This is a genomic window from Virgibacillus aidingensis (assembly GCF_010994035.1).
In the GTDB taxonomy this organism is placed as follows: Bacteria; Bacillota; Bacilli; order Bacillales; family Amphibacillaceae; genus Virgibacillus_N.
The window spans coordinates 1-57,671 of record NZ_WIXN01000021.1; the positions used below are offsets into that span (position 1 = coordinate 1).

General features: G+C 40.1%; 63 protein-coding genes, 1 tRNA gene and 2 pseudogenes (1 of these 66 running past the window's edge). 26 read left to right on the forward strand and 40 right to left on the reverse strand.

The features are described from left to right. From GHD25_RS19825 to GHD25_RS15595, 3 genes and pseudogenes are all read left to right on the forward strand, one after another. Nucleotides 1–201 (forward strand): annotated as a pseudogene (locus GHD25_RS19825) (ISLre2 family transposase); the annotation flags it as partial. A 1,051-nt stretch (nt 202–1,252) separates the two neighbouring features. Continuing rightward, entirely contained in the window at nt 1,253–1,828 is a 576-nt protein-coding gene (locus GHD25_RS15590) for a CalY family protein (RefSeq protein ID WP_164218534.1), read from the forward strand. A gap of 217 nt (nt 1,829–2,045) precedes the next feature. Further along, entirely contained in the window at nt 2,046–3,653 is a 1,608-nt protein-coding gene (locus GHD25_RS15595) for an alkaline phosphatase (RefSeq protein WP_164218536.1), read from the forward strand. 360 nt (nt 3,654–4,013) lie between these two features. Here the strand turns inward: GHD25_RS15595 and GHD25_RS15600 are convergent, their stop codons facing one another. After that, nucleotides 4,014–4,349: a hexameric tyrosine-coordinated heme protein gene (locus tag GHD25_RS15600; RefSeq protein ID WP_240452389.1), complete on the reverse strand. Its 336-nt coding sequence runs from the start codon at nt 4,347–4,349 to the stop codon at nt 4,014–4,016. A 343-nt stretch (nt 4,350–4,692) separates the two neighbouring features. Between GHD25_RS15600 and sspO the strand changes: the two genes are divergently transcribed. Then, a complete protein-coding gene (gene sspO / locus GHD25_RS15605) occupies nt 4,693–4,842 on the forward strand; it encodes a small acid-soluble spore protein O (RefSeq protein WP_164218538.1) in 150 nt (49 codons plus the stop codon). 216 nt (nt 4,843–5,058) lie between these two features. Here the strand turns inward: sspO and GHD25_RS15610 are convergent, their stop codons facing one another. After that, the gene (locus GHD25_RS15610; protein ID WP_164218540.1) at nt 5,059–5,268 is read right to left on the reverse strand and encodes a hypothetical protein; all 210 of its coding nucleotides are present in this window, start codon (nt 5,266–5,268) and stop codon (nt 5,059–5,061) included. Nucleotides 5,269–5,594: 326 nt separating this feature from the next. Here GHD25_RS15610 and GHD25_RS15615 point away from each other — a divergent pair, with 326 nt between their 5' ends. From GHD25_RS15615 to GHD25_RS15630, 4 genes are all read left to right on the forward strand, one after another. Next, nucleotides 5,595–6,995 (forward strand): purine-cytosine permease family protein, encoded by a 1,401-nt coding sequence (locus GHD25_RS15615; RefSeq protein ID WP_164218542.1) that lies wholly within the window; start codon nt 5,595–5,597, stop codon nt 6,993–6,995. Nucleotides 6,996–7,288: 293 nt separating this feature from the next. Next, entirely contained in the window at nt 7,289–7,597 is a 309-nt protein-coding gene (locus tag GHD25_RS15620; RefSeq protein ID WP_164218544.1) for a hypothetical protein, read from the forward strand. Nucleotides 7,598–7,703: 106 nt separating this feature from the next. Continuing rightward, on the forward strand, nt 7,704–8,003 hold the full coding sequence (locus tag GHD25_RS15625) for a hypothetical protein (protein ID WP_164218546.1): 300 nt from the start codon (nt 7,704–7,706) through the stop codon (nt 8,001–8,003). 134 nt (nt 8,004–8,137) lie between these two features. Continuing rightward, nucleotides 8,138–8,623 carry a YrvL family regulatory protein gene (locus tag GHD25_RS15630; RefSeq protein WP_164218547.1) on the forward strand — a complete coding sequence of 162 codons (486 nt, stop codon included), beginning with the start codon at nt 8,138–8,140 and terminating at the stop codon, nt 8,621–8,623. An 84-nt stretch (nt 8,624–8,707) separates the two neighbouring features. Here GHD25_RS15630 and GHD25_RS15635 read toward each other — a convergent pair whose 3' ends face one another. Next, on the reverse strand, nt 8,708–10,063 hold the full coding sequence (locus tag GHD25_RS15635) for a cyclic 2,3-diphosphoglycerate synthase (RefSeq protein ID WP_164218549.1): 1,356 nt from the start codon (nt 10,061–10,063) through the stop codon (nt 8,708–8,710). A gap of 199 nt (nt 10,064–10,262) precedes the next feature. On the opposite strand from GHD25_RS15635, the pseudogene GHD25_RS15640 reads away from it, so the two are divergent. The 4 genes and pseudogenes from GHD25_RS15640 (at nt 10,263) to GHD25_RS15655 (ending at nt 13,561) form a co-directional block, all read left to right on the forward strand. Next, nucleotides 10,263–11,413 (forward strand): annotated as a pseudogene (locus GHD25_RS15640) (zinc-dependent alcohol dehydrogenase). A gap of 647 nt (nt 11,414–12,060) precedes the next feature. Next, a complete protein-coding gene (locus GHD25_RS15645) occupies nt 12,061–12,495 on the forward strand; it encodes a VOC family protein (RefSeq protein WP_164218551.1) in 435 nt (144 codons plus the stop codon). Nucleotides 12,496–12,791: 296 nt separating this feature from the next. Beyond that, nucleotides 12,792–13,271, forward strand: coding sequence for a GNAT family N-acetyltransferase (locus GHD25_RS15650; RefSeq protein WP_164218553.1), 480 nt, complete (start codon nt 12,792–12,794; stop codon nt 13,269–13,271). Between the two features lie 107 nt (nt 13,272–13,378). After that, entirely contained in the window at nt 13,379–13,561 is a 183-nt protein-coding gene (locus tag GHD25_RS15655; RefSeq protein ID WP_164218555.1) for a hypothetical protein, read from the forward strand. Nucleotides 13,562–13,641: 80 nt separating this feature from the next. Here GHD25_RS15655 and GHD25_RS15660 read toward each other — a convergent pair whose 3' ends face one another. From GHD25_RS15660 to GHD25_RS15690, 7 genes are all read right to left on the reverse strand, one after another. Continuing rightward, the gene (locus GHD25_RS15660; protein WP_164218557.1) at nt 13,642–13,932 is read right to left on the reverse strand and encodes a hypothetical protein; all 291 of its coding nucleotides are present in this window, start codon (nt 13,930–13,932) and stop codon (nt 13,642–13,644) included. A gap of 3 nt (nt 13,933–13,935) precedes the next feature. Further along, nucleotides 13,936–14,115 carry a helix-turn-helix domain-containing protein gene (locus GHD25_RS15665; protein ID WP_164218559.1) on the reverse strand — a complete coding sequence of 60 codons (180 nt, stop codon included), beginning with the start codon at nt 14,113–14,115 and terminating at the stop codon, nt 13,936–13,938. A gap of 172 nt (nt 14,116–14,287) precedes the next feature. Beyond that, nucleotides 14,288–14,563 carry an acylphosphatase gene (locus tag GHD25_RS15670; RefSeq protein WP_164218561.1) on the reverse strand — a complete coding sequence of 92 codons (276 nt, stop codon included), beginning with the start codon at nt 14,561–14,563 and terminating at the stop codon, nt 14,288–14,290. 181 nt (nt 14,564–14,744) lie between these two features. Then, the gene (locus GHD25_RS15675; protein ID WP_164218563.1) at nt 14,745–15,419 is read right to left on the reverse strand and encodes a hypothetical protein; all 675 of its coding nucleotides are present in this window, start codon (nt 15,417–15,419) and stop codon (nt 14,745–14,747) included. Continuing rightward, complete coding sequence (locus GHD25_RS15680) at nt 15,416–16,990, reverse strand: T7SS effector LXG polymorphic toxin (protein ID WP_462943869.1); 1,575 nt, start codon at nt 16,988–16,990, stop codon at nt 15,416–15,418. Before GHD25_RS15680 ends, GHD25_RS15675 begins: the two co-directional genes overlap by 4 nt. 74 nt (nt 16,991–17,064) lie before the next feature. Continuing rightward, nucleotides 17,065–17,397 (reverse strand): TIGR04197 family type VII secretion effector, encoded by a 333-nt coding sequence (locus GHD25_RS15685; protein ID WP_164218565.1) that lies wholly within the window; start codon nt 17,395–17,397, stop codon nt 17,065–17,067. 762 nt (nt 17,398–18,159) lie between these two features. Beyond that, on the reverse strand, nt 18,160–18,594 hold the full coding sequence (locus tag GHD25_RS15690; RefSeq protein ID WP_164218567.1) for an Rrf2 family transcriptional regulator: 435 nt from the start codon (nt 18,592–18,594) through the stop codon (nt 18,160–18,162). Between the two features lie 136 nt (nt 18,595–18,730). On the opposite strand from GHD25_RS15690, the gene hmpA reads away from it, so the two are divergent. Further along, nucleotides 18,731–19,960, forward strand: a complete 1,230-nt coding sequence (gene hmpA, locus GHD25_RS15695) for an NO-inducible flavohemoprotein (RefSeq protein WP_164218569.1) — start codon at nt 18,731–18,733, stop codon at nt 19,958–19,960. 75 nt (nt 19,961–20,035) lie between these two features. Here the strand turns inward: hmpA and GHD25_RS15700 are convergent, their stop codons facing one another. Both GHD25_RS15700 and GHD25_RS15705 read right to left on the reverse strand, forming a co-directional pair. Continuing rightward, nucleotides 20,036–21,019, reverse strand: coding sequence for a glycine betaine ABC transporter substrate-binding protein (locus tag GHD25_RS15700; protein ID WP_164218571.1), 984 nt, complete (start codon nt 21,017–21,019; stop codon nt 20,036–20,038). 20 nt (nt 21,020–21,039) lie between these two features. Beyond that, entirely contained in the window at nt 21,040–21,822 is a 783-nt protein-coding gene (locus GHD25_RS15705) for a carbon-nitrogen hydrolase family protein (protein ID WP_164218573.1), read from the reverse strand. 527 nt (nt 21,823–22,349) lie between these two features. On the opposite strand from GHD25_RS15705, the gene GHD25_RS15710 reads away from it, so the two are divergent. From GHD25_RS15710 to GHD25_RS15720, 3 genes are all read left to right on the forward strand, one after another. After that, complete coding sequence (locus GHD25_RS15710) at nt 22,350–24,620, forward strand: ATP-binding cassette domain-containing protein (protein WP_164218575.1); 2,271 nt, start codon at nt 22,350–22,352, stop codon at nt 24,618–24,620. A 643-nt stretch (nt 24,621–25,263) separates the two neighbouring features. After that, on the forward strand, nt 25,264–26,754 hold the full coding sequence (locus GHD25_RS15715; RefSeq protein ID WP_240452390.1) for a S8 family serine peptidase: 1,491 nt from the start codon (nt 25,264–25,266) through the stop codon (nt 26,752–26,754). Between the two features lie 340 nt (nt 26,755–27,094). Beyond that, the gene (locus GHD25_RS15720; protein ID WP_164218577.1) at nt 27,095–27,220 is read left to right on the forward strand and encodes an FbpB family small basic protein; all 126 of its coding nucleotides are present in this window, start codon (nt 27,095–27,097) and stop codon (nt 27,218–27,220) included. 143 nt (nt 27,221–27,363) lie between these two features. Here the strand turns inward: GHD25_RS15720 and GHD25_RS15725 are convergent, their stop codons facing one another. Continuing rightward, complete coding sequence (locus GHD25_RS15725; RefSeq protein WP_164218579.1) at nt 27,364–27,639, reverse strand: DUF1433 domain-containing protein; 276 nt, start codon at nt 27,637–27,639, stop codon at nt 27,364–27,366. 506 nt (nt 27,640–28,145) lie between these two features. On the opposite strand from GHD25_RS15725, the gene GHD25_RS15730 reads away from it, so the two are divergent. Next, nucleotides 28,146–28,499 (forward strand): DMT family transporter, encoded by a 354-nt coding sequence (locus GHD25_RS15730; RefSeq protein ID WP_164218581.1) that lies wholly within the window; start codon nt 28,146–28,148, stop codon nt 28,497–28,499. 1 nt (nt 28,500) lies between these two features. Next, nucleotides 28,501–28,815 (forward strand): DMT family transporter, encoded by a 315-nt coding sequence (locus tag GHD25_RS15735; protein ID WP_164218583.1) that lies wholly within the window; start codon nt 28,501–28,503, stop codon nt 28,813–28,815. 161 nt (nt 28,816–28,976) lie between these two features. On the opposite strand, the gene nadX is transcribed toward GHD25_RS15735, so the two are convergent. The 3 genes from nadX to GHD25_RS20210 form a co-directional block, all read right to left on the reverse strand. Next, nucleotides 28,977–29,753 carry an aspartate dehydrogenase gene (gene nadX / locus GHD25_RS15740; RefSeq protein ID WP_164218585.1) on the reverse strand — a complete coding sequence of 259 codons (777 nt, stop codon included), beginning with the start codon at nt 29,751–29,753 and terminating at the stop codon, nt 28,977–28,979. 97 nt (nt 29,754–29,850) lie between these two features. After that, complete coding sequence (lspA, locus tag GHD25_RS15745; RefSeq protein WP_164218587.1) at nt 29,851–30,357, reverse strand: signal peptidase II; 507 nt, start codon at nt 30,355–30,357, stop codon at nt 29,851–29,853. Nucleotides 30,358–30,434: 77 nt separating this feature from the next. Beyond that, a complete protein-coding gene (locus GHD25_RS20210) occupies nt 30,435–30,569 on the reverse strand; it encodes a hypothetical protein (RefSeq protein WP_276207841.1) in 135 nt (44 codons plus the stop codon). A gap of 256 nt (nt 30,570–30,825) precedes the next feature. Between GHD25_RS20210 and GHD25_RS15750 the strand changes: the two genes are divergently transcribed. Both GHD25_RS15750 and GHD25_RS15755 read left to right on the forward strand, forming a co-directional pair. Next, nucleotides 30,826–32,049, forward strand: a complete 1,224-nt coding sequence (locus GHD25_RS15750) for a dicarboxylate/amino acid:cation symporter (protein WP_164218589.1) — start codon at nt 30,826–30,828, stop codon at nt 32,047–32,049. A 275-nt stretch (nt 32,050–32,324) separates the two neighbouring features. Beyond that, nucleotides 32,325–33,050: a DUF421 domain-containing protein gene (locus tag GHD25_RS15755; RefSeq protein ID WP_205601374.1), complete on the forward strand. Its 726-nt coding sequence runs from the start codon at nt 32,325–32,327 to the stop codon at nt 33,048–33,050. A gap of 78 nt (nt 33,051–33,128) precedes the next feature. On the opposite strand, the gene GHD25_RS15760 is transcribed toward GHD25_RS15755, so the two are convergent. Next, on the reverse strand, nt 33,129–33,839 hold the full coding sequence (locus GHD25_RS15760; RefSeq protein ID WP_164218591.1) for a hypothetical protein: 711 nt from the start codon (nt 33,837–33,839) through the stop codon (nt 33,129–33,131). Nucleotides 33,840–34,287: 448 nt separating this feature from the next. On the opposite strand from GHD25_RS15760, the gene GHD25_RS15765 reads away from it, so the two are divergent. Continuing rightward, nucleotides 34,288–34,650, forward strand: a complete 363-nt coding sequence (locus GHD25_RS15765) for a PadR family transcriptional regulator (RefSeq protein WP_164218593.1) — start codon at nt 34,288–34,290, stop codon at nt 34,648–34,650. Further along, the gene (locus GHD25_RS15770) at nt 34,637–35,665 is read left to right on the forward strand and encodes an HAAS signaling domain-containing protein (protein ID WP_164218674.1); all 1,029 of its coding nucleotides are present in this window, start codon (nt 34,637–34,639) and stop codon (nt 35,663–35,665) included. The genes GHD25_RS15765 and GHD25_RS15770 overlap by 14 nt, the downstream gene beginning before the upstream one ends. A 15-nt stretch (nt 35,666–35,680) precedes the next feature. Here the strand turns inward: GHD25_RS15770 and GHD25_RS15775 are convergent, their stop codons facing one another. The 3 genes from GHD25_RS15775 to GHD25_RS15785 form a co-directional block, all read right to left on the reverse strand. Continuing rightward, nucleotides 35,681–36,694 (reverse strand): S41 family peptidase, encoded by a 1,014-nt coding sequence (locus GHD25_RS15775; protein WP_164218595.1) that lies wholly within the window; start codon nt 36,692–36,694, stop codon nt 35,681–35,683. Nucleotides 36,695–36,759: 65 nt separating this feature from the next. Next, nucleotides 36,760–37,242 carry a DUF3995 domain-containing protein gene (locus GHD25_RS15780; RefSeq protein ID WP_164218597.1) on the reverse strand — a complete coding sequence of 161 codons (483 nt, stop codon included), beginning with the start codon at nt 37,240–37,242 and terminating at the stop codon, nt 36,760–36,762. 96 nt (nt 37,243–37,338) lie between these two features. Further along, nucleotides 37,339–37,932 (reverse strand): TetR/AcrR family transcriptional regulator, encoded by a 594-nt coding sequence (locus GHD25_RS15785; RefSeq protein ID WP_164218599.1) that lies wholly within the window; start codon nt 37,930–37,932, stop codon nt 37,339–37,341. Between the two features lie 273 nt (nt 37,933–38,205). Between GHD25_RS15785 and GHD25_RS15790 the strand changes: the two genes are divergently transcribed. Both GHD25_RS15790 and GHD25_RS15795 read left to right on the forward strand, forming a co-directional pair. After that, nucleotides 38,206–38,562, forward strand: coding sequence for a hypothetical protein (locus GHD25_RS15790; RefSeq protein ID WP_164218601.1), 357 nt, complete (start codon nt 38,206–38,208; stop codon nt 38,560–38,562). 273 nt (nt 38,563–38,835) lie between these two features. Next, nucleotides 38,836–39,444: a TetR/AcrR family transcriptional regulator gene (locus GHD25_RS15795; protein WP_164218603.1), complete on the forward strand. Its 609-nt coding sequence runs from the start codon at nt 38,836–38,838 to the stop codon at nt 39,442–39,444. A 376-nt stretch (nt 39,445–39,820) separates the two neighbouring features. Here GHD25_RS15795 and betB read toward each other — a convergent pair whose 3' ends face one another. The 3 genes from betB to deoC form a co-directional block, all read right to left on the reverse strand. Next, nucleotides 39,821–41,281, reverse strand: a complete 1,461-nt coding sequence (gene betB, locus GHD25_RS15800) for a betaine-aldehyde dehydrogenase (protein ID WP_462943884.1) — start codon at nt 41,279–41,281, stop codon at nt 39,821–39,823. Nucleotides 41,282–41,412: 131 nt separating this feature from the next. Beyond that, nucleotides 41,413–42,282, reverse strand: a complete 870-nt coding sequence (locus tag GHD25_RS15805) for a glycine betaine ABC transporter substrate-binding protein (protein WP_240452391.1) — start codon at nt 42,280–42,282, stop codon at nt 41,413–41,415. Nucleotides 42,283–42,447: 165 nt separating this feature from the next. Continuing rightward, nucleotides 42,448–43,194 carry a deoxyribose-phosphate aldolase gene (gene deoC / locus GHD25_RS15810; protein ID WP_164218607.1) on the reverse strand — a complete coding sequence of 249 codons (747 nt, stop codon included), beginning with the start codon at nt 43,192–43,194 and terminating at the stop codon, nt 42,448–42,450. 351 nt (nt 43,195–43,545) lie between these two features. Here deoC and GHD25_RS15815 point away from each other — a divergent pair, with 351 nt between their 5' ends. Next, nucleotides 43,546–44,166 (forward strand): DUF3298 and DUF4163 domain-containing protein, encoded by a 621-nt coding sequence (locus GHD25_RS15815; protein WP_164218609.1) that lies wholly within the window; start codon nt 43,546–43,548, stop codon nt 44,164–44,166. A gap of 547 nt (nt 44,167–44,713) precedes the next feature. Here the strand turns inward: GHD25_RS15815 and GHD25_RS15820 are convergent. The 3 genes from GHD25_RS15820 to GHD25_RS15830 all read right to left on the reverse strand — a co-directional run bounded on the left by GHD25_RS15820 (nt 44,714) and on the right by GHD25_RS15830 (nt 47,175). Continuing rightward, complete coding sequence (locus GHD25_RS15820) at nt 44,714–45,121, reverse strand: nuclear transport factor 2 family protein (protein WP_164218611.1); 408 nt, start codon at nt 45,119–45,121, stop codon at nt 44,714–44,716. Nucleotides 45,122–45,290: 169 nt separating this feature from the next. Next, nucleotides 45,291–46,532, reverse strand: a complete 1,242-nt coding sequence (locus GHD25_RS15825) for an Nramp family divalent metal transporter (protein ID WP_164218613.1) — start codon at nt 46,530–46,532, stop codon at nt 45,291–45,293. Between the two features lie 160 nt (nt 46,533–46,692). Next, nucleotides 46,693–47,175, reverse strand: a complete 483-nt coding sequence (locus tag GHD25_RS15830) for a nucleoside deaminase (protein ID WP_164218615.1) — start codon at nt 47,173–47,175, stop codon at nt 46,693–46,695. Between the two features lie 340 nt (nt 47,176–47,515). On the opposite strand from GHD25_RS15830, the gene GHD25_RS15835 reads away from it, so the two are divergent. Next, entirely contained in the window at nt 47,516–48,805 is a 1,290-nt protein-coding gene (locus tag GHD25_RS15835) for a helix-turn-helix transcriptional regulator (RefSeq protein WP_164218617.1), read from the forward strand. 112 nt (nt 48,806–48,917) lie between these two features. On the opposite strand, the gene GHD25_RS15840 is transcribed toward GHD25_RS15835, so the two are convergent. From GHD25_RS15840 to GHD25_RS15865, 14 genes are all read right to left on the reverse strand, one after another. Continuing rightward, complete coding sequence (locus GHD25_RS15840; RefSeq protein ID WP_164218619.1) at nt 48,918–49,523, reverse strand: Crp/Fnr family transcriptional regulator; 606 nt, start codon at nt 49,521–49,523, stop codon at nt 48,918–48,920. Continuing rightward, nucleotides 49,520–50,029 carry a hypothetical protein gene (locus GHD25_RS15845; protein ID WP_164218621.1) on the reverse strand — a complete coding sequence of 170 codons (510 nt, stop codon included), beginning with the start codon at nt 50,027–50,029 and terminating at the stop codon, nt 49,520–49,522. The genes GHD25_RS15840 and GHD25_RS15845 overlap by 4 nt, the downstream gene beginning before the upstream one ends. Nucleotides 50,030–50,106: 77 nt before the next feature. Continuing rightward, a complete protein-coding gene (locus GHD25_RS20215; RefSeq protein ID WP_276207842.1) occupies nt 50,107–50,238 on the reverse strand; it encodes a hypothetical protein in 132 nt (43 codons plus the stop codon). A 290-nt stretch (nt 50,239–50,528) separates the two neighbouring features. Then, complete coding sequence (locus tag GHD25_RS15850) at nt 50,529–51,527, reverse strand: hypothetical protein (protein WP_164218623.1); 999 nt, start codon at nt 51,525–51,527, stop codon at nt 50,529–50,531. Nucleotides 51,528–51,529: 2 nt separating this feature from the next. Continuing rightward, nucleotides 51,530–54,388, reverse strand: coding sequence for a thiopeptide-type bacteriocin biosynthesis protein (locus tag GHD25_RS15855; RefSeq protein WP_164218625.1), 2,859 nt, complete (start codon nt 54,386–54,388; stop codon nt 51,530–51,532). 105 nt (nt 54,389–54,493) lie between these two features. Further along, the gene (locus GHD25_RS20220) at nt 54,494–54,622 is read right to left on the reverse strand and encodes a hypothetical protein (RefSeq protein ID WP_276207843.1); all 129 of its coding nucleotides are present in this window, start codon (nt 54,620–54,622) and stop codon (nt 54,494–54,496) included. Between the two features lie 53 nt (nt 54,623–54,675). Then, nucleotides 54,676–54,804 carry a hypothetical protein gene (locus GHD25_RS20225; RefSeq protein ID WP_276207843.1) on the reverse strand — a complete coding sequence of 43 codons (129 nt, stop codon included), beginning with the start codon at nt 54,802–54,804 and terminating at the stop codon, nt 54,676–54,678. A gap of 53 nt (nt 54,805–54,857) precedes the next feature. Continuing rightward, the gene (locus tag GHD25_RS20230) at nt 54,858–54,986 is read right to left on the reverse strand and encodes a hypothetical protein (protein ID WP_276207843.1); all 129 of its coding nucleotides are present in this window, start codon (nt 54,984–54,986) and stop codon (nt 54,858–54,860) included. A 44-nt stretch (nt 54,987–55,030) separates the two neighbouring features. Beyond that, complete coding sequence (locus tag GHD25_RS20235; protein WP_276207844.1) at nt 55,031–55,159, reverse strand: hypothetical protein; 129 nt, start codon at nt 55,157–55,159, stop codon at nt 55,031–55,033. Between the two features lie 51 nt (nt 55,160–55,210). Further along, nucleotides 55,211–55,339 carry a hypothetical protein gene (locus GHD25_RS20240; RefSeq protein ID WP_276207844.1) on the reverse strand — a complete coding sequence of 43 codons (129 nt, stop codon included), beginning with the start codon at nt 55,337–55,339 and terminating at the stop codon, nt 55,211–55,213. Nucleotides 55,340–55,390: 51 nt separating this feature from the next. After that, a complete protein-coding gene (locus tag GHD25_RS20245) occupies nt 55,391–55,519 on the reverse strand; it encodes a hypothetical protein (protein WP_276207844.1) in 129 nt (42 codons plus the stop codon). Between the two features lie 51 nt (nt 55,520–55,570). Then, nucleotides 55,571–55,699 (reverse strand): hypothetical protein, encoded by a 129-nt coding sequence (locus GHD25_RS20250; protein ID WP_276207844.1) that lies wholly within the window; start codon nt 55,697–55,699, stop codon nt 55,571–55,573. A gap of 742 nt (nt 55,700–56,441) precedes the next feature. After that, nucleotides 56,442–56,514, reverse strand: a tRNA-Lys gene (locus tag GHD25_RS15860). Nucleotides 56,515–56,645: 131 nt separating this feature from the next. Further along, nucleotides 56,646–57,671, reverse strand: the 3' portion of a protein-coding gene (locus tag GHD25_RS15865) for an MFS transporter (protein WP_164218627.1). The gene runs 240 nt beyond the window's last position; the window shows 1,026 of its 1,266 coding nt (coding positions 241–1,266); the start codon falls outside the window, past its right edge; its stop codon occupies nt 56,646–56,648.

The following is a 57,671-nucleotide window of genomic DNA, read 5'->3' on the forward strand; positions in this document are numbered from 1 at the left end:
CTAAACGGGACTTTAAGAGAAGCTTATCTTCAGGGTCTGCATCGGAGTGCAAGAAAGCAGCGGGAAGTAAAAAAGATGGTTCGAAGATCAGTTTCTCTGCATCAACCGACTCGTCCGTCCATTGGAGCGAAACTGGGCTCAATCGCTGTGTACGGATCCCATTCATCGGCTATTGGAAAACTGGCTAAGAGCTTTAGATAATCACCCTGTCATTTTGTGTTAGGTTCTTGGTTTGTAGAACGTAACACAAAATACAGGCCACCAAGCGATGACAATCGCGCGGTAGCGTGTAAGCGTACAAATACAGAGTGCTAGAAATATTGGTATTATAAGGGTACCGAGAAAAGCTTGACACAAACAAAGTGTTAAAAATATGTGTACAAGCTGTCAATTCGTGGTATAATTAACATAGAAAGATGTTATTTGCATACAATATTAAAGACCGTCCATGCTGGTACATGGAACGGTCGCAATAGGCTGAACCCCGTCAAGAGGGGAAAGGCAGCTTGAGCAAAATAATCCCTCACTAACCTGCTAAAGTACATGAGGGGTTATTTTTTATGGTTATTATCGGAAACGATAAACGCTATTAACATCCCGAAGGAAATCATAAGCGTTAACGTACTGACAATGTCCACGGGCATACACCTCCCTCCCCGGGAAGTCTCCCATCAGAAGACTCAACGACGAGTGACAGTGCTGCCAAACCCCTCATGCGAAGCCATCCTATTGTGCTTTATTATAACATAAAGTGATCATTTATACTGTAATTACCCAATAAGTATTTGCTCTTTTTCGAATTGGCAAGAAGTTTATTCTGTTTCCTTGTAATTTTTATAAACGAAATACATCATGCCAGGACCCGAACGTTCCTACTCCAAAGCTAAAAACAAATTTTAAAAAGAAACCAAGTAAGCCTTCACCTGCTTCAAATATATATAGGACCACCCGCGAGAAATGGGTGGTCTTTTTTATGTTCAAGGTAATCAGAAAAATAGGTACCGCGAACCAGGTCATTAGTAGTGAGAAAAGATAAATTATACTAAATAGAATTTAAATTTACAATATATTAACTCCAGCTTTATATTAACTTATTATTCCTCTGTTAATCTACTAATAGAGTGTCAGAAACATTTTTCAACGTGAATCTATAAAGGCAAATAGCATCTAAACATTGGTGACATCGCTCCATCAGGCAAAGCTTGATGATGCGTTCACACATATTAACAATTCAAACGGAGGAGGAATGAAGATGGGAATCAAAAAGCAGTTGGGTATGGGTTTGACCACAGCTGTACTTGGATTGACGTTAATTGGAGGAGGAACATTCGCTTACTTTAGTGACACCGAAGAAACGACCTCGACGTTTGCTGCGGGCACGCTTAATTTAACGGCGGAACCGACGGAAGTTATTAATGTGGATAATATGGTTCCGGGAGATTCCATGATTCGGGATTTTGAACTGCAGAACAATGGTACAGTCGACATCGACACAGTGTATTTGGAAACTGATTATACCTATAGCGATACGGAAGGCGATGATTTTGGGGAACATATCGAAGTAGAATTTCTCTACAACGCGGATCATCTCAATGAAGTCATCTATCAAACTACACTGGCCGAACTGCAGGATATGACACCGGAAGCAATCAACGAGCATATTTTTTATCCGGCAATTGGTGAGAAAGGCCTTCCTGCCGGGGAGTCTCATGACTTCATTGTTCAGATTAACTTCCTGGATAACGGCGATCAAAATCACCTTCAAGGTGCTTCGCTAAACCTGGAGTGGACGTTCGTTGCGACGCAGGGGGACGGACAAGATATATAAGAAAAAACTGTTTTCTAAAAGATTCGTTGTTTTTGCAATAGACATAAGGTTAAACTTCCCTTCTGGCCTCACACCGGAAAGGGGATATATCCGGGCAGCATCAAATTTTGTGAAAACACGTAAACCAATGTCAGCTATCAAGCAATCAGCGGGAAATACCGTAATTCTATCTCTGCTCTATTAAACTAAGAACTTCATTTTTCAAGGAGGAATTTAAATGAAATTTGGAAAGTCTATTGTTGCAGGAGCATCTATACTTGCATTGACTATCGCTCCTTTACAGTCTTTATTTACATCGGCAGAATCCTCACCACCAAGTAATGGGGATGAAGCAGTGCAAAATGTTATTTTTATGATTCCAGATGGTTATGCCACAAGTTATTCATCGAATTATCGTTTGTATAAGGAAGATGGTGAACCAATATGGGACGACATGCTAACCGGAATGATGAAGACTGTTTCTGCTAATAACGCAATTACAGATTCTGCTGCTGCAGGGACTGCAATGGCAACAGGGGAAAAAACAAACAATGGCATGATTAGTATGTCTCCGGACGGTGAAGAATTGGAAACCATATTGGAAGCGTCTAAAGAGGCAGGGAAATCTGCAGGGTTAGTAGCTACTTCAACTATTACCCATGCGACCCCGGCGGTGTTTGGTTCCCATACGGAAGCACGTAATGACGAGCATCTCATTGCACCCCAATATTTAGAAAATGAAGTCGATGTAATATTCGGCGGCGGGAAAAATTATTTCCTTCCTGAATCTGAAGGCGGAGAACAAGAAGAGCGCCATTTAATTAATGAATTTGAAGAAGCTGGTTATCAGTTTGTAGAGAATAAGGATGAATTACAGGCTATTGAAGAAGAGAAAGTACTTGGTTTATTTGCTGAAGGTGCTTTAGCTCCCGAATTAGAGCGGGATCAAACCGATGAACCCAGTCTGGCAGAAATGACAGAATCTGCAATCGATGTACTCGACCAGAATGAGGAAGGCTTCTTCTTAATGGTAGAAGGCAGCCAAATCGACTGGGCCGGACATGCCAATGATGCAGCATGGGCAATGAGTGATACTGAAGCTTTTGAAGAAGCAGTTACTGCGGCTGTCGAGTTTGCCGATCAGGATGGGGAGACACTCGTTGTGATGGCTGGCGATCATGATACAGGCGGAATGACTGTAGGTGGTTATGACACAGGGGATACACAGTTAGAGATCCTTCATAATGTAGAGAATACCGGTGGTTATATTGCTGGTCAATTGAACAGCGAACGAAGCAATACAAGAGATATTATGCTTGAACTTGCGAATATTGAAATCACAAATGACGAAGAGGAAGCCATTAGAACTTCCGATGCACCGGACCTGGAAATCAACCATATCATCAGTAATTACGCAGGGGTGGGATGGTCAAGCTATGACCACACTGGTCAAGAGGTTCCGCTTTTTGCATATGGCCCGGAATCCGATTTGTTCACCGGCCTTTTAGATAACACGGATATACCTAAATTAATGGCTGAAGCTATGGGTATTTCTTTAGGTGATGCCCGGGAACCTGTTGAATCCTCTATCGAACAGATGCAAACACAGATTGATGGATTTTTAGCTGGTGGAGAAATCACAAATGATGAAACAGCCAGGCATTTGCAGACGCACTTAATTTCAATAGAACATTATGAAGAAATTGGATCAATGGATAAAGCCATTGAACATATGAACGGATTTAAAGCGCTATTGAAACAACTGAAAGAGAATGAATTAATTTCGGAGAATGCCTATGATTACCTTCATTCAAGTGCCGATGACTTGATCGAGCAGTGGGGATAGAGTTTTAGCTTTCACAATACACATCCCTGTGCAGCAGAAGAACGATTGCTGCACGGGATGTTTTTATATTTAGCTGTAAAATGGATGCAAAGGAGGCAAAATTATATAGAATAAGCTGCCGCATTCACAAAAGACGAGTGAGTGAGTTTTTGCAGCAACCAATAATTGGGTAAAACTTCTTTCTCTAAAGCGCAGCGTGAAAACAAATTACGACGGATCCGCAGGAAAGGTTATTATTTGTAACGAATTCCGGGTGATCTAATCGAATAAAAGCCTGCACTCCTATAAAGGGACGGAATCCCTTTTTTTATGAACTTGATTGTCAAAATGGGACGAGGAACCTGTCCCTGTGTCCCATGGTTACCCGTAATGTGGTGTCCACGCCCTCCAATAGTTGTTTGCGGCGGCTATTGTTTGAAAATGAATTGCGATGACTTGGGATGTTGCAATCAAACTATCCACATTTCGGGAATATACCGGACGGAGCATCTGCCTGATCTCTTCAGAAGGTTGAGTAACCTCCACTCCTTTTTGGGCGAGCCTTATCGCTAAATCAAAACCTTCTTCCGGCGTTGGTGTCTGCAGCATTTGCAGCTGGCCGTTCGACATGCCGTTCACTTCCTTTAGATATTTTATATAGCTATACATATGCGCAGGCAAATGGGTGAGTGCCTGTATATACTGATGAAGTGGCATGTATAACATTCTAAACAAAGTACTTTGGAGGCAGCCGGCAGCAGAAAAGCTTACCCGTGTTTTTAAAACAAAAAGAGAACTGCCGGGTGTATGAATACATTTAATTGAAGCAAAATATCTTTAAGAGGGGCAATGGCCAATGAAGAGGCAATCAAAATACCTGTGCCGACTTGCTTCTCTGGCCGATTTATCAGTGTATTTAATGCGGGATCAGCAGGTACTGCTTATTTATGATTTATTGCGCACTCAGTGCAACAGTAAACTGTCCTTCAATGCTGCAGCCGTAGCCGGCCTGAATCCTTTTTATCCCCTTTTTCTGAGTACATGTTAAGGAGGTGTTTGGATGACCTATAAAAGAAAACAGCCGCAGGTTCTAAGTGATGAACAAGCAGCACGTAAGAAAATGCCAAAAAATTTTGATCATGAATTCGCAAATGAGCCATTAACGTCAAATGAAAAGCACAACAATAAAAAAACGAAAAAACGTCAATAAAGTGAAACTTCACCTACGGGGGGATGTCCCCCCTCCTGAACAAAGGGATTGTCTAAAAATACAAGCTGCCGCCTCATTTTCCACTGATATGAAGTCGGGGAAGTAAAATTGACGTAAGCTCAACAAAGCTATGATACTGCGGGAAATACTTGGCGATTGGGCACAAACGTGAAAAACCAGGGCAAGCCGGAAACCGCATAGGCATATACGAATCCGCTATTCTTTCACATTCTGCCACGTCTTCCCGTCGGTGTTATTACGCACAATTTCCTGAAGCGGAGATAGAGGACTCCCCTTTACTGTCCCCTCATTTTGTTCCGGATGCTGCTCCATTTCACTTTGAATGACATCGTTTAAAATTGCAGGATTGTCTGTTTCCCTTTGTACATTGCTTAAATGTTTTTTATTGTGATCATCATTCCACATTGCATACCACCTCCATTATTCACGCATTTATTTATAGCTTTTCCGGAACTTTTATGAATATGCACCCCAAGCCTTCGACAAAAATGGACAAATATCGAAAGGTGATAGGCACAGAACTATTACGATAGGCGAAGTATTTTATAGATATAAGGAATTGTGACAGATTAACGACAAATAATCGTCTATTATCGGGTTTGTTTAAATTTCATTTGATTGATATCTTATTAACATGTTTGAAAAAATCTATTGCAAATAATACTTGGAAAGCAGGTGTTAATTCCAGCCAACTATTATGTGAAAATCTACACAAAAAGGAGTAACGTACAATGGAAGCCAAAGAATTAGCACAACAACAGAATACCGAAGACCTTGGGGATGATTATTCATTAGACAGAGTGCCCCGGGGCAAAAGAAACATGGGATGGCTAAGTATTACCAATATTACCTTTGGTATTGCAACAGCTATTTTTTATTTCCAAATGGGAAGTGTCATGGCCCTCCAGTTTGGAGCAGTCAATGCGCTCATATCCGCCGTATACGCCATTATTGTTGCCGGAATACTCGGCACCTTCATTGCCTATTTATCTGCAAAATCAGGGATGAACGTGAACCTGCTGTCAAGAGGAGGCGGGTTTGGTTACATTGGTGCATCTTTGACCTCATTTATTTATGCCACCAACTTTATTATGTACTGTGCGCTGGAAGGACTCATTTTAGTAGCAGCTTTTCATGCATTCTTTCCGAATATACCGGAATGGGTGTGGATACTCATCTTTGGAACGATTGTAATCCCGTTGAACTGGTTCGGGATCAAGCAATTGGATAAATTGCAAAAATGGTCTTTGCCATTATTTTTCCTATTTTTAATCGCCGCCATTATTATGGCTGCCATGACGCCTTCCGGATATGAGGGAACGTTCTGGACCTATATGCCTGACGGGGTTCAGGTCGGAGGAACAGCACTGCTTCTTTGTATCGGCATGCAGCATGGCATTATGGGACTCACGCCTTTACTGGCCTCTGACTATGCCCGTTTCTTAAAACCAAAAGACACGAAAATCGGCATTTTTGCCATTGGTTTCATTCCACAGATTTTTTGTTTTGGTGTCATGGGCGGACTGGGCATTTGGTTTGGTGTTCGTCTCGCAGAACCAAATCCGGGAACATATATTGTACTGCTTCTTGGATTCTGGGGAGTTTTATTTACCATGATAACGCAAATCCGAATTAATATAACAAATATATACAGCGGATCTCTATCCCTGTCCAGTTTTTTTGAAAATATCTTCAAATTTACGCCGGGCAGACGGTTTTGGGTAGTAGTGGCTGGTATTGCAGCCATCATTTTAATGCTTGGAAAAATCGTGGATCATTTAACCCTTGTCATGACGTTCCAGGGAGTCTTTCTGATGACCTGGGCAAGCGTCCTGGTAACAGACGCGATTATCGTCAAGCGATTCCTGAAAATCGGACCGGCGTATTATGAAGCCAGACAGCAAAACTTATTTAAATGGAATCCGGTCGGAGTTACTTCCCTGATCATAGCGAGCGGCCTGGGGACGGTTGCTGCTACAGGATTTATGGGGGAATTCCTGCAAAGCACTGCAGCATTCTTTGCCTCCTTACTGGCAGCAGTTATTACTGTAATTCTGGCTATTTATACAAAAGGAAAATATTATATTAAAAAAGAGGCAAACGATATACCAAAAGAAGATTATATTCGTTAATTGTTGATTAAGAAGGGTGCGGCTGGATCAGCCCAAGGTAACGATAGGGGCTTAGACCACCCATAATTAAAGACAGGGGGATTCCACTTACCTCTTAAGTGAATCCCTCTGTCTTTTTAATTTTTACTGTCTATAGAAACCTGCCGGAACAATGACTGTATAATGAAATAGCAAGTGAAACTTTTTATTTAGGCAATCGTATTTTATAATAAATGCTTTGTTTTAGAATGTCTTTAACAAGAAAAGAATTGCCCGGAAATTGAAATTTCCGTTAAAGAGTAAGGAGTCGTAATATGTCTGAGATTTTTTCGCTTATTTTATTCATAGTGTTTATTGTCTATATTTTGTTTGAAAACAAGGAAAAACTGAAAATGCTTAAAGTCCATCAAATATTTGGTATTGGTATAGTATTTATGATTTCAGTAGGTATTGCTGCAACTATCATTTACTATGGCGGCAATTGGGTCGTGGGAAAAATTCCATATGAATGGGCGCGTTGGATTGTTTCCTTTTTTATTATAGCGGTTGTCATAGCTGTTACTAAAATCTATCTGAACAAGCTGGCAGGAAAGATAACCCATGGCGTCTTTGGTTCTAAGTAGATGCTGATTGGCACGTCAGGTTTTTCTGTTTTTGCTGAAGGTATAAAAATTGTGCGTTATCCTGGGCTTGGTGAACTAAAATATAAATTGGGAGGATGTATTTATCTTGAAAATCTTCATCGCAGCTGTAATACTTATTACCATTAATTTGTATACAATAGTGCCTCTGATTCCCAGAACGAGCGAAGAACACGTAGTAAAAAATATAAAACACTTAAAAAAATATCCATGGTTTCAAGAAATGCTAAGCAAAGAAAGGTACAAAGAGTTGATCATTAACGATACAAAAGTAAGAAAAACCATCGGAAGGTTCAATACCGGCAAACTTAATCATAATAAGAAGAAAGGCAAATACAGAAAGGCACTGCAAAGGATTTTGCATCAAAAAACGAATTATTTGGCTTAAATATTAAATTTACAAAATCTGACCAAGCAGTACAGCTGCATCAATTAAGCCACCTTCCGGCAAATCGGGACAAGTTTGCTGCAAAAATTTATAACAATAGTTTCTCCTTGTCTTGGATTAAGGAGCTGTATTTATTGTCTCAACATAATGAAGAATCTTTTCGTGATATGACTATGAAACAAAAAATAGGGACTATTGCAGGACTAACACTTTTTATATTCTTTATATTAGGTCTTGTTATCGGAATTTACCTGTTTGGGATGGCGGGCATATTTAAATTGCTCGGCATTGAATACACCTCTATTTGGTCATTAACTATTTTTGTTGTCAGTTTTTTTGTCCTGTCCACCATCGTTGAACTGTTTTCGAAACCAATTACTGGTCTGCTTACAAGAAAAATAACGGGAAAAGCCGAAGTTTTATCTATACAGTTCGGGGTTCAAAGTCTCACAAATTGGTTATGTCTTTTCACAGTAGGAGAGTTTATGGGAAGTATTACTCTCACTTTCGAGGCAGGGGTTATCATTGCAATGTTGCTCACTATAATTGAAATGGTGATCGAAGACAAAGATAAAGAGAAGACTATTAAAAAATCCGGAACAGCTGCAGAAAATAAGTAGTCTAATACCTCAAAAAAAGTGCCTGCACCACCTCTGAATTTCCGTCATCATTTGCGAAAATCCGGAAAGTGCCAGGCACTTTTTTTATACTGTTTGTTTTTCACTCAATTCATGTTTTTGGACAAAATCCTTTAATACGCTGTTCAAGTCCGGTCCGTCTATTTCATCCAGATCGTAGTGTACACGTGTGGTTGGCTTATTAATGGAAATAACGCGGGTCAGATCGATTGGTGTGCCGATAATAACGGCGTCACAGTCCGCTTGATTAATCGTTTCCTCAAGGTCTTTCAGCTGCTGTTCACCATAACCCATGGCCGGCACTACATTTCCAATATGTCCGTATTTGTTTAACGTATCTTTCAGCGTACCTGCCGCAAATGGGCGAGGGTCGACGATCTCCTTGGCACCAAGACGTTCTGCTGCTACTGTTCCTGCCCCAAGTTTCATCTCTCCATGTGTCAGAGTTGGGCCATCTTCCACAATTAATACGCGTTTTCCTGCAATGCTGTCCGGCTGGTCTGCAGTGATGGTGGATTCTGCTTTGATAATCGTGCTGTCCGGATTAGCAGCCTTAATATTGTTTTCCACCGTTTGTACAGCTGCTTCTTCTGCACTATCCACTTTATTAATAATGTTTACATCGCTAGTTCTTAAACACACCTCACCCGGATAATATTTCAGCTCATGCCCCGGACGATGCGGATCCAGTACAGTGATGGCCAAATCGGGCTCAATAAATGAAAAATCATTATTTCCCCCATCCCATAAAATCACGTCACAGCCATCCGGGTCGTTTTCAGCTGCTTCCAAAATTTCCGCATAATCCACGCCGGCATAGATAATATTTCCGCGTGCTACATGTGGTTCATATTCTTCCATTTCTTCAATAGTACAATGATGTTTTTTCAAATCCTCCACGGTCGCAAAACGCTGTACCCGCTGTGCATTTAAATCTCCATAAGGCATCGGATGTCTCACGGCAACCACCTTTAAACCTTGCTGCATCAGTGTTTCAACAACTTTTCTAGATGTTTGGCTTTTCCCGGTCCCTGTTCTTACAGCACAAACGGAAATAACCGGCTTCTTGCTTTTAAGCATTGTTTGGTTCGGGCCGAGCAATGTAAAGCTGGCTCCGGCTGCATTTACAACAGCACTTACCCCCATCACCGTTTCATAGCTGACATCACTATAGGCAAAAGCACATTCATCCACCTGGTATTTTTTAATTAATTCCGGCAATTGCTCCTGTGCATAAATGGGAATCCCATCCGGATACAGTGCACCTGCCAGTTCCGCAGGGTATTTCCGATCATCGATATCCGGTATTTGTGCCGCTGTAAAAGCAACTACGTTATATGCTTCATTATCACGATAATACGTGTTAAAATTATGAAAATCTCTTCCCGCCGCACCGATAATAATTACATTCTTTTTTCCCATGGCACTCTCTCCCGTAATTAAAATGTATTTATAATTATAACTAATTATGTATAATTATGCAATGTTTTTTAAAGTCTTTTTTCAGGGTTTACTCGACTTTTTAAAAATTACATATGGAACACTGTCCCTCCTTCCCACGTTTAATTATACATAATTTAGGGCACAGACCTTATACATTTTTTTATAAGGATGTGAATCAATGAAAGCTGTAACATTTCAGGGAAAAAAAGCAATGGAAGCAAAAGAGGTGGAAGATCCGAAAATCCGGGAAAATACGGATATGATCATACGCATTACCGCAAGCGGCATATGCGGTTCAGATCTCCATTTATACCATGGCGGGATTGTGCCTGAATCAGATTATGTAGTCGGCCATGAGCCAATGGGTATCGTGGAAGAAGTCGGTTCCGGCGTAAAAAACCTGAAAAAAGGGGATCGTGTCGTAATCCCATTCAATGTCGGGTGTGGTGATTGCTTCTTCTGTAATAACCAAATGGAAAGCCAATGCGATCATTCCAACCCGCACGGAGAACCCGGGAGCTTATTCGGATTCGGCAGTGATTTTGGGAATTATCCCGGCGGTCAGGCGGAATATTTACGTGTTCCCTATGCAGACTTTACTTCTTTTAAAGTACCGGATCTTTTAAAGTACCGGAATCAAGTGAATTGGAAGATGAGCAGCTGTTATTCTTATCTGACGTAATCCCTACCTCCTATTGGAGTGTGGAACATAGCGGTGTAAAAAAAGGAGATACCGTGATTGTCCTGGGCAGCGGTCCCATCGGGCTGATGACACAAAAATTTGCCTGGCTGAAGGGAGCAACGCGCGTCATTGCCGTAGACCAGGTGGAACACCGTTTGGAACACGCCCGAAAGACAAATAACGTGGAAACCTACAATTTCAGCAACAATGAAAAAGTGGGAGAGCTGCTGCACGAAGAAACCGGCGGGGGTGCTGATGTCGTTATTGACTGTGTAGGGATGGATGGCGCTGTTCCGCCTAACACGTCTTTTGGCTCCAAGCACAATAATCAATTTGGCACCATAAGCCCCCTTATTACTGCATCCCAATCAGTAAGGAAGTTTGGAACGGTGCAAGTCACCGGCGTGTACGGAACAGAAGCAAACAACTTTCCACTCGGTGACTTTTTCACACGGAATGTTTCCCTGAAAACCGGCCAGGCTCCGGTTATTCATATTATGCCAAAACTGTATGAAATGATTGAGAATAAAACGTTTGATCCGACAGATATTATCACCCACCGTGCAAGCTTAGATGATGCAGCAAAAGTTTACGATATATTTGACAAGAAAGAAGATGGGTCCATTAAGGTGATTTTCAAACCGTAGTAACTTGGCCGGGAATACTGCATGCTGCTAAACTTTGTAAAGACACAATGAAAAGAATTACTTTTAAACAGATACAACAGCCTGTTTCCATTGAGCAAATTTGGAAGCAGGCTGTTTTGTTATCATGTACCGGTTTTAACAATGAATGAGCGCTGTATTATCCTGTTTAGTTTGTAAATTATGAAGTATTCGTTTCGGGAATTTAGGAAACATAATCGATTTGAAGCGGAGAATTTACTGCATGAAAAAGCTATCCATCCTATTTTATTTTCTATCATGCATAACATTTTTCACATTTGCCTACTCTTTAATGAAGGGAACGCTATAGATTGGACAAGTTCACTTTGTACAATCGCTTTCATATGTGCTGCCATGACATTACAAAAACCGAAGCAGAAAATCAGTTTGTAATGATGCCTGGGACAACGTGAAAATATTTGTACACCGTAAAAATTTGGAACTGCACTGAAATGCCCGGCCGGACGTAATAATTTGGCATTGTGCTAAATGTCCGCGTCACTGTCATGATTGTCCCTTCCGGATGTTTGGCAAAATTCACTCGTCCCCAAAATAAATCACAGCATTCTATTAAAATGACCTTTAAAGGAAAATAATTAAGGAAAACAAATTAAAGGAGTGTGTTTCTTATGACCGGAGTAGAAATAGATCTGATTGTGGCGGACAGTCTGAAAGCACTGGAGCTGTACGAAAAAATATTTGATATTGAACGCATAGAGGTAACGGATTTTCCCAAGGGAGAAAATGAAGTGATTTTTTCCCTTTACGGCGTGCACTTTCATATGCTGGATGAAAATCCGCAGTTTGGGTTGAAAGCTCCTGATGCAGAGGCACCGCAAACCATCTGGTTTAACATCACTGTCCCTGACATTAAAGAAACATATGCCAAAGCGATGGAAGCTGGCTGCAAGGAGGTGCAGCCAATAACAGAATTGGCTGATTTCGGTGTGTCCAATGCCACCTTCAACGACCAATTCGGTTATCATTGGATGCTCCATGAAGTACATAAAGAAGTGAGCTTTGAAGAACGCACCCGGCTTTGGGAAGATAAAAGAGAAAACTAGGTGAATGGAACTGCGCTTAAAGTGCCCGCTCTGCCTCTACTCCCAATTTTTTTGGCTTTATCGAACTTGAGCTGGTATTGTCTTTACAATAATAATGAGGAGAATTGCTCTCAGTTTTTTTGGCTGGGGGCAATTATTTAGTACCTGTAATTTTTTATGGATTCGGCTACAGACGGGACTACGACATAAAAAGCAGTTATCATATTGTTACATTTACATCCTTTTGGCAGCATGTTATCAACTTTATTTAAGGCTCGGAACATGCCATAATTGAATTAATGAGGTGAGAGAAAATCATGCAAATCCGTGAAATGGAAGAAAAAGATAATAAAATGATGGAACAAATTATTAAACGTTCCTTGGAATCCTTTGACTTGGATATTCCAGGGACAGCCTATTTTGATCCTCAGCTGAGCAATTTGGCCGGGTTTTACAAAGAGCTGCGCCATGCAAAGTATTGGGTAGCTGTAAATGCAGAAAATGAAGTTGCGGGAGGAGTGGGAATAGGACCATTTGGAGAGAAAACGGAAATTTGTGAGCTCCAAAAACTATATGTAAGACCTGAATCCCAAGGGAAAGGTCTCGCGAAGGAACTCTTGAAGACAGCCCTCAACTATGCAGAGAAACATTACACATACTGTTATTTAGAAACGATGGAAAAACTGAAGATTGCAAACCGCCTCTACGACCAGTTTGGTTTCCGGAAGCTGGAAAAACCGCTGGAAGGTTCAGAACACGGTACAATGGATGCATGGTATATGAAAAAATTATATTAAAAAATTTACAATTGGGATACATACCTGCTTCCTGTTCAACAATTAATTAGGAAAGTGTAACACATCCAAAAAGCAAGGGCCGGCTCCCGCTTCTTCCTTTCTATTTTTTGCTGCTGGCAGTTGGGCAGGTCTCGGGTCAATTGTTTGCCGGTGTATTTATCGGAACATGGGGATATGGTCTTACATTTATTGTATACGGTGTGTTTGTCTGCTTGCTGTGTTTTTGGGGCCGGGAAAGAGAAAGTGATCGTGCAGGGATTTTATCCCGTCCCCGCTGCACTCCACTATAAGACATTTTACGTTAGCTGTCCGCAAAAGTATACGGGTGCTGCAGGGATAGATCCAACAGTTGTCAAGCTGGTAAAAGTATTCAGCCTTCTTTTTTATCTATTATGATCCGCCCAAACATTAATAAACGAATCATTATTACAGTTAAGATAGACATAAAAATTCTCTCTTCCCAATCAATCGGACGATCCCTAAAAAAGTCAATGATCCCCGCAACTCCCATTATGATCAATGGACCTATGATGAAGAAAATAATTTCTTTAAATACAACTTTTGCTATGGTCATCAGTGTTCCGCCCCCAGTTGCAAAAAAGTTCCATGTGTCCCTTATGCTAACATATTCCCGCTTTTCTTTCGTTACTGTAGCCGTCATATCTTATCTTCCCTGCAGCTCCTGTTCCCGAATCCAAGCATCGACCGTTTCGGGCGAAAAAAGAATCTTGCCCCTCAGCCGGTAGTGCGGTATTTCACCTGCACGCACCATCTTGTAGACAGTGTCTCTGTGTACACCCAAGTATGAAGCCATTTCCTTTACGGTCATTGACTTTCTTTCCATATAAAAAACCTCCCTTTGTTCTTTCACTACTACAATCGAACAATAAGGAAGATTGGTGGCAATTAAGGTTTAATTATCTTTTAAAGTACATTTTTTGAATACTAAAAACCCATTTCCCCTTGTAAAAAATGTGGTTCGTTTGAATGCCCTCCATTGCATCTCCCGACGCTCATTAATGCTTAATCCTAAACTCCGTAAATCGCGGATCCCCTTCTAAATCTATTACATTCATCTCTTGTACTTCAGCGAATCTTGATGGCCCTTTCCGTATTTCAGCTAAAAAGTGTGCTATATCCGCTTCATCACCGCGGGCTTCCATGACAACACTTCCGTCATTCTTATTTTTTACCCATCCGGCAATGTCATATTTGATGGCGATTTTCCGGGTGAAATAACGAAAGCCAACACCTTGTACATGTCCTTGTACTTTTACTTTAACATATCTCATGTTATTCACCTCAATGATGATAATAATTACGAATAATTGATGATTGCCAAGTTTTTAGATGACAACCCTTATGGCTTATACAGCGGGGCGGGGAACTACTCTTCCGCAGCCCCAATTCTTTTCGGCGGGAAGAGCAAGTGCAGTCCCGGACGCCAATCAGTCAAAAAAAGAGAACTGCATATCAGTCCTCCTCCACACGTGCTGCCGCATATTCCCTTAGCTCTGAAGCAAACGCCTCAAATTGCTCAGGCTTTTCCGTTTGTTCATTTCCTTCGTACTTTTGAACACTGCCGTCTTTATACTGCAGCCAAAGCTTCCAGGAATACCCATCCTCTGATTCTGAATCAGGTGCCGGCTCATCCGGCCACTCCTGCACATGGTGAGCGTCTAAAATATCTATCACTTTTTCCGCATCGCTTAACTGCACAATTCCCCCCTGGGCACGGAAGCCGCGATGATTGATGACAGGGTGTACGTGCATTTCATTATTGGCAATATCAATGGCCACCCCTGAATCTTCAAGCGGGATGTCGATGGAATGTTCAGCAAAGTACACCTTGATCACTTCGTCGACAGGCTTTTCTTCTGTTGCCTCAGGTGCCTGTGCAATATGTTTAAATTTGAAAATATCCTTATCGGCCATATTGTTTTCCTCATCCTCATTATTATTTTGTCCGTCCCCGTTTTGCTCCTCATCCACATTCTCTTCCTCATTTTCCTCATTGCCCGCGTTCCCATCATCATTTTGCGCTTGCCCATTTTGCCCGTTGTCTGTCTGAACGTCATTTTCAGATTGCCCGCATCCGGCTAACAGCAAACAAGTAATAAGCATTGCATAACCTAGCATTTTTTTCATTCGTTTACACCTTCATTCATTGACTCTAAAATTTCATCCATAAACTCCCTGGATTCAGGCAGGTATACATCTACACTTTCTAATTGTTCGTCTCTGAATTCCCCTTCTTCAATCATAATGCTGCCATAATAACTGGCGAATCCTTCCATGTTTGGCTCTCTTACCCGCTCGCCGTTATCATCGATCCAGTAACTGGCGTTATGATGTCCCCATTTCCCGATAATTTCATTCACCGTAGCACCGCCATAAATATCCGATGCATTATGATGGGCATCTGTACGCAGCTCATCGGACAGCTGAACCCGAATGGTTTCATACAATTCCTCTTCTTCACTAGTTAATGCAAAATCTGATGGTCCTCTATAAATAAATTCATCTGCAATATTATTCACCATATTTACTTTGTCTTCCTCATTCAGATGCTGATACGCCTCCTGATTCAGCTCTGCTTCCAGGTCAGTACGTATCCGGTTCTCTACGTCATCATACATACGATCGGATAAGTTTTGTCCATCAATCGTAAAAGAATTGGTGTAGTACCCGTCCATCCCTTGATCTGCTCCACTATAGTAGTCAATGGCATGCCCCAGTTCGTGAAAAAATGTAAAATAAGCTCCCCGGTCATTCACTCTGTCATTTTCCACATTAAATGTAATGGCATTATCGGAAGGATAAAATACTCCGCTGTCCGTTGTACTCGTTATCTCAAACCGATCCAGGTACTCCAGTGTCAGTGTTCTGTATGGCTCCTCTGCCGTATACATTAGATACTTGATTCCCAAAATATCCTGCGTTTCCAGCGGATCCAAAAAGTTATCGGTTTTTTGCGCATGGTCCGGATGTTGATCTTCATATTTTAAAACCTCCATTACTTTTTCCAGATCATCCGGGTTGTTTCTCAAGTATTCCCCATAATGCTCCTCTGCTTTTCTGGTATAATGAATATCATCAATCCTGCCGGCCCAGTCCATGTTCATTCCCTTTGTAGAAAAGGTTCCGCTTGCGCTATTGAACCCATTTCCATTTTGCAGCTCCGCAATTCCTGTGGCCACATTCTGCGCCAGTTCCATCGCTGTCTCATAATTGCTGCTTGAGGATGCATTAAATGTATGCAGGCGATTTAATTTATCTTCCAGCCCTCGTTTCATATTATACAGAATACCGGTCATGGAGCGAGCAAGCGGCAGGGTTTCTTCTAACGCCTCCGTTTGCCGAATAAGGTTGTCAATTTGCTGAATTTGCCCCAATACTTCCTGTTCTACCACATCCGTTGCCGCCACTTCTGACTGGAACGCTTCCGGATAACGGTCGTTTTGGCGAATAAGTTCCTCACATAAATAAATAATGCCCTGTGCAAGGGGCCTGTGGGTTTGAGCCATAAAATTTTTAGCAGAATCATAGGACTGTCCGCGCAATAGCATTGTACCTCTAAATCTATCAATGGATTGTATTGCTTTTTCCATCCCCTGGATGATCTCAACACACATATGGTTCATACTTTGTCTTTGTATTTGCGTTTCTCCAAGATACATATTCAAGCTCATGTTTTTTCCTACCTTCTGAAATTGCATATATTGCCCGCCCGCAGCTTCTCCTTATTTTCCGCAGATAATACTGGCTTTTTTATGTACTGTCAACTGCAGGATTACCCATTTTTTGCTCGCTGATAAGTGATCGCATCCTCAAAAAGCGGACTGGAGGACAGACCAGTACTAAATTGATTTTGCAGCTCACTGTCCGTCCGTTCAAAATCTTCCGCGGTTAATCGAATGTTGCGGATGGTCTGAAGAAAGACCTGGTTGAACGATTGCGTTAATTCTTTGGCCAGCTCATTTGCCGATTGTGCCTGGTGGTTAACGGTAAGCGTGGTTCGGTCAGCTTTATTTATTGATCTTTGTGTTGCCCGCTCAGTGGCATCAGACGCTTGCCCCATTTCCGTGGCAATTTCCTCAGCCGAGGATAAATTACTTATAATCATGGAATCTCCTCCCACATTATCATACGGTTATCAGCGGAATACTTGCAGCGTACATTGCGTATTTGTGTAGTTTGAAACATTGGAATTAGTTCTGAAGGTGTGTATTTTCATTGGGAAATTCAAGCGGCCCGTTTGGCTAAAAATAATGTCGTTGGCATTATTTTGATTTATTTTCGCTACATTACAGCGTAGCTTAAATACTCACGGCAAACAAGAGTACTTTATCCTATTCAAAGTAAAATTCTGTGACTTCATGCTTGTTGAACAGATTTAAGTATAGATGAACTCACTTAGCCGATGGCAAAAAAGGCAATAAATGAAAGCAGCAGACTTTGATATACCATTTTGACACGCAAGTTTCACTTTCCATATATGTAAACGTATTCGGCAGGATCTACTTCCAAAACATCTTTTTGACCTAATACCTTATAAAATCGATATAAGTGATTACAATTTTTCATCTTAACAAGGAAAAATTCCTCTCAATAATTGGTAAACTTTACATCATTTTACCATAAATCCAATGCAAGAATAATGAATTAATTACAAGTGAAGCAAAATGGTTCTTTTGACCTATTAATTAGCAGTTCAGGAAAGTAAAGTAAGTTATTCCGGAAACAGCTGCTTATCAATAACATTTTTTGCAAAATGGCCACAGTCCCCTGCTTCAACAAAAACCGAAGAAGCCGGAGTGTGGCCATATCCTTACTATGGGACAAGCATTCAGTCCAGATCCAGACAAATGTAATGCATGGGTGCCTGCTAAATCCCCATCAATTCCCGCAATTCCTGTTCATTCCGGATTAAATCTTTGATTGTGTATTCATCAAGCACACTGAAAAAGGCGTGCAGTGCTTTATTTAAGGCGTGCTTCAGCGTACATGCAGGGGTGATGACACAATGGTTGGTTCCCTTGTCAAAGCACTCCAGCAGATTCAAATCACTTTCCAGCCGCCTGACCAGCAGCCCAACATTTATTTCTTCCGGCGGTTTGGCTAAACGGATTCCTCCGTTTCTGCCGCGGATCGTCTCCAGCAGACCCATCTTATTTAATTCAAAAACAATTTTCCCCAAATGATGCGAGGATATATTAAATACCGCTGAAATCTCCTTAATGCTGGAAAGCTCTCCATCCGGTTTGGTCCCTGTAAATATGAGTACACGCAAAGCGTAGTCCGTATATTTTTTTAATTGCATGGTTATTCTCCTTATGTTTACTGCTTCACAATATTGTAACATAAAACTGGTTTTCACTATTGATACAGTGATTACAGTCATTTACAATAAAGATGTATACGAAATACATGTTTAAAATAACAAGGAGTGCTATGTAATGACAACACAAACAGCGAATCAATTGGATCAAAAGACAAGGGATATTGTGAAGTCTACTGTGCCTGTATTGGAAGAACATGGTACTGCAATTACAAAAAGTTTTTACCGTCAAATGTTTAATGACCACCCTGAATTAAAAAACATCTTTAATCAAACAAACCAGCGTAAAGGTGATCAGCCAAAAGCCCTGGCAAATACGGTATACGCTGCAGCATTACACATCGATAACCTGGAAGCTATTTTACCTGTCGTAAAGCAAATTGGTGAAAAACACAGAAGCCTGAATATTAAGCCTGAACATTACCCTATTGTCGGCAAGTATTTACTAAGGGGAATTAAGGATGTTCTCGGCGATGCAGCAACAGACGATATTATGAATGCCTGGGAAAAAGCCTATGGCGCCATTGCGGATGTGTTTATTTCCGTAGAAGCTGATATGTATAAAGAAGTAAAAAATGCACCAGGCGGCTGGGTGGATTTCCGCAATTTCAGGGTTGCCAAAAAAGTTATTGAAAGCGATGTAATTACATCCTTTTATCTGGAACCCGCCGATGGAGGCGTCTTCCCCCCTTACCAGCCCGGACAGTATATTACGGTCAAGGCTGAAATTGAAGGACAAGCCCATAATCATTTAAGACAATACAGTTTATCGCAAGCTCCAGGTGAAGAATATTACCGGATTAGTGTAAAACGCGAAGAGGCTAATGGTGACTATCCTGAAGGAATCGTGTCCAACTTCCTGCATGACCACATTCATGAAGGCAGTATTTTGCCAATCAGTGCACCAGGCGGCGACTTTGTACTTGATCAAAAAGACGATCGCCCACTCGTATTAATGAGCGGCGGTGTAGGTTTAACCCCAATGATGAGCATGCTTGAAACAGTAATTAAAACACAGCCGGAGCGTGAAGTCATTTATATTCATGCTGCAAGATCCGGAAAATACCATGCCATGAAAGAACGCGTTGAGGACATTTGCAATAACCATTCCAATGTAAAAAGTTACACCGTCTACGGTGACCCTGCTGAAGGAGAATCTTGTGATAAAGCGGGTTACATTGACTATGAATGGGTGGATTCCGTGATCCCGACAAATGATGCTGCAGTTTATTTCTGCGGACCAAAAGGATTTATGCGGGCAGCCTACCAGATTTTAAGAAAATTGGATGTAGCTGATTCAGATATTCATTATGAAGTATTTGGACCTGCTGAGGATATGAGTGCATAAAGTGACATATAAAACACCCCAAACATACTAATCTTAATATGTTTGGGGTGCAATACTTTTCGAAGTGGGTTTTTATCAGTTTATCTGTTCTCTTACTTTTTCAGCTACATCTTCCGATACCCACTCTGTCCAAATATCTTCATTTTCCTGCAGAAATTTGACCGCTGCATCGTGCGCTGATGCCTCTTCTTCCTGGATATATGTCAAGGCTTCACTCGCAATGTCACTCGACGTATTGTATTTCTCTAAAAACTCAACAAGCTCTGGTGCGGTTTCTTTTAAATCCACATTCACAGCAATCGTGATATCCTGTGATTCAATTTGAGAAATAATACCATCCGGATCTTTTTCCTCAAGCGGGGTCATATCGTACATTCCCATGATCCAATTAGGTTCATAATTATAACCCAACCAAGGTTCCCCATTTTCATACGCACTTACCAGAGATGCATTAATTGCGCCTTCCGATCCGGCGGACATATAATTAAATTGCTCATCCAATCCATAATCAATAATCGCTTCTTCCAGTAATTCATCGACAACCCAGCCTGATTCAGCCCCAATAATACGGCCTTTTGACGGATCATCCGGATCTTCAAATACATCCTGATACTCCGCTAAATCTGTTATATATTGCAAATCAGGTGCCATTGGTTCAATCCCGCGTTCCTCATCCCCTTCGATGACATACGTCGGAACATACAATCCTTGATAATTATCGTCGTAATTAACTGCAACTTCCTCCACTTCACCACTATCTATTGCTTTAGTATATATTTCTCCAAGGTTCGCCGTCCAGCCTTCCATATGCACGTCTATATCACCATCTTGCAAACCTTGCCATAAAGCGGTATCCGAACCAGATGTTTGTTCGTAGCTATAACCATAGCCAGCTTCAAAAATGATGCCGGCCACCTCATTATGGAAGCGGAGGCTGTCCCAACCTTCATCTGCAAAAATAATCGTTTCCTTTTGATCTTCAGCTGCTCCGCCGCAGCCTGATAATATAATACCTGCAAGAAAAATTACGCTGAACAAACTTTGTTTCCAAGTCTTCATAATGTTATCTTATCCTCCAGTTATTTAATTAATTTATGGTATGCTTTGGGATGCCTGTTTTCCCAGTACTGCAATTTTTCATCTCTTTCCTTATTAAGCGGGATAATGACTGTCCCCGGCTTTTCTGTTTCATTCAGCTTTATCAATTCGTGGCCAAATGGATCATAAGCAGCACTTTCCCCAAAGTAATTCAAATCATCTTCTTGACCTGTCCTGTTGCAGATCGCAATCGGAAGTTCATTTTCCATAGCCCGCACCTTCAAATATGCTTCCTGATAACGTGCATAAGGATAAAAATTATTCGTCGGTATTAAGATAATATCTGCTCCGCCAGCGTATAATGATCGAGCTGCTTCAGGAAAATCCAGGTCATAACAAATCATGATTCCAATACGCCCAAGGTCTGTATCAAATACTTTAAAGGTATCTCCTGATTCGAATATTTCCTTTTCCCGATCATATAAATGAACCTTTCTGTAATTACCTGCTATCTTTCCCTGATCTGAAATTAAACAAGCCGAATTATATATCTTTCCATCTTCGCCCCGTTCCGGCCAGGAAAAAACAGTATATACTTGCAACTCCTTACATAATGCCTGTATATATTTAATGCTATCTCCATTAATCGGCTCTGCCATTTCTTCCTTGATATCCTGAATAAAGTATCCGCTAAGGCAAAGTTCCGGAAAAAGCACTAGATCAGCATCCTCGGATGCAGCTTGCTCCATAATCTCTTTCATCGTTTCCAAATTCCCCTGTTTATCTCCAATAACAGGTTTAAATTGTCCCAATGTTACCTTCAACGTTTTTTGCACCTCTCCATAAATACTTAACATAATGAATCATATCATTAAATCAATATGTAATCAATTTTTGAAGAAATATTACAAAATATTAAGCATTTGTGTTATTTTACCAACTATACGCAAGCGATACAGCATAACCTGAAATCATTCAACTGAAATAATCAACATATTCCGCCACCCCACAGATCTTGGGCTTATATTTCCTTGCAACATTCATCTTTATACATACATCAAAGTACATTATTTCCACTATAAAAGGAGGCACCGTCATGATACAGCAATACTTACAATGTGAGATTTTATTAAACAATCCACAGTTCTATGATATATTTAAAAACATACATACACTTCCAGACTTAACATCAGAATATATATAGATGGCAGCAAATACGCTGCATGAATAACTTCGGAAAACATGTTTAATGTGACTGATTCTGATTAAATATAACCTTGTTTCGATAGAGAAACCAGTACACTGAATCCCAGGGAGTTACAATTTGTTTTCTATTTAAAAGGATGATCATATGTCAGAATTCAAAGATGAAATCATACTGAGAGGACTTAAAGAAAATAACCTGAAAAATATAGACATCAACATTCCAAAAGAGAAAATCATTGTATTCACCGGGCTTTCCGGTTCAGGGAAGAGTTCCGTCGTGTTTGACACACTGGCTGCAGAAAGCAGAAGACAAATGGCACTGAACTATCCGCTCTATGTCAGAAACCAAATGCCCCGGTATGAAAGACCACGAGCCGATCTCATGCAAAACCTGAGCCCGGTTGTTGTTGTGGAACAAAGACCGGCAGGCGGAAACCCCCGATCCACCGTAGGCACCTATATGGATATTCACCCGTTAATCAGACTTTTATTCTCGCGGATAGGAACACCCTCCATCGGGGAGGCCACCGATTTTTCCAGCCACAGTGCGTTTGGAAAATGTCCGGAATGCAGCGGGTACGGGGAAGTTATTACGCCTGATGAGAACAAGCTCATCGATTTTGATAAGTCACTTCGGGATTACGCAGTGAAATTTAAACCACTGTCGCCCGCAGGCTGGCAGGGCAGGTGGATGATGACCGGCGGCTTATTCGATCCGGATCTGCCGATTAAAAACTATCCGGAAGATAAGCTTAATCTGTTTCTGTACGGTCCCGATAGGGGGGAAAAAGTCTATGCCCCCTTTCATACGAAAAACGGACCGCAGGATCATGAATGGGATGGACTGTTGCCGAGATTTACCCGCCTTTATATCCTTAGGGATATTTCAAAGCTGAAAGAAGTCACCCAGAATGACGTCCTGGCCGTATCCAGACGTTCTCCTTGTCCCACCTGCCAGGGCTCAGGCCTGAATCCAAAGGTGCTGGCATGTAAAATAAATGGCCTGAATATTGCAGCATACGACCAAATAGAGCTCACGGCATTATTGGAGGAATTAAAAAAAATCAAGGATCCGATGGGGCGATCAATCGTCAGACAAGCCATTCCTCCAATTATGCAATTGATAGAAATGGGGCTGGGCTATTTAAGTCTGTCAAGGAAAATCAGTACTTTATCGGGCGGTGAAGCCCAAAGGGTAAAGATTGCCCGTCATCTGGGGAGCAGTCTGAACAATATCACCTATATTTTTGATGAACCAACGGCAGGACTCCACCCTGAAGAAGTGGATCTGTTAATACAGATGCTGAAAAGTCTCAAAGCCCGCTACAATACTGTTATTGTCATTGAACATGATCTGTCTGTCATTAAAGCTGCAGATGAGGTTATCGAGATGGGACCGGGAGCAGGTGTAAATGGAGGCGAAGTGGTCTATCAGGGAAATCTGGATGGGCTGGACATTTCAAACTCAGCCACCACGCTCAAGCCCAAGGTGCAAGTCAATAAAAACCCAAGGGAAATAAAAGCGTATTTTACAATAAAAAATGCTGTTAACCATAATTTAAAAAATATCAATGTACAAATTCCAAAAAATGTCCTGGTCTCCGTTTGTGGTGTATCCGGGTCCGGCAAAAGTTCTCTTATGCTGGAAGCTTTCCCGGAACGCTATCCGGAAACCATCAGGGCAAGACAAGGGAGCATAGGGATCTCCAGCCGCTCGACCATCGTGACATATATGGGAATTATGGATGAGATTCGCACCATATTTTCCAAAGCGACCGGACAACAACCAGGTTTGTTCAGCTTTAACTCCACCGGAGCATGTCCTGTTTGCAAAGGAAAAGGTGTGATCACCCCCGACGTTGCCTTTGCTGAACCGGTAACCACCCAGTGCGAGGCCTGCGGCGGTTCAAGATATTCCAAGGAGGCGCTCTCTTATCGCTATCAGGGTAAAAATATTATGGAAGTATTGAATTTAACGATTGAAGAAGCCAATCATTATTTTAAATCAGCAAAGATCATCAAGCGCGTGAATACATTGAAAGACGTTGGATTAGGTTACCTGACCCTGGGGCAGTCCACAAGTTCCCTGAGCGGCGGGGAAGTCCAGCGTCTCAAGCTCGCAAGCCACTTAAAAAAGAAAGGACAAATCTACCTGCTTGATGAGCCGTCCCTGGGTCTGCATGCCAAAGATAACGAAGCACTTTTAGAGGTCTTTCAAAACCTGGTGCACAGGGGAAATTCCTTAATCATCATAGAACATAACCTGGATTTTATCGCAGCAAGCGACTGGGTCATTGAATTGGGTAAAGGGGGAGGAAAGCAGGGTGGACAAATTATCTTTGAAGGCAGACCGGAAGAAATGCTGCAGGCAGACACACCCACTGCCAAAAGTTTACGGAAACAAATTACTGAATGAATTACAGGGAAAGGAAAGGACTCCGATACAAACCGCCTGCCATTATTAACCTTAACCAAGAGACTGGCTATAATGCTACACATCCAATGCGGATAATATAATTTATCCATATGTTTTGCCTTCCCTCCATCTTCATCAATTTATGGTGATGGCGAACGAGGGAAGGGGTGCTGCCTCTTTTGACATGACCAATACGCTCATGGAACTTCGAAAAGCTTCATTGACCTGACCGTCCCCACGTACATAGATACCTTATAACCTTAAAGATTTACGGCAGACATTGGAACGTATCAGGTTACATCACTTGATGGAAACCCCTCCGCGGAAAAGTACTGCTGTGTTGTTATCGTTCGATACATATCTTAACCGCATCATGATCACACCATATGTTTTCAAACCTTCCAAACATTTAATACAAAGACAGGAGAAACTGTAAAATAATGTAACATAATATTAACAACATTTTAACGTTAATGTTATAGTAATTAATGGCATTAAATGGTAAGTTAAAGTTGGCCTTGTAAAAATATCCAAAACATAATTTTCCTAATATTCAATACTAAGGGAGGGATTTATTAGTTTCATCGTCTAATGAGGAATGACTATTTTATCCACACAGGGCCATATCTAAAGGAGGCTAACCTTGAAGAAAATATTGCAAATATTCACTGTGTTGTTATTGACCATTGGAATTTCATCGGTTGCTTCAGCCGGCAGCGATAACACTTCAAAGAATGACCAGACAAACAGCTATGAGGACCAGTTGATTATATCTGTTGAATTGGAAGATTCTATTGAAAAGTCACCTGCAGGCGTTATGGACAGCAATAACAACCTGGCAAATCAGGGTTTTCAAATTGTAGACTCTCTTATGGATAATGATGCAAACGCATTACAAGCAGACGAAAATAAACAGTTGAGGGAAGAAATAGTGAAAAATATGGGTTGGGTTTACTTGGTTGAATATAATACAGCCGAATACAACTCATTTGAAGAAGCAAAAGCTGCCTTGGACAAGGCGCTGGCAGATGAAGGATTAAAAGTGAGACATATTTCTCAAAATGAAGAAGTACATGCAACAGATGCTGAGGTGATGAATGATACAGCAGCAGATCTTCACCCGTCCCAGGAATGGCATTATGAAATGGTTAATGCCCCGGAAGCTTGGGAAATAACAAATGGGTCCAGTGACGTGAGAATTGCAGTGCTGGACACAGGCATTGATGCAAACCATCAAAACCTCAGCAATTTTGTAAATACAAATCTCGGCGCAAACTTTGTTGGTGGTAATTCTACCATGGATCGCCAGGGACATGGTACTCATGTAGCCGGAACAGTTGCCAGTTATGGTTCCGTTTCAGGTGTAATGCAGGAGGCAACACTCATCCCGGTAAAAGTATTGGGCGACGATGGGAGCGGTTCCATTTTTGGAATTATTGAGGGTGTGCTTCATGCTGTAAGTGTTGACGCGGATGTCATTAACATGTCTTTAGGCGGGGGCGGCTATAACCAGAGTTTTGATGATGCTGTTCAGACAGCAGTTAGTTCGGGCACAATTGTTGTCGCTGCGTCGGGGAATGAATATCGCAGCACCATCTCCTACCCGGCTGCATATGAGAGTGTCATCGCTGTGGGTTCTGTTACTTCCAATAAAACCAGATCGTCTTTCTCCAATTATGGGGATGGACTGGACTTAATGGCCCCTGGCTCTAATATTTACAGTACGGTTCCGAATAATGGGTATAGTACGCTTTCCGGAACTTCCATGGCATCTCCTCATGTAGCGGGTGTAGCCGGTTTGTTGCGGGCAGCAAACCCTGATGCAACTGCAACAGAAGTAAGGGAAGCCATGAACCAGACTGCGGAATCAGCAGGAAGCTCTTTTGAGTATGGCAACGGTATAGTCGATGCCTATGCCGCCATCCAGTATATTAACGACAATGATGGTGGAGATGGCGGTGACGGTGGTGACGGCGGCGACGAACCGCAGGCACCGGAATGGCAGCCATACACTTACTATTCAGCCGGCGATGAAGTAACCTATAATGGTGAAGTATATGTTTGTACCCGTGCACATTTATCATTCCCGGGATGGACACCGCCGAATGACCCTTGGTACTGGAGCGTAAAATAAAAGTGCTTGTGTCGCTTTCCTGATTTTGCAGCATTCAGGGGAATAATAACTTATAGCAAAAGGGATAAAGGCACCGTCTTTGTCCCTTTTTTCACAACTTACCCACACTCCATCGTTTTCTTTATTCTTCTGCAGCCATTTTCTTCTGTTGGATTGGGAGTTGTTTCATCCAGGTTTGCTGGCTCCTTTTGATCTATCATTTTAATTTATGTGATCGACATTCAGTTTTTCATAACTAAAAGATGAATTTTCACATATTTGTCATAATTACGTTGTCTATTCCAGTGACTTTTGTACTATAATATAATTGAAATAGTATGACAAAGGAAGTGAAAAAGTTATGCTTGGACAAAATAGAAATATCGAAGAACTTATTGAACAGAATAAACAGGCTTTGCTTGAGGACAAAGAAGCATTGAATGAAATCGAACGTAAGCTTGAAGAAAAACATACAAGGGAAATGTAAGGTTCAGGGCTCAGCAGGACTTTGATTCTGCTGAGTTTTGTTATTTTTTTGATGAGAAAGTCAATTCACTGTCTGCCTTCCAAAAATCTCCCCTATTGTGGGAGTACAGCAAAGAATGATTTCCAGTAAAACTAATGCAGCTTTCAATAATCACAACCGCCATTTTTGCATTCTTCTTTTAGTTCGGGAAAACCTTCTTTTAGACCTGCACCCATAACTTTAAATACTTTTTCATCCATATCAATAGTGAAACCTGCTTTCCCATTAACTTTGCCATTAACCCACATCCCCCCCATCGGACTTTTTTCGACTCCAATAAATTCAACGGTTTCAATATCTTGATAATTATTTTTTATATAACTTTCTGCAACTTCTTTGGCCTTTTCGATTGTCTCATCATCATAATCTTGACTATTCACAAAGCACCCTCCTAATAGAATAATGGAAACCAAAATTGCCAATAAAGGAATTCTTTTCATTTTTTTCACTCCTCTATAAAATATTCTACAGTAAAAGAGATTAAGTGACTATGGGAAAATCACAAATATTGAAGCATCTTTGCTCTTCCAAACCAAGTATATAAGAATGACATTCATACCTTTGAAGTTGACATAAAAAACGAGATAATAATATGTAACATTTTATATAATCAATTTTGGAAAGACCCCAACTACACAACTAATTTAAAGAAATGGTAAAAATGCTTTCCCACAAGCTTTGTTGCCATTTCATCCTATACTTTCATCATTATCTTTTAAATAAGGGGAAACAACCATTACCTTCCGCTCAAAAAACATCTCTCCATTCCGCCTTTAAACTAACTATCTTTCCACAAAAATTGATTTGATGGCTTTATTGCTTATTTATCGTTATGATATTAGTCGACAGGGAATTAAGGTTGATAACAACAAAGGAGTTTCGTTTTATGGGATGGATATATGTTCTTGGCGCTGCCATTATCGAAGTTGTTTGGGTTCTTGGCTTAAAATACTCTCACAACTTTTGGATGTGGACCGGAACAATTGTCGCTATCATTTTAAGTTTCTATTTTATTATAAAGGCATGTGAAGTTCTTCCATCCGGTTCTGTATATGCTACATTTACAGGTTCCGGAGCTGCAGCCATTGCTATTATTGATTTCACCCTATTGGGGGAAACTTTTATACTGGAAAAAGGATTGTTTATTTTACTCATTATTATCGGTGTAGTTGGCATTCAGTTAACTACCGGGGAAAAAGATCAGGGAAAGGTACCAACTGCAGAGGAAGGTGAGAGCTAAAATGGCGTGGTTTTATCTTATAATCGCCAGTTTTGGGGAAATTTTTGGCGTGGCGAGCATTAATATGTATTTAAAAAAGAAATCATGGCGCTGGCTCATTACGCTGATCGCTTCTTTTGCATTCGGTTTCTATTTTCTGGCGCTGGCCATGGAAGACATCCCGCTGGGCACTGCTTATGCAGTTTGGACAGGTTTAGGAGCAACAGGAGCAGTCATTATGGGTGTAGTAGTTTTCAAGGAATCAATGAACGTGATTCGCGCCCTGTTCTTAACCTGTATTATTTGCGGAGCTGTTGGACTCCGAATCGTATCTTAGCACCAAATATCCCTGGCCAGAAAAAAGCTGGCGGGGAATTTTTATGCCATATGGCGGGAAAGGGAATAACTAGCCGGCTGCGAAGCATTTGTCCCGCTCAAATGCTTCGCAGCCGGCTAGTACATTCAGTGACAAATTGCTTGTCTTATGTTCCGCCTTAATCAGCGAATATGGATGCTTCGGGTAATCTTTTTTAAAGTACCAATGACACTCACTGCAGCAAGATAACTTGTCTTCTTATTGGAAGGCAGCGGTTTATTCCTGATTGTAAAAGAGGCTGTGCCAAACTCACCGCTGACCTCAATGGAATGAATATTTTCATCGATATTTGGATCCGCTATCAATGTCACCCCTGTTTGTTTAAAGCCAATCCCTGCCAGTGCAAGTGCAATGGAGACATTTATATTCTTGGGATATTGTTTAATCGCTTCCGCAGCATCTCCTTTATATACCACCTCAGCTTCATCAATGGACTTGTTCGTTAATGTATGGGCTGGTTTACTTGTAACCAGGGATACGCTATGAATGATCCCTACAGCAGCAACATTTTCAATGAGATCCAGCCCGCCAATCGCCCCTGAAGGCAAGTAAAGTTTGTGACCATTTACTTCGATAATCTTTTTTATTTCATTGAGAAACTTCTCTTCTGCCAAAGCACCAATGCTAATAATTACAGCATCCTTTTGTCTCACAATTTTCGGCAGCATTTCTCTTACAGTCTGGACATTTGCCGCTTCAACAGCAATATCGATATCCGAATCTAAAAATTCATCCAGTGATGTATACAGACGTATATCATATTGTTTTTCCAGATGCTGATATTTATCGAAATTGCGGACTAAAATACTTGTAACCCGAATATTTTTGTCTTTTTTTCGATTAAGCTCTTCAAGTAAGTATGTTCCAATTGCTCCAGCACCGATTAAGCCTACTTTCATTTTTTATCCTCCACTCTTCGTATACAGTATTCACCAAGTACTCCTTCCCATTTCCCCGACCAGTGGTACATTACTATCGGGATATCAGCATCAACAATCAACGCTGGTTTCCCAACCTCCTCTTCCTCAACAGCACAATAACAACATCCACAAAAATCAACACGACTCCAAGGATAAGTGCATAATCAGCCAAATTGGGGACACCATCGCGGAATGAAAAATGAATGAAATCGGTCACTTGGCCAAATAAAATACGGTCAATGGCATTACCTATTGCCCCGCCAACATACATTGCAATCCCCGTCTGCAGCAGCTTTCCATTTAAATAACCTTTCTTCAGCATATAAATACATACCACCGCAATAATGATGGCAACGGGAATAAACAATCGGCCGTACCCTTCGAACAGCCCTAAGGCAGCACCGCTGTTTTGAATGTGCGTAAAGTTTAATACACCTTCCCAAATGACCATCGTCTCGCCCACACCCAGCTGTGAACGAATCCAATACTTCGATAGTTGATCAATAAAAATGACGAAAAGCACAACAAGATAAAAAAGAATAAAAATCACACTTTCTTTGCTGCCATAATTAACAGGAAGCATCCAGAACTGACCGCGGCAGCAACTGCAAATACTGCCTGACTAATCTTTGAAGCTGCCTCGACGACTTCTTCTTTAGCTTACAAAGTTTGATTAACTTCCAGCACCTTTATACGGCGCATTTTGATGCTGCTGGCCCCAAGCCAGACTCCAGCATATGAAGCATCCTGTGACAATTCACCTGTAGCAAAATGGAATATATTTGGTTTAATCATCCCTTGTCCCCTTATTCATCTATTCTAGACTCATTATCTACCGCAACGGTTAACTTTTTCAAATGTTTGCCCTCCATACGCATCAAAACATAACTGCAGTGAAGTTCCCATATAAGAATACATTCTACTTAACTCATCTTAATAAAACAGATCACCTCCCAATAAATTTATAAATCTAACTAAAACGGTAGGAATTATATGTTTTCCATGCTAATATAGATAAATAGAAAAATGCGGAATAAAGGAAGTGTGCAAATTGTCGTTATCAACCAGAATTTTTGTGGCATTAGGTGCAGGTGTTTTATTTGGTGGTTTACTGAATCTGCTTGCGCCGGGCTGGGTGGAGCCGCTTGATCAATATCTATTGCAGCCTGTCGGAGATGTATTTTTACGCGCTATTCAATTAATTGTCGTCCCGCTCGTATTTGCCGCCTTGATTATGGGAATTACGCAATTAAGGGGAAAGGGATATATTGCCCGATTTACAACAAAGTTAATGAGCCTTTACGTAGTGACATCAGCTGCCGCCATCATCCTTGGACTGGCAGTGGCATTTATCGTCCGGCCGGGCAGCAATGCGGAGGCTATCAATACAGGAGACGCAGCAGCCGCTGATCAAGGGTACTCTCTTGTTGAGTGGCTCGTAAGCATTGTGCCTTCCAATCCGTTTGAAGCATTGGCATCAGGAAATCTATTGCAGGTCATTGTCATTGCCGCTCTGGCGGGTACAGCGATTAATCTGCTGAAGGATGAGCAAACCCGGCCATTTTTGAATGTCGTGGAAAGCATGTACGAGATTGTGCAGAAAGTCCTGCAGCTCGTATTGAAAATTGCACCATTCGGGGTTTTTGCCTTGATTACATCTGTGGTGGCCACACAGGGTTTTGGCATTATCGGCAATCTGGCCGTGTACATCCTAGGTTTGATTTTAGCAATTATCCTGATGATCGGTTTGTATATATTGATCTTATTTTTCGCCGGTGTAAAACCGAAGATATTTTTCAAAGGGTTTGCCTCGGCATTTACATTGGCCTTCGGTACCGCAAGTTCCAATGCAGCTTTGCCCCTTGCCTTGAATGGCGCACAGAAGGCCGGGCTGCAAAGTGATTTATCCGGTTTTGCCATTCCATTCGGTACCGCGCTGAAAAGAGATGGCGCGGGAATTTTACAGGGATTTAACGCAATTTTTGTTGCACAGTTATTTGGCATAGATATTACGATTGAACTGGTGCTTGCCGTTTTCCTGAGTGCACTGCTCGTTTCCTTTAGTACAGCCGGTGTGCCCGGTGCAGGAATTATCATGATGACAACGGTGCTTACTGCAGCAAACCTGCCGCTGGAAGGCATTGCCATTGTCGCCGGGATAGACCGGGTGACAGAAGGATTCCGTACATTGCTGAATGTGTTTGGCAACACAGCAAATGCCAGTCTCCTGCAACAGTGGGAAAATCGGCGCGATAGAAAGATGCAGAAAGGATAAAGTATAGTTTAGCATTTCATAGATATGGACAAATGAGCTTGTAATTGCGGGTAAGCGTCAAATAACTTTCACCTGGAAGCAGGGGGGATTTGACGCTTTTTGTTTTGCAGAAAGCTGATATCCAGCAAGTCCAGTATCAAAATTGCTAAATTCTATTGAAAGATATTCAGCCACGGACATTAAAATAGTAATATTTCACAGCAAAAGTGGACAGAATGATAAAGTACTAATTTTATATTTTTCGTAGCAAAGAAACCTGAGAAAGGGTTATAAAGATGATTGAATTCATGAAAGAAATGCTCATTATCCTTGGGAGAATAGTAACGATTATACCTCTACTGCTGTTTATGACCTTATTTATGGGAAAACGTGCGATTGGCGAATTACCTGTATTTGACTTTTTAATCATCGTCATACTTGGCGCACTCGTTGAAGCTGATATTGCCGACCCGGAAGTTAAACACTTGCCTACTGTACTGTCAATTATTTCCATCGCTATTTTTCAGCGCATTGTAGCCAATTGGAAATTATCCAACCGAAAAATAGGCAGATTACTGACATTTGAACCTACCGTGGTAATTCATGACGGGAAGCTGCTCGTGAAAAATTTAAAGGAGATCCGTTACTCTATCGATAATATTCTGCAAATGCTCCGGGAAAAAGGCATATTTGATTTGAATGAAGTACAGACGGCAGTAATCGAAGCAAACGGGGCGTTAAGCGTATTGAAAAAAGCACCTAATATTGAAGTGACACGGGAAGATATGAACATCACAAAGGCGACGTCTTCGCTATCTATTCCTGCTGTTGTAGAAGGAAACATATACGAGGACGTGCTGCAGGATGTAAATGTAGATGCATCATGGTTAAAGCAGCAATTAGCCAACCAGGGAGTGGATGATATTAAGGATGTTTTTCTCGCCTCGATAAATCGAAATCTTGAACTTCATGTTTCTTTAAAAAATGAAAGCAATATAACCATTCCGCAGATAAAACACTGACACTGACAGAGGATTTATTTTTAAAATTCAACCTGACCGGCAGCTCAGTTCCCCGATGAACATAAACCCGGCGTCCGGTCAAGTACTCACCGTTCCTTTAATCATCTTCATACTAACGAAAAATATCCACAGCATGAAAAGCACCCCAACTATTTCATTCAAATTATGCATGCTTTGTTCTCCCTGCATAAGAAAGAACCAGGCAATCAAATAACCTGCAATCATTAAGCCGCCTGTAAAATAGCCGAACACACTTACCCTCTTCTTATGTAAAAATTTAGATAAGCCTATGGAATGGAGGATAATCCAGGCCGCTAAAAGCAGATTGGCAATGATATAGATGCTTACAGACAACCCGCCCTGAAGCATGGACCAATCATATAATAGTGTTGCAAACTGACGGCTGTACATATCTTCACTTGAATTAAACAGATTAAAAGCATATTCCACTGTCACAGCCTGCAGCATCAGTGATAAGCCGTATAAAGCAAAGCCAAAACAGCCTGAAATGAGAGCTATGGTGTTTCTTAACCTAAAGTATTCTATATTTTTAAAACAGATGAATAGTCCAACAGGTATGGCAATAGAGAGAATCATGATGAGTGATTTACTTCCATGGTCCATCCCCAAATAACCTGGAAACGCACTATAATATGCGATGCCGTTTTCTGCTAATGTGTTGTCTTCATTCATATTAATGGGGTTAGAAAGACTGAAAACAATATTTATAATCATCCAAACTGCGATGACAGTAATATGCAATACCCCTATCCAGCCAATTACTCTCAAAAAAAAATACCTCCTGACATCTAAATTTCAACGGTTAAACCTTCCGTTTCCATACTATCCAACTCGGCATTATCGTATAGCCGCCGGTATTTCTCTGAATCCTGTCCTGATATTTCCTTTTAAGATGGAAATTTTCAGCGCCAGTCATTCTTCGCCACAAATTTACTTTCAGTTTACCATATTTCACTAGGTTTACGTGCCCTTTTTTAAAATATTCGAACCTTAATAATACCTGTGCCAAACATCACGTGCGAAAAGCAGTATACGCTGCTCTCCTGATTATTTTACTCATGCTTAAAACGGACTTCTTATCACACTGCCTACATGCTCATTTAATAATAAACGCAGCGAATAACTATTTATTTTCCCTCAAATAACTTCCGCCACAATAATTTGCACTTTACAATAGTGTGTGTCATACACTATAATGAATTCAGGAGCTGATGATATGAGCGATGCACATGAACACATTGACAAATTAATGCAGGAACTAAGGCGGGGAACCATTACCATTGGGGCGCTGAGTCAGCTTGATGCACCTCAATATGGGTACTCTCTGGTAACTATATTAAAAGAAAAGGGGCTTCAAGTGGAACCGGGGACGTTATATCCCCTGTTAAGAAGACTGGAAAAACAGGGTTTTTTGGAAAGTAAATGGGATACGAACGAGACACGGCCAAGGAAGTATTATTTATTAAGTGATACTGGAAAAGAAGCATTGGGTTTATTGCTTAAAGAGTGGGAAAGCATTGTCACAAGTATGAATGATTTAATAAAAGGGGAAACGGGTGAAGAAAATGGAGATGATTGACCGGTATGTATATGCAGTTACGAAGCGTCTGCCGGAAACACAAAGAAAAGATGTTTCCGATGAACTTTACGGCTTGATTGAAGATATGCTGGATGAACGTGTACAGGGCAAAAACATTACGGATAACGATGTGGAGGAAGTATTGCTGGAACTGGGATCACCAAGGCAGCTGGCACAAAAATACCGCGGAACAAAAAAGTATGTCATTGGGCCGGAATTGTATGATATGTATATACTTGTGCTGAAAATAGCTTTGATTTCGGTTGTGGCAGGAACCACTGCTGTTTTCGTCATCCAGGTCATTTTAAATCCGATGAACACGCTTGATTATTTTATCGATTACATTGTTTCTTTCTTTACTGCCATAATCCCGAATGTCATTGGCTGGACCACATTGAGCTTTGCTTTTGCGGAATATTTTAGTGAAGGCAAGTTATCAGGTGAACTGTCAAAAGTTACCCTGGATAAAGAATGGCATCCATCAAACTTGGCGCCTATTCCTGACCCGAAACGGCGGATTAATCCGTCTGAACCAATTATTGCCATCGTCGTTAGTGTGCTGCTGATCGTGTTTTTTGCTGCGTCTCATGAGTATTTCGGCATTTGGATCTACCAAAACGGGGAAATGGCCCATGTTATTTCCTTTTTGAATGAAAATGCATATAGTTCCATTTTGATTTTAATTATCCTTTTTATTGGATTAATTATTGTGAAGGAATCACTAAAGCTGTTTTACGGCAGATGGACAAAAGCCATGCTTATTTACACCGCTATGCTCAATGTAATTTCCATTGGACTCATTATAGTTCTGGTATCCGGAGAAAACCTTTGGAACCCAAGCTTTATGAATGAACTTGTGCAGTATAACGTGGTAACAAGGGGAACAGATGCATTTCGGACGGCTCAGATCATATGGGAGCAAGTTACCTTCTGGACATTGGTAATCCTTGTGATGGGGTTAGTCTCGGAAATAATTAAAGGATTAATCAAGGTCAGGAAACAAAGCAAAAATTAACGCTTAGTTGTATTGTTATTTTTCAGTGACAGCAATGCCTAATTGCTCCAGCCTTGTTTCTGCTTCTTTAGCTAGAAATTGATAGTTTCTGCTGCCGGAACAGCTGCTCATTATATGTTGAAGGGCTTGGGCATATGCTGTTTCCAATGCTTTACCTTGCGTTGTCTGTATATCCGGAGTCACGCCTTTTCCTTCCCAATTTGTTTGAGTAATGGGATTAATTGCTTGGCCATCAGGAATAAATACACTAAAGTTTCTCGTCAATTGATGGACAGTACCTGGATTAGCCCCTCCTTTAGTAGCTTCTCCGATAATGGTTGCACGTTGCAAGTTCTTCAGGTTATAGGCAAACTCTTCAGCACCGGAAAAGGTTTCCCGGCTTGTCAGCACGTAAATAGGGTTATCCCCGTACCGTTTCCCGGGAACATAGGATAAAGTCCAGGACTGGCTGAAGAAATCGTTTTGCCTAGTGTAAAAACTGCTCAGATGAAAAGGTGCACAATCAAATAAATAACTGATGAGAAAGGCTACCATGGAGGGACTGCCTCCCCCGTTATTTCGCAGGTCAAAAATAAGTGCCTCCGTATTCGCAACCAGGTTCATCGCACTTGCAGCAGTCTCCGCAGCAAATTTTGGGTCATGGAACTCCCGGAGATCGATATACCCAATATTTCCTTGAAGTCTCTCTACTTTATGAAATCCGAAATTGTTGATCCTGGCCTGCAGCATCCGTTTCTCCATTTGTTCTTTGTCACTAATCACCTGGTCATTGGATCCTGCTTTAGCTGTGTAAGTTAATTTCAAATGTTTGTCATTGCTTATCTTCTGAAGGTCTCTTGTAACTTGCCCACTAAAAGTTTCCGGATTTTTAATAGCTTCATAGTCTTTTCCCTCCAGTCTGTGTTCCAGGTATCTTGCTGTTTCTTTTGCAATATCCGGGAACACATAATGTTCTTTCAGCAATTTAGCTATGGAATAAATAATCCCTTCAGTATCATGCACCCAACCATTCCTGTTTTCAGCCTGCATATGAAATCATCCCCTTTTATGAAAATGCATTTACTGTAATCGAATGTGTATATTCTCAGATCAGGTTATATTGCCTCCTGCCCTTGCCAATTCTGCCCCTTTATTCTTTTAACGGAGTAAAAATAAAAAACACCGCCAATCATCCAAAAGGGTTCCCAGAAAACCAGCCTCCAGAACGTCGCATAGGAATCCAAATCAAATTCCAATACCTGAAATGCACTCAATGAAATCGTTATAAAATTAAGAAACCCATATAAAAATAAGAAGACTCCTGCAATTTTCATGACGAAATACAGCATGCCGGTTATGAAAGGCTTTTTCCATTTTCTAAACAGCATCCAAAATAATACCAGGCCAAGCAGTTTAATGACACCTGTAAGCCATACGATCGCTATAAAAGAGGGAGTAGGATCCAGGGACATTTCATAAATTGACCCTCCCAAAGACCTGACACCAGCCAGCCCTCCCATTGCCCAATAAAAACTCATCCCTGCAAAAATCAAAGTCCAAATAATACCTAAAGTAATGAATAAGTTATTTCTCTTCATTAGAAAGGTCTCCCCCTTTATAGAAGCTTTCTCCCGATAAGAGTTCGATTCTCCTAAAATATACCTGCCATTTCATTATTAATGCTGCTTTAATATCTATTTTGTCTGCAGCAGATTTTCCATCAACGTAGAAAAATCGTCCGCACTAAAAGCATGAGACTGGTCGGTAATGGCGCTGCGCATACGAAACCCGTAGGAAATCAGCATGAACAGCTCTGCTGCTTTATCTGCATGAACAGATAACGGGATGACTCCGGCATTCTGTCCTGCTTTAATCCATTTTCTTGCCAGCTGCAATGCCTGATCGTAAACGTTATTAATAATTTTGCTGACATCCGGCTGATCGTTCTTTGATAGCAAATAAAGAAAGATTTGATTCGTTGCCTCCCGGGGATCCTGCAGTGATGGCAATTTTTTTACGATTTCCTTTAAAGGGCCATCAAACTCCTTTTTTCCCTGGCTTACTTCAGCCATAAAGCGTTCATTGGTTTCTTCCATCCATTCCTCTAAAACCAATGCCAAAAGTTCATCTTTGCTTTTTACGTAATGGTATATGGCTCCTTTGGAAAGCTCAGTACGATTGATAATATCGTTCACGGTCATATGCGTGCACCCTTTTTCCTGAACTAAAGCCCTCGTTTCATCCAATATGATCTGTTTTGTATTTCTTCGCTGTGTTTCACGGTCCAAGATATTTCACCCTTTAGTTAATAATAAGCTTATTATTGCATACCGACCGGCGGTTTGTAAACAGTAAATTAAATTACTATTTTTTCATGGTCTATGTGGTCCTGAACAAAATAAAGGGGCATTTTCACGTACGACACTTGCTAATCCTATTGGAGGCGTGTACTTATTGTTAGTTTAAAAGTATACTGATAAGTAGTGTTAAAGAATGGGCAGATAACCAGAAATCTGCGGCTTGCCGAATCTATCTTTTAATATAGAAGGGGTACCAGAAAAATGATATTGCTTTTACTTACTGTAATTTATTGTGTAATAACACAGATGGTGAATATAACCTATCTGCCTGCTCTGGGAATTTATTTAATAGGTTTATGTGCTGTCAAAGGAGTTTTTAGTGAGACATTAACAGATGTTTTTAATTTCAAAAACACAAAGGAATTATACGAAATAAACGGGTTTAAGGACTCTCTAATGGAACTGTTGTCTTTACTACTGGTTTTTATTAATTCATATTTAATAGACTACGAGCCTTTTTCTTTATTTGAGTTTATGTTTTTATTTATTACTATTGCACTTGCATATCGCTATATATTCTGGGGCATTACCCGAACAATCAGGGAAAGAGCATCGTAAAAAACGTATGTATTCTATAAACTAATTTTTGCATTAAAAACGCAGTTGAGCACCTTGTCACGGGCTGTTTATTAGACTTTGTTTATCAATTACGCCGTTCCCTTGAACCTTTTGACTCTTTTTTGCCTCCATCAATTAAAAGGGGCGGTAACTTTATCATACGTGCATAAACTTCTAGCCGAGGAGATGCCGGCTTTCCCCCTTAACTATACGTCTTTTGGCTTTAAAAGTGTTATAATACAATTAACTTAAAAAAAACAAAGGAGTAATCTTATGCCTAAAATTATAGATCATAATGAAAGAAAAACACAAATTGTTGAAGCAACATTTGATGTTATTTATCATTATGGTTTTGAAAAAACTACATTACGGGAAATTGCCAAAAAAGCCGGATTATCCTTAGGCGCTGTTCAGCATTTCTTCCCAAAACAAAAAGATATATATACCTTCGCAATGGACGTCATTTTTCAAAGGTTTGAACAGAGAATGCAAAAGGTTGAACAGAAAGAAGAAGATGTTTTCGAAAATGCCGTCAATATGGCAAAACAAATTGTTCAAGTTCAAACAGAAGTAGAAAGAATGGAAAATGATATATGGGTGAAATTCACCTTAATGGCAACAATGAACCCGGAATACCAGGAGCTTAAAGAAAATTACCGGAAAGTAAACCTTAATTTTGCAAAGAACATTATAAGCATGCTTTATCATAATGGATATCTTGCAAGTTCCATCCATATCGAAGACAAGGCACTCTCGTTAATTATATTCATCACGGGCTTGACATTTGAATCCGTCATTTATACCCAATATTATAATGAGCAGGTGGTTGAACAAAAGGTTAGAGAATATTTAACGGGGATCTGCAAAGTGCAGCATGCATAAGTAAAAAGCTCTACAGCAATTGGCTGCAGAGCTTAAGGACTAACTCTCATTAATTCCATTATAAAGGCTCATCCACCTTACCATTAGCAAAACATACATAAACAATTTAAATTACATACGAAAATCCCAAACCTTAAAGAGAAAAAACAAATGTAAAGTTCCAAGGCGGAACCTCACATCCAACAATTCGCCGTAATATAAAGCAAACACAAAACTTACTTAAAAAACATCCACCTTCCCCACCGAACCCCTTCATAAAGAACGGAATCCGATGAAGACCGCAACACGCCCGGCCGCCATGGATAAGCTGCAGCTGCAGTCATGTTGCTTCTAAGGCAGATGTATTAAACATCCTGAAGTTCACGTATATTGCTTCCTACTTAAACCAATTCAATGGCTTAGGCTTTAAATTACGGAAAATATGCTTGATTTCCTGATATTCTTCCAGCCCTGTCTTCCCGAGCTCCCGGCCAATACCGGATTGCTTGTAGCCGCCCCATGGTGCCTGCGGGAAGTAAAGGTTCACATCATTGATCCAAACCGTGCCCATGCGCATTTTGGCTACGAACCGCTCTGCTTTTGCAATATCATTTGTAAAGACTCCGCCGGAAAGTCCGTAAATGGAGTCATTAGCCAGCTGGACAGCCTCTTCCTCTGTCGTGAACTTTTCTACGGTGATGACCGGGCCGAAACCTTCATCCTGCACCACACGCATATCTGTCGTGCAATCTGTTAACACGGTCGGCAGGTAGAAAAATCCGTTCTGCAATTCAGGATTATCAGGAATCCCGCCGCCTGCCGCAACTGTTGCACCTTCCCGCTTCCCTTTTTCAACATAATCGATCACTTTATTTAAATGCTCTTTCGAAATAAGAGGCCCCATTTGCGTTGACTCCTCGAAACCACTGCCAAGCCTGATCTTCTTAACGCGTTTGACCAATGCATCAACAAATTTATCATGAATGCGTTCTTCCACAATCAATCGTGTGCCTGCTGAACAGACTTGCCCGGCATGGAAAAAGACGGCATTCATCGCCTGGTCAACTGCTGTATCGAAATCAGCATCAGCAAAGATCACATTAGGGTTTTTTCCGCCCAGCTCAAGTGCCAGTTTCTTCACATTTGAGCTTGCAGCCTGCATAATTTTCTTTCCTGTTTCAAGTCCGCCGGTGAATGAAACCAGATCTACATCCTCGTTCGAAGCCAGTTCTTCTCCAACGGATTTACCAGGACCAAGCACTAAATTGACTACACCCTTTGGAACGCCAGCTTCTTCCATTAATTCGAATACTTTAATCGATGTCAGAGGTGTAATTTCACTTGGCTTCATAACAAGTGTATTGCCTGCCGCCAACGCAGGCGCCAATTTCCATGATGCCTGCAATAAAGGATAATTCCATGGTGTGATTTGCGAACATACACCAATAGGCTCCCGTACAATTTTACTGGTTGAATTCGGGATCGGTGAGTTGATCATCTCCCCATCCGCTTCTTTATCAGCTAGTTCCGCGTAATACCGGAAAACAGCAGCGATATCATCCATATCAATAAGGCTTTCCGCTACCGTTTTACCCGTATCCAGGGATTCGAGATCAGCCAGTTCTTCCCGGTCACGTTCGATCAAGTCAGCAATCTCATGAACTACTTTGCCGCGTTCTGTGGCTGGAATGGCGGCCCAATCATTCTCGTTAAAAGCTTTTCGGGCTGCAGCAATCGCATGTTTGGCATCATCTATGCTACCTTCTGAAACGGTTGCGATGATTTCCCGGTTGTAGGGATTGATAATATCACGTACGCTGCCGGAACTCGACTCTACCCATTCACCATTGATAAACATCTTTTTTGCTTCCAACGAATTCACTCCTTTTTCCTTGTACTGGGTTGATAGGCAAGCAGCCCACTTAAACCTTCAAATTGTTTTTATACGAAAGATTTGAATAGGTGATTTTTGCTATCATCCATCTTATCTTAGTTATTGTTTAGCCACTCAGGGTTATTGTCCAGCCACTGTTGAGCTATTTCTTCGGCATCCTCGCCATTATCGACTTTAGTGATCATTTCTTCCATATCAGCAATGCTTACTGTCCAATCTTCCAAAAGTTCATAGGCTTCAGGCGCTTTTTCTTTTACATCCTTATTCACAACAGGGTGAACTGAACTTCCATTAAAAAATTCAGGATGCTCTTCATTCGTCAGTATTTTTAAGTCCATATCGTTAAACATGGAGTGGGGTTCCCAGCCATATAATAAAATCGGCTCATTATCATCTGTACCTGCCTTAGCGGCAGCAAGCATAGCCCCCTCAGAAGAACTTATTAATTCAACATCAAGCTCATATGCATCTATAAGCTCCTGTAATTCATCCATCGCGGGGTCGCCATCTTCAATGGCGATTAGCTCATTGTTAACAATTTCTTCTTTACCAATTAAATCTGCAACATCGTTGATATCTTCCATATATTCCGGAACAACCATTCCTGCATTTGCATCTTCATAAATCGGTGCTAATTGCTCGATGGTATCCGAATATTCCTCCAGGTATTGTGTCTGTTGTGGATACCATGAGTCCATATAAATATCAATTTCTCCATTTGCCAGTCCGGCATAAATAACTCCTATATCTGCTTCTTCTACTTCAATGCTATAGCCCATATCTTCCAATATATCAATGACAATTTCTGTGGGCGGGATCGTGCTTGTCCAAGTTGTCAAGCCCATGACCAATTCCTGATTCTCTTCATTTTCTGCTTCATTTCCCTCTTCTTCCTCGGCTGCACCGCACCCGTACAAACCTATTGATAATAATAGGACTGTTATCATTACAAGTACTTTCTTCATTACAAAAACCATTCCTTTCAATTATTGCCGTAAATTATATTTCAAACTTATCAGGTCTATAAAATAATGACAGTCATTTCGGATTTATTCTTTCACCATTACACCCTTAAGTTACTTTGTTTCTAATTTAATACCCCATGACTATAAAGCACTCTGTACACATCATTATTTATCCTTCCAATAATCGTCTCCTGCTTCGTCAAGCCATTGGATTATATAATCATTACCTATCCGTGATACACCCAATTCTTTAATGTAATAAATACATTCATCCAGATTTTTGGGATTCCCGGAAGCTTTTATTTTAATTCTGTCACCCACAATCTCACGCATTGCTTTGACATTGTCAACTCCTGTGTTATCGTAGGGCTCTACCATTTCATCCGTGTACCCCGCTTCTCCAGTGCCGTCATATCCCACAGCAAATCCCGTGGCATTTTTTACATAATCGGCTCCTGAATCAATTACCAGCTCACATGCTTTGACTAACTCCTCTCTTTTTTTAAGATGAGGGGTCTCAATAATCACTTTAACAACACAGTCACTTCTTTTATTTTTTGCTGCTGCGACAATTTGTTTCAGTTCATTTAACACGTAGTCATAGTCACCGTCTTTAAAGCGGGCTATATTCATAACGACATCCAGTTCATTCGCACCATCATCAATCGACGCTATAGCATCAGCAATTTTGGCCTCAGTTGTTTCAAAACCCACAGGAAATCCGACTACACCGCTGATGTTCGCTTTGTCCCCTATAATATTTTTTGCTGCTGCAACGTCCGTCGAGTAACAGCATAAACCGGCAAATCCGTATTTAATCACTTCGCGGCTTCGTTTTTCTATTGATTCCTTACTTCTGTTCTGCCATAAAATAGAATGATCTATTGTTTTGCAAAACTCCGCTTTATTCATATTCAATCATCCTTTTTGTACTTTTCTTGGCTGCCAAGATTCTGATCCAATACATTTAAATGTTTGTGTAAGGATAATATCAATATCCCTGACCAGCAATTATTATAATACACTTGACTTATAAAAACAAGGAAGCACATTTTATTTTTGAATAGATCAAGTTAAATAAGCACAAACAATACGATTAGCGCATATAATCCCTTTCAATTTAACAATGAAATTTAGGTGAAAATATAAAAAGAACTCTACATCCGCCTAGAGTTCAATAAACGATATACAATATATGCGGCATTTGCTTTTTTCACATCCTTCAAACCTTCACATAAAATAAAGTTAAAAAGGATGAGAAAAATGCCTATATCCCTGCCTGCGGAAATACAAACACTCGTGATTGGAAATGATTCAAATCAAACCGTTTATTATCCGCATGTTTCCCTGAAAGATAACCACAACCTGCAGCATACGATTAATCGGGACATCATCCAGAAAACACAGCAATTAATTGATCAGCAAGCCGCAGATGCACCGTCATCACTTGTAGAAATGCTGGGGTATTATGAAATTAAAAACAATCAGCGGGACGTACTGAGCTTTACATTTTCCAACTATGCATATCATTATCAGGCTGCCCATGGCATGACCTATATCAATTCCTTAACCTATGACCTGCAGGAACAAAAATCCTGTACATTGGAGGATTTATTTAACCCGAACAGCAATTATACAGAAAGACTCTCACAATTAATCCGCGAACAAATAAAGCAACGGGACATCCCGGTAATAAATGAATTCACGGAAATCGCTCCCAATCAAGATTACTACGTTGCAGACAAAACCCTTGTCATTTATTTTCAGCTATATGAACTGGCCCCGTATGCCTTTGGTTTCCCAATGTTTCCTATTTCCGTTTATGCCATTCAGGATATCATTGATGAAGAAGGCCCACTTGGCAGACTGGCGGAGAATAATTAAGGCAAAGCAAGATCCTGCCTGACTTCCCTTTCAATTGTGCTTAAACAGATTTAACAGTGTGTAATCACTTGGAATCCAGGTTGTTAAGTAATTCCCTGAAACGAAAGGGGCTGGGACAAAACAATTTTAGTAAACAGAAATCCGAACATCCTTATATTCTGTGCTTAAAACCCGCTCCGGAAATATACTTCGCTTTCACCATTGGCACAAGTGCGACATCCGTTCAAACTCCCTTTGGTCGTTTTCTCGGTGTCTTCTTTGCCGCGGGCGGCTGATAAGCCTCCTCGTGCTGACTCGTCTTTAGGGGTCTTACCGATGCCTTTGCTCCCGCTGGAGTCTACGTATATTTCCGGAGCTAATATGGTAGATTATGTCTTTTCAATGCTTACCCAGAGTTCTGTCCCAGCCTCGTCATTTCTTATGGGAAGAGGGATGTATTCAGGTCATATTGACACTAATCCTAAAAGCTCTAAGGCAATGTTAATTTAGGATAGTAATCAAAGTAAGTTATTTGTAGAAGAGGATGCTCCGATAACAGCATTTTACACTAATCCAGCTGGATGATGTAAGAAGTTATCTCCTTTATGATATTTTTCCCTGCACTGACAAAGTTGAATACGTTACAAAAAGCGTAAACCTTGTTGTTTTCAAACTTAAAGGTACCGTTGGCAGAGGCCGTTTTGCCATGTGTAATAATGTTATGGATATTCAATTCCATGACAGATGAACTCATGCTTTTTTCCAGTACTTCAATAGCTTGTTCCCGGCCCTGAACTGTAATGTCATTGACGATATCCCACCTGATATCTTCCTTTGTATATTCATTTATGAAGGGAATATCTTTGACGGCCAAAGCAATGAGAAGATCTTTTAAAACTTTTTTCTTCGGGGCATTTCCACAATCCGACGGGCTGATTACTTTTATGCCTTTTTCTTCACCGTATACTTTCTTCAACTATTCCAACCCCTTTTTTGTTAATAACATTCTCTCTTCAACAAACCTCTTCAGCGCGCGGCACCTTCATACATATTATGTTACAGGCAGGAGACCAGGCAATTGTTTGGTGAAAAAAGTATTACACGAGCTTTCACTGGTTGGTACTTACGCTTTACAAGGAAACTGCTCAAAAAGAACTAATTGCTGTTATCAGACTGTACAGGCCCAGTGCAAAGCACACAATAACAATCAGGGAACCCGCCACATTCATTTTTACTGAATTGACGTATTCTCCGAGCAGTTTTTTGTTATTCATAATCAACATAAGGATAAAGGCAATCCCCGGTAAAAGAAGGCCGTTTAATGCCTGTGCAAACAGCAGCACTTCCAGTGGTTCAAAATTTAAAGTAAAAGATAATATCCCGATGATTATGACGGCACTGAACACCAACTTAAAGCGCCAGTTCGCCATGCCGTTTTCCCATTTCAACACACTGCTTGTCGTAATAGCAGCCCCAAGTGCGGAGGCTGTCATGGAAGAAAAACCGGCGGAAAAAATACCGATTGCCAGGAAATTTTCCGCCCAGCTTCCCAATAAAGGTTCCAGCTGCAGCGCAAGATCCGCCACTGTCTCCACTTCAATGCCTCTCATTAATGTACCGGATGTAATAAGTATAGATGCTGAAATCAACCCGCCCATTCCAATGGAAACGAATATATCCCGGCGCGACTCCTTTAAATCGGATGGCTGGCTCCATTTTTCCTGCACCGTTCCGGAATGAATAAATAAGTTATAGGGCACCACCGTAGTCCCGATTAATGCAATAATCGTAATGATGGAACCTGCAGGCATTGAAGGTACGAAGGCACCGGTGAAAACCCCTGCAAGATCAGGTCTTGCCATAACCATTGTAGTAATGAACACAATGCTCATTACAATCACAAGGACAATCATCACTTTTTCAATTAATTTGTAACTGCCGCTCAAACCCAGCAGCAGTACAACAACACCGACAATAGGACCAATCACGTCGATGGACCACCCAGTAATGGTATTGATTCCGAGGGAAGTTCCGTTCATATCTCCGCTCATATAAGCAGCACATCCAATAAAGATGGAAGCAATCACAAAGACCGACACCGTATTTTTCAGGACAGGGTGTGCAAATTGGTCACGGACGGCTGCTCCCAGTCCCTTTCGGCCAATAATACCAAGCCTTGCCGTCATGATCTGCAGCACCATAGTGGTAATTACAGAAAATACAAGTGCCCATAAGAGTGCATACCCAAATGATGCGCCTGCTTCTGTTGCTGTCGTAATCGTTCCGGGACCCACAAAGGACGCTGAAATAATGGCCCCCGGTCCAATAGCCTTCAGTTTTTCAATGAATGAAGTTTCTTTTGCTCTATCTTGTGTTGAATTGGCCAACTAAATACCTCCAGATCAATGTTCTTTGGTATATAACTAACATAATTGAACATTCCCCTGAGGATATTTTTTAAACAGTTGGCAATGGGGGATATTCCATAATACGGTTATCCATTCATGCTATTAGAAATCCGCTTCACACTCCGATAACACATTTCATTTATATATTGCCGCCATGGAGCGCATGATGGAGCTTGCGAACTTCTTCCGCCAATTCGGGAACCGGACCGTCTACTGCAGTATCTCGAATTACATCCTGGATGGGCAGATTTCTGACGCGCGCTGGGGGTACCCCCACTTCGCTGAGCCAATCTGCCAACTGTTCAGACGAACTTGCATAAACAATCCGTCCTAAACCGGCCCAGCCATGAGCCGCAGCACACATGGGACAATGTTCTCCCGAAGTATATACGGTTGCATTGCTTCTTGCTTCAGGCGGCATATTATTTGCCGCCCAGCGCGCTATCGCAAATTCCGGGTGCTGTGTATGATCCCCGCCTGCCACGTGATTATGATCTTCGAAAAGAACCTCGCCATCGGCCGAGACAAGTACTGAACCAAAAGGCTCGTCTCCTTTTTTCAGCGCCATTTTTGCCAGTTCAACACAACGCCTCAGGTGCTTTATATCATTCTCATTCACCATTTGTGAATCCTCCTTTATATGATTAAGATGATCAATTAAGAAATCGGCTGACATATTCTTTGTCATTATTCCAGCCCTTTGTAATAAGAATACCATATGACATATTTATATTTTGCCATGATATTACAGGTTCTCATAATGGAAGAATTACGTATACTTCAATTATATACATTTATTTAATTATGAATAATACATAAATTTGGCAAATTTTTAAATAAAGGGGATAGAATGTGTTATAATCTTTTTAATGGGAATAAATTTAATTTTGTGCTAACACAGAAAGTCAGGATTTATTTACGTTACAGGCTTGTTTTTATGGCGGGAAAAAAGGGGGATCAAAATGAGTATCAGTATAGGAGAGAGAATAAGACACTTAAGAATATACAGGAAGATGTCACAATCCGAGTTAGTGGAGGGAATATGTTCCGTTGCATATTTAAGCAAAATAGAAAACGGAAAAGCAAAACCCTCTAATCAATTCCTGGAAAAGGTTTCCGTAAAACTGAATATCGAGTTTGAAATGCTGAAAAACCAGAATGATGATGGTTTTCAGGAAGAAATAGAAACCATATTATTTAAGATGGAAGAACAAAGTAAGGCGCTTTCCCAAGAGGAGGAGTCCTTACTGAAAATGGCATTGCTGGAGTTCATTCCAACCCAGTTATTAGTAAGAGTTTTTACTACGCTGTTCAAAGAACTAGTAGAAAAAAAATCAATGATTGAAGCAAATAAGCTTTATGATTCCTACTATAAAAAGTTGATGAATGAAACGGAAGATCTGGAAGTGGAAAGTCAATCCGAACAAAAGAATTATCTGGCGCTTCATAATGTATTGGGTAAATATTTTTATGTTCAGCAGAATTTCAATCAATCCGACTATCACTATTCCATTTCCGAAACGTTAATCAGTGACAGTAAAGATATCGAGAGTGCTAAGTTATATTACAATATCAGCCTAGTAAAACAGCGGATTTTAGAAGATAAAACATTGGCTCTTTTCTATTCCAAAAGGTCTTATGAGATCTTTCGAAGGGAAAATGATTTGGATAACCTGGTTAGAGTATTGATAACGATGGGAGTACAATACCACTTACTTTCAAAATACGATTTCTCACTTAAGTCTCTTAGAGAAGCCCAAAAGCATTTGGAAGAATTCCAATCAAAAAGCAGACAGGTATTTTTGCCAATGATCACATATAACATGGGCAGGGTTTATCAAAAACTGGAAGAATATGAAGAAGCAATATTATATTATAATAAAAGCCTTGCCTGCACCGAAAGTGAGGTTCAAAAATGCTATATTTTAAAAGGGATGCTGGAAATCAGGCTAAAGAAGAAAGAATGGCCAACTGTTAAGAAACTATTAGATGAGACCTTTACCTTGGTCAATAAAAACAAATTAACCCACATGGAAATTGAATTACATTCAATTAAATCCAAGGTTTTTAAAAACAGGGGAGACCATTTCAACTATGAAAAAACTATAAAGTATGCTATAGAATGCGCTGTATCAGAGGGTTATACTCCTTTGATCAAAGAAATGGCTGAGGAATTGGCCGATTACTACTTTGAATTAAGACTTTATAAAAAATCCTCGGAGTATTATTTTCTTGCCCTGAGTAATTCTTGAATTAAACACAGACTGAGTCAATTGTTCAGGTTCTATTCAAGAAAGCGGGCCTTGCCTCCCCTATTGTTAATTCTTTTCATCCTTAAGTTCACTCACCTTAGACAAATATTCTTTAAACTACTTCAAGTATTGGAGCAGCGTCCATATCTTCAGTAACGTTCTTGTTTAAACAGATATGTCCGTTAAGGTAGGTTAATATATTTTCTTTCTTCAGATCGTTTAAAATCCTCGTTACAGTAGTGCGGGTGGAAAGAACCAGGCTGGCCAGCTGCTCATGTGTAAATAATTCTTTAATAATAAAACTGTTATTCCCATGACTTTCACCATACTCCTGAACTAAAAAGCTGAATAAGGATATTAATCTGTCCCTCACAAACTTTTGCCGTTTAATAAGATTTAAAGTTTCTCCTCTCATTAAGGTCGCTGTTACTTTGTTCAATAAGAAGTATTTTTCTTCTATACTATTAACCGGGCTCCATTTGTAAATGAAAAAATGTGTGTCTTTCCTGTTCGTCCTCAATTCGTAAACACTTTCAAAATTTACATTTGGCGATCGTATAGCGTCATCAGGTTTCAATACATTTATCAGTATTTCTTCTCCATCGCTATGTAATTCCCATAGCTGAGCAGTCCCTTCACTTAAATAATAAATATACTCTGTCTCTATATTAATTATTTGGCCGTCTGACAGTTTCATTTCCCTATACTCGCTAATCATAACTTCACCCCTGCATTTCTTATGACCCAGCTAAGTAAGCTAAGCTTGAATTTTTCATTTAGTAAGGGAAAGTTAATCTCTTCTGTATAGTCAAGCAGGGTGTATTCGCCGTGGATGTTTCCATGCAGATCAAGTAAATGATTCAATGTATCTGCATGATTAAGGTCCACCCTATGATTTCCCGATTCATGTAAATAACCGATAATTAAAGAAGTGCTGATATTTGCCTCACTTCTGGCTTTGTCTATTTTATTAAAAAAGTTTTTATGATCTTCTGCCCCGAACAAGTAAATAAATCGGTTGTTGACACTGTCTAAAACATAAACCCCTCTACTTTCCATTCGGTTAATTGTATTATCTCCAAGTGAAATAATAATGGGTATGCAGCCATCTGAAGCGGTGCTCCTCAATAACTCATACATTATTTGACCCAAAACATCTTTATCAATTATATGAAAGTTGTTTTGCAGACCTTCATAATCATGTTCAATATCTTTAAGAATCAAACAGGGAATGGAAACTGGGTATTTATTAGATGCATTCTCAGTTAACTGGTTAAATATCATTTGATAATTTGAGTTTCTCATAAAATCACTTCACCAGCAGGATTTTCATCAAATGGTCCCGGCTGTAATTCATCTGATGCCATTTCCGTTACAGCCCCTCCTCCAAAACACAATCCGCAAAGCAATACAATTAAAGCAACTCTTTTCATTTTAACCTCTCCTTTGATTTGTTGTTAATTTAATTGTATCCGCGGGCAATGGTTAAATAGAAGAGGTTAAATTTTGCGATATTAAAAGCAAATAAAACCATAATTAAATTAAAAATTTAACTGAATCTGCTATTGCCCAAAGGCAGATGCATCTTTAAAAAATTACCTGTACAAATGGAAATGGCGAACCAATAACTACATTAATGGCTCACCACTTATTGTCTTCTTATCGTGATTGCAGGCATTCCTGATATCTGCAGCAACCATTCGCTCACCCTTTTTATATTACTCTATTCTCCTTTTAATGTGGATCCGAACTTCACTGCATAATCATTTAAGGCATATGTTGGATAAGTTAACCTGGAGACGACATAATTCATGTAGAATCTATCTGTATTGGTTAACCTCAAGAGTAACAGTTTTTTATATAATGCATTCATAATCCATCTGTTTGCGATTAACACCTCATCATAAAGAAAATAGCGATTCATGTTTTCTTCAGAGAATGTTACTTTATGCCTTTTAGAGGCATGTTTTACTTTTTCATCAATATGTTTGCGCTTAAAGGGCATATAAAAGTTCAACTCTTTACCTTTTATAAGTGGTCTTATTTTATGAAAGAAACTCATTAAATTCTCAGTTAAACGGCTTGGTGATAGGTCGAAGTCAAATAACCCCTCTTCCAAATCACGCTCATAATTGAGTTGAAATTGCTTTTCAATACGTTCTTTATCCTGTTTATTTAAGCGATGGATAAAGGCAATATAATGGGAAAGGTGACAGTTATAGGCACTTTTCTCTGTAGATTCAGGTGATTCATATAGCTCCAGCATCTTATGAAATTTCATCATTTCTTCAATAACTGGGTATAATGAATTGTCATTGAAATATGAGCTGCAATAATAGGAATCGAATATATGGTTTGTTTCCCGGAATAGCTCATCTTCTATATCTTTTTCAAAAATGGACGCTTCAGCATTTACTGTCACTTTGCCTTTATAAATTGGTTTAAATGGATCGGATCTCCTCAATATCCTTGCTGTTGATTTATACCTTTGTATAAATTCATTCTCATCATAATGTATGAATGAATCGGAGACGCCTTCCTCCAACTCATTGACCACCAATGGTAAAGTCTCATCATCCAACGCCCCTCTGAGGTGAAGGTGATAGCCATTTTCCCATCCCTTATCGACCATAAATTTGTAGTCGGAAACAAGTTTTATTATTGTATTTTTCAATTTTTCCGAAGGCTCCACTGCAAAGCATTTAATACTATAATTAGTCATAATTAACCCATCCTTCTTAGATTATAATTAATATTTGAAAAAACGAATCGCATAAACTGATTAACTTCTTCTTCTAACTCTCTTTTAAATGGAAAATGTCTATTCATGGCCATGTGAATAATGCTGCGAACTAAATAAAAAAGTTCATCCCTGCTTAAATTTTCCTGGTTTTTCATTAAATGATAAACCCTATTGGATAAACGGTTATATTGGGTTAATGGTAAATGGGAATCCCTCTTATAATCCTGCAGCGCCTGTAATGCGATGTCACGATACTCATTACGGCGTTTTGCAAATGGCTTAACGTATGTGGAGTCCTTTTCAATCTTTTCCAGATAATCGTAAAGCAGATCAAGATCATTGCCCAGCAATCCAAGCAACATATAACTCGAGAGGTATAACGCTCTTCCGGTCTCATTATAATCTGCATAAAGTTCTTTAAAAGTCTCCATTGAATTTGTCTCCGCAGCAAATAATTTATATACTGTTTTATAAATTTCTTTGCCTCCATACCTGTTAATCTCGGGATAAAATAATGTTTTTTTGAAGTCATATAAGTCCCCGGAAACAAGCATAGAAGATAACTTTTCTTCTAACTCAAGATCTTTTTTGCTGTCTTTTCTGTAGCGCAAACGAATATGTTCTTTGTTACGTTCATCAATAAAATTTACTAAAAACATATCTTCTAAAGATAAATCCCTGCTTACATTTAAAATAGCTTTTTCGACTTTTTCTCTTTTGCCATTCCTGTAATACAGAAGGTAAGAACTAACGTTTAGATCAAGTTTATCTGAAAAGTCCTTTGATACCTCCAGGGTTTTTTTCACATGATTATATCCATGTTTTTCACCTTCAAATTCCTTATGTCCCGAAGAGTAAATCCAATCACTCACTTCATTTTCAACATTTTCCAGCTCCGGTGCTTCCATCAATGTCAGTGTATACGCTTGCCCTTCATTTCGTTTGCAGGTCTCAAGAAAGCTGATTGCTGTATTATTGTCCGTTGGAATGGGCAAACTCCTGTCCCCTTCCAATAAATATATATATTTATATCTGTCTAACTTATATTTTTGGATCAGTTCATTGATTTTATGGGTTCTTTCTTCTTCCGTACTTTCCTTTGGAAACTTTATATTTATTCTCGCCGGTGACAGAATAAAATCTTCGTATTCTATCCGGGGTATAAATTCCAAGTATGAAAATTTCTCGGCAGGAAAGTTACTGGGATATTCAAAACAATACATATAAAATTCATTTAAAAAAATTAAAGCAGGGTGCTCATTAAAATTCCTGTAATTAAATAAATGCGTAGCTACCGGATAAACAACTTCATCCTTATGAATCATATGAAGCCGGCTGCCATGTGCTATTATATCGATTTCATTTAAAGGGACCCTATCCATTGAATGCTCAGTTTGACCCATGCAGTCAATAAATATATCCGACTCACTTTTATGCGTTAATCCAACGTCTTTAAAATAATTGCTAACATAATTAATTTCAGCGTACTTAAATTGATTTACTGATTTCTCTTCTCTTTCAGGCAAAGAAAAACGGCCTGTAAACGAGTTACGGGGATGTGAAAAAGCATTGGGGGGTAAGATAAACTGCTCTTTATATGGCACCATTTTACAATCATATGAAATGGGAATTCTGCGTTCTCCCTCTTCCCCGTAAATATCTCTCATATTTTTATAGTCAGTTGAAGTCAGTGTAAGAACTCCTTCATTATCTGCTGAGCTGCTTTGCATCATTCTATTTAAAATATATTGTTCTATTTCCTTGCTCTTTTTATCTCTTTGCAAAGACTGCGGAAGACCAATACCTTCATCTTCGTCAATCATTTGCAGTAAAGGCACTCTGGTATAAGACCCATACTTTCCGGCAAAAGAATTATAATATCTATCCCAGTCAAATGTATGAAGCTTATCGAAATAATTCATGATTTCCAATGAATCATCGGCATTAACCTGATCTATCACATTTTGTTCCTCATCCATCGCATCATATATATATAAATCAACAATGAGATAGGATGAACTCTTGCACAGTGAGGACATTTTATGAATTAAATCTTTATACAAATCAATGCCTTCTCCAATGTCTGCATTTCTGTACATTTCCAAAGCATGCTGTATGTCTTCCAGAGCCGATACGAATTCCCGGCTGCCGCTGAAAATTCGTTTTAACCTCTCCATAAAAGCATCAGAATCCCGGTTAATGGAAGGGCTTGATAGCTCAGTTTTTATGATATCTGCTGTAATTAGCTTCTGTATAACCCCCAAAATTAATTGCTGATCTTGATGCTCGCCAAACTTTTTTAGAATTTCGTTTACAGAAACAGGCTTTCTTAAAATTTCAAACAGCATATTCAAAAATTTGGTATCTTCAAAGTAAATATAGGATGTATTATTAGACATATATTTCTCTAACACATATTGTTGGTCTTTTTTATACAATCTCGGATTTATCACTAATTTCACATCGGATGAGGATTTCAATATGGAGTTTTCTACTTTTTTAATAAGTTCTTGTTCCCATTCCAAAGAGATTTCCACTTTTTTTATTTGTTTTTTTTCATTATCAGCCTGATTTAACGTAATACCTGAATTTAGACGGCTGGGTTGGGGCCTTGCTGCCATCCTTAATAAATACTTTACCAGTGCCTTTTTCGTTTTCTTATCAATTTTTTTACCATTGTCTATGATTTTTTTTAATTTATTATACAAGGATTTACTATTAAGTAATATTCTTTCCTGAAATTTTGGATCGCGGATAATTTCATTTAAATAAGGTTCTTCATCTTCAGTAAATAACCGCTTAACTACTTCGAATTCAATGGCAGTTTTACGTTTAATCATCTTTCCTCCTCCTCACATTTGTTATTGATACATGCTGGTTTCAGACATTTGTGTTTAAAACCAGCATGTATCATGGACTGCTGCAAATATTAATAGAAACATTCGTTAAGGCTTTGTGATAATAATGATGGATGCTACTCCAGATGCTTCCATCTCTTGCATAGCAGTAGAGGACTCTACATTGTAATCTTCAAGATCTACCTTGACATCATTTGATGTGACAACTTTTTTCATGAAAATGCCTCCTTTTTAATTTTTTAGTCAGAATATAAACTTGCTTTACAGCTTTACGGCTTTGTAATAATAATGATGGATGCTACTCCGGATGCTTCCATCTCCTGCATGGCAGTAGATGATTCTACATTGTAATCCTCCAGGTCTACCTTAACGTCATTGGATGTAACTACTTTTTTCATGAAAATGCCTCCTTTTTAATTTTTTAGTCAGAATATAAACTTGCTTTGCAGCTTTACGGCTTTGTAATAATAATGATGGATGCTACTCCAGATGCTTCCATCTCCTGCATGGCAGTAGATGATTCTACATTGTAATCCTCCAGGTCTACCTTAACGTCATTGGATGTAACTACTTTTTTCATGAAAAATGCCTCCTTTTTAATTTTTTAGGTTTGGATATAAGCATTTACGGCCGAGTGATAACGATGATTGACATTACTCCGGATGCTTCCATCTCTTGCATAGCTGTAGATGATTCTACATTGTAATCTTCCAGGTCCACCTGGACATCATTTGATGTAACGATTTCTTCCATGAGATTTGCCTCCTTTCTAATTCTTTGAATGGATATAAACTTATACGGCGTTTACGGCCGAGTGATAACGATGATTGACATTACTCCGGATGCTTCCATCTCCTGCATAGCAGTAGATGATTCTACATTGTAATCTTCCAGATCCACCTGGACATCATTTGATGTTACGATTTCTTCCATGAGATTTGCCTCCTTTCTAATTCTTTGAATTGATATAAATTTGTACGGCGTTTACGGCCGAGTGATAACGATAATTGACATTACTCCGGATGCTTCCATCTCCTGCATAGCAGTAGATGATTCTACATTGTAATCTTCCAGATCCACCTGGACATCATTTGATGTTACGATTTCTTCCATGAGATTTGCCTCCTTTCTAATTCTTTGAATGGATATAAACTTATACGGCGTTTACGGCCGAGTGATAACGATGATTGACATTACTCCGGATGCTTCCATCTCCTGCATAGCTGTAGATGATTCCACATTGTAATCTTCCAGGTCCACCTGGACATCATTTGATGTAACGATTTCTTCCATGAGGTATACCTCCCTTCCTGCTCTCTTTAGTTTTGTTATTTTAAGAATATATTGTTTTTGTTTTCCGTGATGTATTTTAAAATACATTAAACGAAAATTTTGATTTGAAAGTTATCAAAGCACAGAGGAAACCGCTAAATTGAACGCAATGGAATAGGTGGAAACCCGGCATGGAGCAAAGGAGCATCATCTGTTCAGCAACGGACAAGCCGAGCAAACCAAATTGATATGAAAAAAACATGTTTTTTTATAGGAGCAGAAATGAGCAGGATACAATAGCCGATTTTTAGTGGGATTGAATCTTGACTTATTATAGTGGAGGAGGAGGTCGGGAGCTGGATTTTTCATGCCAGGTAAATCAGCGCTGCTGCGCAAAGCTGGACCTTTAACTGACCATTTCTCTCGGAAGAAGGTAGAGATAAAGGAAAACAACTTCCTTTATAAGGGGTATACTGACGTTGGCCGCAAAGTCCGTGTTTAGTCGGTCTTCCATTACGGAGCTGATGTTGACTTATGTACAGAGGTAAAAAAAGCCGGCTGACCACCGGGCATTGCAGCAGGGCGTACAAAAAAGTCTGCAGTCTTTCCTCTCTCGATAAATACGTTGTCTTTTCTTTTAACCAACAATTCAAGGTAACCGGATCCGCTTCTCAGCTGAAATTTTATTTTTTTTCACAAACAAAAAAAGGGTTCCGATCATCTCAAATCAATGATCGGAACCCTTTTTACATTATTCCGGTTATAACCCGTATAGGATTTGAACCTATGTCTTCGCCTGAAAAGGGCGACGTCTTAAGCCGCTTGACCAACGGGTTACTAATTATACTAACAAAAAAATTATAGTTTTACAAGTTTTATTTTCTGGAACTTACCGATTATTTTGTTTAATTTAATGAAACAGCTATTATCAGATACAATCCCGGTTATTATTATATAGATCTTTCTATTACGCTTCCGCCCTGCGCTTATTAAACAGGTTTACATGATCGATTCCGGGCAATTTGCGTAAAACAGAACTGCTTAACCAATAAACACTGAAGACCACCATCGCTATACTGCAGATCATAACTGCAAGCACCGGTGTAAATGTTTCTCCCAGAAAACCGCCGATCAGAGAACCCAAGGGCATACCTAAAGCTGCCGCACTCGTTAACAAAGTGACTACCCTGCCGATATATACGGTTTCCACCTGTTTCTGTATGGATGAAAATACAAGCAGATTCAATATCCCGATTGAGATGGCCCCTATACTAAATAATATGATGGACGGGATAAGCGGCAAAGTGGCTGTGCCCATCCACATAACACCAGTTCCGAAAAATGCTGTGATAATTAATTTTCCAAAATTTATTTGTTTCAGTCTTGGAGATAAAATCGTTCCGATCATGGTTCCCACCGACATGGCCGCAAGATAAAAGCCGTATGCAGCTTCAACGCCATTCCCTTTCATAAGCGCAAATGCAGGCAAATTGGTGGTCATGATCACCATGGCAATGTTGATAAAGACGATAGAAAGAATCATTTTAGGAATTAATGAACTCTTAACATAGTTTAGACCTGCCTTAAGGTCCAGAAAGTAAACATGTGAGGCGGAGCGGACAGACTCCGATTTTTCTTTGTTCACCTCAGGCTGTTTGAAGTTAAAAAATGCATAGGAAACAGTTACTAATAATATACAGACCGCAGTAATGGAAATAGCCGGAATCGTACCAATAAATGTAATGATAATACCTGCCCCTGCAATAAATACGATATCCATCGCTTCGCGGATTGTTTGTAAATAGGAGTTTGCTTCAATTACATTCTCTTCTCCTACAATGATTGGCAGTATAGTTGATTCGATGGGGTACGTATACTGCGTAAATAAAGCAACAATGAATAATAAACCAATAACATACCAAACATGCAGTCCGATCGTGTAATTTAATAATGGGATCGTAAATAAAATACCCGCTTTTATAAGGTTGCTGTA

Bases quoted from the DNA above. Each gene is read 5' to 3' on its own strand.
- GHD25_RS15780 (WP_164218597.1), bottom strand. From the start codon at position 37,242: ATGAAGAGAAATAACTTATTCATTACTTTAGGTATTATTTGGACTTTG.
- GHD25_RS15600 (WP_240452389.1), bottom strand. From the start codon at position 4,349: ATGCCACTTCATCAGTATATACAGGCACTCACCCATTTGCCTGCGCAT.
- GHD25_RS15675 (WP_164218563.1), bottom strand. From the start codon at position 15,419: ATGAAAAAAATGCTAGGTTATGCAATGCTTATTACTTGTTTGCTGTTA.
- GHD25_RS20240 (WP_276207844.1), bottom strand. From the start codon at position 55,339: ATGGAAGAAATCGTAACATCAAATGATGTCCAGGTGGATCTGGAAGAT.
- GHD25_RS20215 (WP_276207842.1), bottom strand. From the start codon at position 50,238: ATGAAAAGAGTTGCTTTAATTGTATTGCTTTGCGGATTGTGTTTTGGA.
- GHD25_RS15795 (WP_164218603.1), top strand. From the start codon at position 38,836: ATGCCTAAAATTATAGATCATAATGAAAGAAAAACACAAATTGTTGAA.
- GHD25_RS15650 (WP_164218553.1), top strand. From the start codon at position 12,792: ATGCAAATCCGTGAAATGGAAGAAAAAGATAATAAAATGATGGAACAA.
- GHD25_RS15830 (WP_164218615.1), bottom strand. From the start codon at position 47,175: ATGGTGAATGAGAATGATATAAAGCACCTGAGGCGTTGTGTTGAACTG.
- lspA (WP_164218587.1), bottom strand. From the start codon at position 30,357: ATGCTTCCTGTTAATTATGGCAGCAAAGAAAGTGTGATTTTTATTCTT.
- GHD25_RS20235 (WP_276207844.1), bottom strand. From the start codon at position 55,159: ATGGAAGAAATCGTTACATCAAATGATGTCCAGGTGGACCTGGAAGAT.
- GHD25_RS15710 (WP_164218575.1), top strand. From the start codon at position 22,350: ATGTCAGAATTCAAAGATGAAATCATACTGAGAGGACTTAAAGAAAAT.
- GHD25_RS15775 (WP_164218595.1), bottom strand. From the start codon at position 36,694: ATGCAGGCTGAAAACAGGAATGGTTGGGTGCATGATACTGAAGGGATT.
- GHD25_RS15835 (WP_164218617.1), top strand. From the start codon at position 47,516: ATGAGTATCAGTATAGGAGAGAGAATAAGACACTTAAGAATATACAGG.
- GHD25_RS20225 (WP_276207843.1), bottom strand. From the start codon at position 54,804: ATGAAAAAAGTAGTTACATCCAATGACGTTAAGGTAGACCTGGAGGAT.
- GHD25_RS15735 (WP_164218583.1), top strand. From the start codon at position 28,501: ATGGCGTGGTTTTATCTTATAATCGCCAGTTTTGGGGAAATTTTTGGC.
- GHD25_RS15850 (WP_164218623.1), bottom strand. From the start codon at position 51,527: ATGACTAATTATAGTATTAAATGCTTTGCAGTGGAGCCTTCGGAAAAA.
- GHD25_RS15690 (WP_164218567.1), bottom strand. From the start codon at position 18,594: ATGCAATTAAAAAAATATACGGACTACGCTTTGCGTGTACTCATATTT.
- GHD25_RS15755 (WP_205601374.1), top strand. From the start codon at position 32,325: ATGATTGAATTCATGAAAGAAATGCTCATTATCCTTGGGAGAATAGTA.
- GHD25_RS15620 (WP_164218544.1), top strand. From the start codon at position 7,289: ATGTCTGAGATTTTTTCGCTTATTTTATTCATAGTGTTTATTGTCTAT.
- sspO (WP_164218538.1), top strand. From the start codon at position 4,693: ATGACCTATAAAAGAAAACAGCCGCAGGTTCTAAGTGATGAACAAGCA.
- GHD25_RS15680 (WP_462943869.1), bottom strand. From the start codon at position 16,990: ATGCAATTTCAGAAGGTAGGAAAAAACATGAGCTTGAATATGTATCTT.
- nadX (WP_164218585.1), bottom strand. From the start codon at position 29,753: ATGAAAGTAGGCTTAATCGGTGCTGGAGCAATTGGAACATACTTACTT.
- GHD25_RS20250 (WP_276207844.1), bottom strand. From the start codon at position 55,699: ATGGAAGAAATCGTTACATCAAATGATGTCCAGGTGGACCTGGAAGAT.
- GHD25_RS15790 (WP_164218601.1), top strand. From the start codon at position 38,206: ATGATATTGCTTTTACTTACTGTAATTTATTGTGTAATAACACAGATG.
- GHD25_RS15815 (WP_164218609.1), top strand. From the start codon at position 43,546: ATGCCTATATCCCTGCCTGCGGAAATACAAACACTCGTGATTGGAAAT.
- GHD25_RS15765 (WP_164218593.1), top strand. From the start codon at position 34,288: ATGAGCGATGCACATGAACACATTGACAAATTAATGCAGGAACTAAGG.
- GHD25_RS20210 (WP_276207841.1), bottom strand. From the start codon at position 30,569: ATGATTAAACCAAATATATTCCATTTTGCTACAGGTGAATTGTCACAG.
- deoC (WP_164218607.1), bottom strand. From the start codon at position 43,194: ATGAATAAAGCGGAGTTTTGCAAAACAATAGATCATTCTATTTTATGG.
- GHD25_RS15610 (WP_164218540.1), bottom strand. From the start codon at position 5,268: ATGTGGAATGATGATCACAATAAAAAACATTTAAGCAATGTACAAAGG.
- GHD25_RS15805 (WP_240452391.1), bottom strand. From the start codon at position 42,282: ATGAAGAAAGTACTTGTAATGATAACAGTCCTATTATTATCAATAGGT.
- GHD25_RS15670 (WP_164218561.1), bottom strand. From the start codon at position 14,563: ATGAGATATGTTAAAGTAAAAGTACAAGGACATGTACAAGGTGTTGGC.
- GHD25_RS20245 (WP_276207844.1), bottom strand. From the start codon at position 55,519: ATGGAAGAAATCGTAACATCAAATGATGTCCAGGTGGATCTGGAAGAT.
- GHD25_RS15855 (WP_164218625.1), bottom strand. From the start codon at position 54,388: ATGATTAAACGTAAAACTGCCATTGAATTCGAAGTAGTTAAGCGGTTA.
- GHD25_RS15665 (WP_164218559.1), bottom strand. From the start codon at position 14,115: ATGGAAAGAAAGTCAATGACCGTAAAGGAAATGGCTTCATACTTGGGT.
- GHD25_RS15770 (WP_164218674.1), top strand. From the start codon at position 34,637: ATGGAGATGATTGACCGGTATGTATATGCAGTTACGAAGCGTCTGCCG.
- GHD25_RS15660 (WP_164218557.1), bottom strand. From the start codon at position 13,932: ATGACGGCTACAGTAACGAAAGAAAAGCGGGAATATGTTAGCATAAGG.
- GHD25_RS20220 (WP_276207843.1), bottom strand. From the start codon at position 54,622: ATGAAAAAAGTTGTCACATCAAATGATGTCAAGGTAGATCTTGAAGAT.
- GHD25_RS15700 (WP_164218571.1), bottom strand. From the start codon at position 21,019: ATGAAGACTTGGAAACAAAGTTTGTTCAGCGTAATTTTTCTTGCAGGT.
- GHD25_RS15590 (WP_164218534.1), top strand. From the start codon at position 1,253: ATGGGAATCAAAAAGCAGTTGGGTATGGGTTTGACCACAGCTGTACTT.
- GHD25_RS15730 (WP_164218581.1), top strand. From the start codon at position 28,146: ATGGGATGGATATATGTTCTTGGCGCTGCCATTATCGAAGTTGTTTGG.
- GHD25_RS15840 (WP_164218619.1), bottom strand. From the start codon at position 49,523: ATGATTAGCGAGTATAGGGAAATGAAACTGTCAGACGGCCAAATAATT.
- betB (WP_462943884.1), bottom strand. From the start codon at position 41,281: ATGTTTATCAATGGTGAATGGGTAGAGTCGAGTTCCGGCAGCGTACGT.
- GHD25_RS20230 (WP_276207843.1), bottom strand. From the start codon at position 54,986: ATGAAAAAAGTAGTTACATCCAATGACGTTAAGGTAGACCTGGAGGAT.
- GHD25_RS15720 (WP_164218577.1), top strand. From the start codon at position 27,095: ATGCTTGGACAAAATAGAAATATCGAAGAACTTATTGAACAGAATAAA.
- GHD25_RS15685 (WP_164218565.1), bottom strand. From the start codon at position 17,397: ATGATTATAAGTAATTTATCCTCGGCTGAGGAAATTGCCACGGAAATG.
- GHD25_RS15645 (WP_164218551.1), top strand. From the start codon at position 12,061: ATGACCGGAGTAGAAATAGATCTGATTGTGGCGGACAGTCTGAAAGCA.
- GHD25_RS15595 (WP_164218536.1), top strand. From the start codon at position 2,046: ATGAAATTTGGAAAGTCTATTGTTGCAGGAGCATCTATACTTGCATTG.
- GHD25_RS15615 (WP_164218542.1), top strand. From the start codon at position 5,595: ATGGAAGCCAAAGAATTAGCACAACAACAGAATACCGAAGACCTTGGG.
- hmpA (WP_164218569.1), top strand. From the start codon at position 18,731: ATGACAACACAAACAGCGAATCAATTGGATCAAAAGACAAGGGATATT.
- GHD25_RS15635 (WP_164218549.1), bottom strand. From the start codon at position 10,063: ATGGGAAAAAAGAATGTAATTATTATCGGTGCGGCGGGAAGAGATTTT.